A 57420-nucleotide genomic window follows, 5' to 3' on the forward strand; every position below is an offset into this window, starting at 1 on the left:
CCTGGCGCTGGACGCGCACATCGAGGAGCTCGGCCGCACCCTCGGCGAGGAGCTGCTGGAGCCGACGAAGATCTACTCGCTGGACTGCCTGGCCCTCATGCGGACCACCGAGGTGCACGCCTTCAGCCACATCACCGGCGGCGGGCTCGCCGCCAACCTCGCCCGGGTCATCCCGGACGGCCTCCACGCGGTCGTGGACCGCTCCACCTGGACGCCGGACCCGATCTTCGGCCTCGTCGGCCGTACGGGCAGCGTGGAGCGCCTGGAGCTCGAGAAGACCCTGAACATGGGCGTCGGCATGATCGCGATCGTGCCCCAGGAGTCCGTGGACGTGGCTCTGGCGACCCTCGGCGACCGTGGCGTGGACGCCTGGGTGGCCGGAGAGATCACGGACCGGGGCGAGCACACCACTGGTGCCGCCCTGATCGGTGACTACGCGAGCTGAGGCACGGGGGTCATGACCCTTGCGGGCAGCACAGAACCCGGTCGGTGACCGAAGTCACCGACCGGGAACATGCTCAGTGCAGGGTCAAGCGCCGCGACGATGCTGCGAGGACTGGTCGTCCTCGTCGTCGTCGTCCTCATAGAGGTCGGCGTACCGTGCGTACAGGTCGTCGTCCTCATCGTCTTCGAACGGCTCGCCGTTAGGCGGCTGCGGATTCGAAGGCGATGCACCCAGCTCCTCAGCCAGGCGTGAGAGGTCAGTCCCACCGCTGTTGTACTTCAGCTGGCGGGCGACCTTCGTCTGCTTGGCCTTGGCCCGGCCGCGCCCCATGGCTCGACCCCCTCAACGACGGGGCTCGACGGCCCCAGAGTCTTGACACGCGTTCATGGTCCGGCACGGCCTCTCCGCGGAGAGACCGGTCCGTAGGGCTTCCACGGTACCTGAGCCCGCGCCCATACGGTACGTCGCCCGCATGACGTGCCCGCGCCCAGGACCTTCGAGGCGCCCCGTCCTCGCTGGTCAACCGCGATTTTAACCACTTATCGGCGGTCGACCCGCCGGGAGAAGTGAGAGTTCTCTCTAACTGCCCACCGGCGGGTACCGGCCAAACGTGCGAGGCGCCCGGGATCAGGCCGGGATCACCGCGCCCGGCGCGCCACGACCGCGTCGTGCATCCGCTGCTCGGCGATCCGGTCGGCCGCGGCGGCCGGCGGAATGCCGTCCTCCTTCGCACGTGCGAATATGGCCAGCGTGGTGTCGAAGATCTTCGACGCCTTCGCCTTGCACCGGTCGAAGTCGAAGCCGTGCAGCTCGTCGGCGACCTGGATGACACCGCCGGCGTTCACCACGTAGTCCGGCGCGTAGAGGATCCCGCGGTCGGCGAGGTCCTTCTCCACACCCGGGTGGGCGAGCTGGTTGTTGGCGGCGCCGCAGACCACCTCGGCGGTGAGCACCGGAACCGTCTCGTCGTTCAGCGCCCCGCCCAGCGCGCAGGGGGCGTAGATGCCCAGACCGTCGACGCGGATCAGCTCGTCGGTGTCCCGGACGGCGATCACGTCCCGGTGCCGCTCGGTGATCCGCCGTACGGCGTCCTCGCGCACGTCCGTGACGAAGACCTCGGCGCCCTCCTTCACGAGGTGCTCCACCAGGTGGTGGCCGACCTTGCCGACCCCGGCGATGCCGATCCGCTTCGCGCGCAGCGAGGGGTCGCCCCACAGGTGCTGGGCGGAGGCGCGCATGCCCTGGTAGACGCCGAAGGCGGTGAGGACGGAGGAGTCCCCGGCGCCGCCGTTCTCCGGGGAGCGGCCGGTCGTCCAGCGGCACTCGCGGGCGACCACGTCCATGTCGGCGACGTAGGTGCCGACGTCGCAGGCGGTCACGTACCGGCCGCCGAGGGAGGCGACGAACCGGCCGTAGGCGAGGAGCAGCTCCTCGCTCTTGACCGTGTCCGGGTCGCCGATGATCACGGCCTTGCCGCCGCCGTGGTCGAGACCGGCCATGGCGTTCTTGTACGACATCCCGCGGGCGAGGTTCAGCGCGTCGGCGACGGCCTCGGCCTCGGTCGCGTACGGGTAGAAGCGCGTACCGCCGAGCGCGGGGCCCAGGGCGGTGGAGTGCAGGGCGATGACGGCCTTGAGGCCGCTCGCGCGGTCCTGGCAGAGCACGACTTGCTCATGTCCGCCCTGGTCCGAGTGGAACAGGGTGTGCAGTACATCAGCAGGTGCGCCGGTTACGTCGGTCACTGTGGTGACTCCTGAGTAAGTTGCGGCGGGTGGAGACCAGCTCCCGTGGTGATCCCCCCGCGCTTTTGGCTGTGGGGGAGGGTGGCGGGGACTGTTGAGCACGAGATTAGGGCCTGGTGGGCCCGCCGGCCGCTCTGTGCACAGGATCACCTCCGACCGGAGTACACCGTGCGACGATTTGCATGGATTTCCCGCGCGACCGTGAGTGGGCTCCGCAGGTTTTCACGGCGGTGCGCGGGGGAGGGAGCAGGCGTGCCCAAGGTGACCTCGGTGATCGTCCCCTACGCGTCCTACCTGCGCGTGTACGAACCGCTGGCCGCCTTCCCCGAGCCGGAGCGCAGCCAGTGGGCCCGCTACGCCCGCCGCACGGACCGCCCCTCGTACCAGGACGAACTCCGCCGGGCCCTGGCCGACTTGGCCCCCACCCCGCCCGTCCCGGTGCCGGTGCACGAGAGCGAGGAAGCCTTCGTGCTGGATGTCGACGGCGTGGTCTGCGTCTGCCCCTGGCGCACCCGGCTGCGCGGCTGGCTCGCCCTGGACGAGCTCGCCGAGGAACTGCCGCCGCCGGTCATGGACGCGGTCCTGCCCCCGGTGCTGCGGCGCCAGGCCGCCCAGGACTACGAGCGCTGGCTGGCGATCAACCCGGACGCCCGGCCGTGGATCCGCACCGCCACCTGGCAGGTGCCGATCAACTGGTTCGTGCTGGTCTCCGACGACGAGCGCGAGTACGACAAGGGCGCCTCGGCCGGCAGCCCGCCCGTGCTGCGCTACCGCACCCCCATGGTGCAGGCCAGGCGGCGGGTGGCCCGGGGCCTGCGCGCCCTGCGGGAGGCCATGGACGAGGGGCCGCTCATCGACGGCCTGGTGGACGTCGGGCGCTGGCTGGAGGAGTTCCACCCGCGTTCGCTCGTGGAACTGGACTACGGCGGCCTGGTGCACGCGGTGCCGGCCGGGGCGCTGGAGGACGACCACTCCGCGGCGGACGTGGCCGAGGGCATCGCCGCGCTGCGCCGGGGCGACGGGACCGCCGCGGGGCAGGCGTACGCGCGGCTCGTGCAGCGGTGGCGTTCCGTGCGGGATCTGCGGTCGGCCAACTGATCCCTGAGCTGGATGTCCGTGCAGACCGCTCGCCGTAGGTCACGAACTGACGTTTGACGAACCGCCCGATTTGGGGTTTCGTCCTCGCACCGAGTTCCTGAAGCGGGCTGAGCGTCTTCTGAGGCTCCGTCAACACAGGACGGTAGGGACCGATCCGGGCAGACCTCTCAAGTAGGCCAAGCGTGACGGACTACACGTACGAGGCTCTTGCGCCCCTTGCCCCTCCTCATGCCAAAATAGGACAAGGAGTCCGGGGAGGGCTCCTTCCGTCCCATGGTGTTGCACTATGGGGGGAATCTCAGCATTGCACGCTTTGGGGGGTCTGGTGACTTCCTGACACCGCTGTGACTGATCGTCACAGCGGTGTGACTGTCCGCTATGGCATGGTCCATCGGCTTCCGTCGCTGATGAACACCTGGAGGGGCAATTCCATCGGTTTGGCCGACGCGGCTGGACAGATGGTGTAGTTGTAGTGCCGAGGACAAGCCGTTCGTCCTATAACCGACTCGACTCGCGTCCGCCATTTCGGGCAACGCGGGTCAAGGTGCAGAATTTAGAGGAAAGAACCGAGAAGGTTCGGTTCTCCCGAGGAGGCCGCTCATGACCGCTCGCACCCCTGATGCCGAGCCGCTGCTGACCCCGGCTGAGGTCGCCACGATGTTCCGCGTCGACCCCAAGACGGTCACGCGGTGGGCGAAGGCCGGCAAGCTCACGTCGATCCGCACGCTCGGCGGGCATCGGCGCTACCGCGAGGCCGAGGTCCGCGCTCTGCTCGCGGGCATCCCGCAGCAGCGCAGCGAGGCCTGAACAACTGAATAATCGGGCAAACCGGCTGATCCCCCATCGGCCGAGGCGTCCATGACCACAGCTCCAAGCGACGCGGGAACCTGCCCCAACAGGCCCCACGCCCAAGCCAGTCAGAGCTTTGCAGGCATACAACAGGGTGCGTCGTCGATCGCGCTGGACTCCGCCGGGTCCAGCGCGATCTTTTTTGTGCGCCCGCGGTGGGTCCGGGGAACCTGCTGTGAGCGGCCTTGTAGGAGCCTGGGGAGGGGTGTCGGATCCCCTGTGCGCGACCCCTCGGTCAGGGTGCAATTGCACATATTAAATTGACTCTTTGTAGGCGGGGCGTAAGTACCGCACTTCGTAAAACTCATGCGGTGACACCCGTCACATACCAAGCGGCTTGTTAGCTCCGCCGCGTGTGCGGTAGAGGAGGCCGCCGACGCCAGCAGCCCCTGCTCCGGCGGGTGTTGGGGCCGCTCGCCGCTCACGCCCGGGGAGCCGCGTTCTCGCCCTCCCCGGCCGGGGCCCGAGCGGCACGCGGCGCGGATTCCATCGCCAGCCGGAGCAGGTGATGGCAGATCGGGCAATGCCGCGTCAGATGCCGGTAAGACGACGCGGCCGACAGATGCGCGCGGAGCAGGGCCCGCGTCTCGTGCCTGGCCGCTGTCGCCATACGCCACCTCCAGAAGGCCGCACAGGCGCGGCCCTGGTTCTGGGGTACCGAGGGAATGAAGAGGCGTCAAGACGGCGTGTGGGGCGCGGAGAGGCTTGCGGAGGCTCACGGAGAGGTCAGGGTGCGCGAAAGGGCCCGGATCTTCGGATCCGAGCCCTGGTGGCGGCGGACAAGCCCTGCGGACGACGAAGAGCCCGGATCAGAAGATCCGGGCTCTTTCTCTGCGGTCCTGACGGGATTTGAACCCGCGGCCTCCACCTTGACAGGGTGGCGAGCACTCCAAACTGCTCCACAGGACCAGGTTTCGCAGTGCGATTCGTGCGTTGCGCTGCGAGAAGAGACTGTACAGGAGGGGGAGTCCCTGGTCGAACTCACCCTGCGTGCCGGTGCCGTTACGGCGCCAGCGCGTCGATCGCCTTCACGATCCGCTTGTCGGACACCGGGTACGCCGTGCCCAGCGCGTGGGCGAAGTAGCTGACCCGGAGCTCCTCGATCATCCAGCGGATGTCCAGGACCGCCGACGGCACCGGGCGGCCCTGCGGCATCTGCTCCAGGAGCCACGCGTACTCGTCCCGCATCTCGTGGACCTTCTCCATGCGCGTGGTGTCCCGCTGGACGTTGGCCGGCATCTGCTGCAGACGCCGGTCGGCCGCAACCAGGTAGCGCATCAGGTCCGGCATCCGCCGCAGCCCCGCCTCCGTCACGAAGCCGGGCTTCACGAGGGCGTCCAGCTGTGCCCGCACGTCCTGGAGGTTCGGCAGCAGCGCGGGGCTGCGTACGGCCTTCAGACGGCGTTCACAGGCCTGCCAGGCGGCCAGGACCTGCTGCACCTGGCCCACCGTACGGACCGTCGTGTCGACGATCTCGGCGCGCACCTTGTCGTACAGCTTCCGGTACGACTCCTCGTCCCACACCGGCCCGCCGAAGTCCCCGATCAGCTTGTCCGCGGCCGCCATCGCGCAGTCGTCGAACAGGCCCTGGATGCTGCCGTGCGGATTCGCGGACAGCGCCAGCTTCTGCGCGTTCGTCAGGCGCTCGCTCGCGAACTTCGCCGGGTTCACCGGGATGTTGCGCAGGATCAGCCGGCGCGTGCCCTTCCACATCGCCTGGGCCTGCTCCGCCTCGGTGTCGAACAGGCGCACGGAGACCGTGTCGCCGTCGTCCACCAGCGCCGGATAGGCCTTCACCGGCTGGCCGGCCCGCCGGGTCTCGAACACGCGGGTCAGGGTGCCGATCGTCCAGTCCGTCAGGCCCGAGCGCTCCAGCGACTCGCCGCCCGAGCGCTGCGCCGTCGCCGCGGCGGCCTGGGAGAGGGCCTTGCGGGCCTTCGGGCGCAGCCTGAGCTTCAGCGCCTCCAGGTCCTTGTCCTCGGCCAGCTTGCGCCGCCGTTCGTCCACGATCCGGAACGTGATCTTCAAGTGGTCGGGGACCTTGGACAGGTCGAAGTCGTCCGCCTCGAAGGGCACGCCGACCATGAGCCTCAGCTCGCGGGTCATGGTCGTGGTGAGCGGCTCCTGGAGCGGCACGGCCCGGTCCAGGAACGCCTTCGCGAAGTTCGGCGCGGGGACGTAGTTCCGGCGGATCGGCTTGGGCAGGGAACGGATCAGCTCCGTCACCAGCTCCTCGCGCAGGCCCGGGATCTGCCAGTCGAAACCCTCGTCCGTGACCTGGTTGAGGACCTGGAGGGGGATGTGGACGGTCACGCCGTCGGCGTCGGCGCCCGGCTCGAACTGGTACGTCACCCGGAACTTCAGATTCCCCTGACGCCAGGAATCCGGATAGTCGGCCTTGGTGACCTCGCCCGCCTTCTCGTTGATGAGCATCTCGCGCTCGAAGTCGAGGAAGTCGGGCTGGTCGTGCCGCTTGTGCTTCCACCAGGAGTCGAAGTGCGCCCCGGAGACGACGTGTTCGGGAATCCGCCGGTCGTAGAAGTCGTACAGCGTCTCGTCGTCGACCAGGATGTCCCGGCGCCGCGCCCGGTGCTCCAGCTCCTCGACCTCGGTGAGGAGCCGGCGGTTGTCCGAGAAGAACTTGTGGTGCGTGCGCCAGTCGCCCTCGACCAGCGCGTTCCGGATGAACAGCTCACGGCTGACCTCCGGGTCGATCCGCCCGTAGTTGACCTTCCGCTGCGCCACGATCGGCACGCCGTAGAGCGTGACCTTCTCGTACGCCATCACCGCGGCCTGGTCCTTCTCCCAGTGCGGCTCGCTGTAGGTGCGTTTGATCAGGTGGGCGGCGAGCGGTTCGACCCACTCCGGCTCGATCTTCGCGTTGACGCGGGCCCAGAGCCGGGACGTCTCCACCAGCTCGGCGGACATCACGAAACGCGGCGGCTTCTTGAAGAGCGCCGAGCCGGGGAAGACGGCGAACTTGGCGTTGCGGGCGCCCAGATACTCGTTCTTCGCGCCCTCCTTCACGTCCTTCATGCCGATGTGCGACAGCAGGCCGGCCAGGAGGGAGACGTGGATGCGGTCGGCCGGGGCGTCGTCCTCGTTGAGGTGGATGCCCATCTGCTTGGCGACCGTACGCAATTGGGTGTAGATGTCCTGCCATTCGCGGATGCGAAGGAAGTTGAGGTACTCCTGCTTGCACATCCGGCGGAAGGACGACGAACCCCGCTCCTTCTGCTGCTCGCGGAGATAGCGCCAGAGGTTCAGATAGGCCAGGAAGTCGCTGGTCTCGTCCTTGAACCGGGCGTGCTGCTGATCGGCCTGGGCCTGCTTGTCGGCGGGGCGCTCCCGCGGATCCTGGATGGACAGCGCGGCGGCTATGACCATGACCTCCCGCGCACAGCCGTTCTTGTCGGCCTCCAGCACCATCCGGGCCAGCCGGGGATCGACGGGCAGCTGGGCGAGCTTCCGGCCGGTGTCCGTGAGCCGCTTGCGGGGGTCCTTCTGCGCCGGGTCCAGGGCGTTCAGCTCCTGGAGCAACTGCACACCGTCGCGGATGTTGCGGTGGTCCGGCGGGTCGATGAACGGGAACTTCTCGATGTCGCCGAGGCCTGCCGCGGTCATCTGGAGGATGACGGAGGCGAGGTTCGTCCGGAGGATCTCCGCGTCCGTGAACTCCGGACGGGCGTTGAAGTCGTCCTCGCTGTACAACCGGATGCAGATACCGTCCGAGGTACGGCCGCAGCGGCCCTTGCGCTGGTTGGCGCTGGCCTGCGACACCGGCTCGATCGGCAGTCGCTGCACCTTGGTGCGGTGGCTGTAGCGCGAGATCCGGGCGAAGCCGGGGTCGATGACGTACTTGATGCCCGGCACAGTCAGCGAGGTCTCGGCCACGTTCGTCGCCAGAACGATCCTGCGGCCCGTGTGCGGCTGGAAGACGCGGTGCTGCTCCGCGTGCGAGAGCCGGGCGTACAGCGGCAGGATCTCCGTGAACCGGTAGTTCTTCTTGGCGAGGGCGTCGGCCGTGTCCCTGATCTCCCGCTCACCCGAGAGGAAGACGAGGATGTCGCCCTTGCCCTCCTTCTGGAGCTCCTCCACGGCGTCGGTGATCGCGGTGATCTGGTCCCGGTCGGCGTCGTCGCCGTCCTCCTCCAGCAGCGGCCGGTAGCGGACCTCCACCGGGTACGTGCGGCCGCTGACCTCGATGATCGGGGCGTCGCCGAAGTGCCGCGAGAAGCGCTCGGGGTCGATCGTGGCCGAGGTGATGACGACCTTGAGGTCAGGGCGCTTGGGCAGCAGCTGCGCGAGATAACCCAGCAGGAAGTCGATGTTGAGGGACCGCTCGTGGGCCTCGTCGATGATGATCGTGTCGTAGGCGCGCAGCTCGCGGTCCGTCTGGATCTCGGCGAGCAGGATGCCGTCCGTCATCAGCTTGACGAAGGTCGCCTCCGGATCGACCTGGTCGGTGAAACGCACCTTCCAGCCGACGGCCCCGCCCAGCGGCGTGTCCAGCTCCTCCGCGACGCGTTCGGCGACTGTGCGCGCGGCGATCCTGCGGGGCTGCGTGTGCCCGATCATGCCGCGTACGCCGCGCCCGAGCTCCAGGCAGATCTTGGGGATCTGGGTCGTCTTGCCGGAGCCGGTCTCGCCGGCGACGATCACCACCTGGTGATCGCGGATGGCGTCGGCGATCACGTCCTTCTTCTGGCTGACCGGCAACTGCTGCGGGTACGTCACCTCGGGCACGAGGGCGCGCCGCCCGGCCATCCGCTCCTCGGCCTTGCCCACCTCCGCCTCGATCTCGGCGAGCACGGCGGCCCGGGCCTCCGGCTTACGGATCTTGCGCGCACCTTCGAGCCTGCGCCCGAGCCGGTGCGCGTCGCGCAGGGAGAGCTCGGTCAGGCGGGGGGCGAGGGCGCCGAGGGCGGGGGCGGATTGCGTAGACATACGGGATCCAGGATCTCATCCCCGGGAAATTCGGGGCTAACGCTTTTGTCCCGGGGGCTCCGGCCGACGGGGGAGGGGCTCGGCGACGCGACGGACCCGCCCCCGCTCGGCTGCTGCGTCCTGACGCACGAAAGAGCCCCTCTCCGGTGAGGGAGAGGGGCTCAGGCCCTGGTGAGGGCGGTTGTGGCTGGGGCCGGGGTCGAACCGGCGACCTATCGCTTTTCAGGCGATCGCTCGTACCAACTGAGCTACCCAGCCACGAGGTTTCACGTGAAACCTCAGCGGTCCTGACGGGATTTGAACCCGCGGCCTCCACCTTGACAGGGTGGCGAGCACTCCAAACTGCTCCACAGGACCAAGCTTCGTACGACAGTGTCGCACAGGGTGGTGCGTGCCCCCAACGGGATTCGAACCCGTGCTACCGCCTTGAAAGGGCGGCGTCCTAGGCCGCTAGACGATGAGGGCTATCGGCCCGCCTGGGCGCTTCTCAGCGCGTCGGGGACGTGAGAAGCATATGGGATGGCGGGAGCTATCGCCAAAACGGTTTAGGGCGAGCTCGTGGGAGTGCCCTCCGCGGGGGTGCCGGGGGACGGGTTCGCACCGGGCTGGTTCTCCTCGGGCAGGTGACGGCTGACCTCGGCCGTCGTGAGACCGAGCCCGCCCAGTTCGATCTCGTCCCAGGCCTGGAGGTGGCGGGTGTCCCGGTCGAAGTAGAGGATCGACGCCTCGATGGGGTCGGGGTGCTTGCCCTCGATGGCGCGCAGTCCGCTGCCGCCCGTGGAGCCCTCGATGCGCAGCCGGGTGCCGTACGGCAGGACCTCCATCTCGTCGTGGTGCAGGTGGCCCGCCAGGGCCAGGGGGACCTCGCCGTCGACGCCGCGGGCCGCTGAGGGCTCGTGGGCGATGGCGATGTCCACCGGTGTGCCGGCGTCGCTCTGGTCGTGCAGGGCCGTGGCCAGGCGCGCACCGGCGAGTTCCTGGGACTGCTCTGCGCCGGCCTGCCCGGAGCGGTCGGGGGTGAACTGGGGGTCGCCGATGCCGGCGAAGCGCAGGCCCCTGATCGTCTCGGCCCGGCCGTCGTCCAGGACGTGCACGTTCTTCAGGCGTTCCATGTAGCGCTGGGTGATCATCGAGTCGTGGTTGCCGCGGACCCAGACGTAAGGGGCGCCGAGGTCTTCGATGGGGTCCAGGAAGCCGTTCTCGGCGGCTGTGCCGTGGTCCATGGTGTCGCCCGAGTCGACGATGACATCGACCTTGTACTGCTGCACGAGCGAGGCGATGATCTTCCAGCTCGCCGGGTTGAGGTGGATGTCGGAGACGTGCAGCACCCGGATGGTGGAGGGGTCGGGCGCGTAGGCAGGGAGTGTCGAGGTGGCGTCGTAGAGCTTGGTCACGTTGGTGACCAGACGGGCCAACTCCTTCTGGTAGACGTCGAACTCGGTGACGATGCTGCGGGCGTTGCCGACCAGGGAGGGGGCCGAGGTGAGCAGGCCCGAGAACTTGGGTTCGAGGACGGAGTCGGGGCGCCAGGTGGCGTAGGCGGTGCCGCCGGAGGCGGCGAGGAGGGTGAGGGCGAGGCCGCCGGCGGCCAGGGCCCGGCGGGGGCGGCGGTAGACGGCGAGCCCCAGGGCGGTGGCGCCGGTGACCACGGCGACGCCGGAGCGGAGGGCGACGTCGAGGGTGCCGCGGGTGACGTCCTGGGCGACCTCGTCCTGGAGGCCGGAGAGGCGTTCGGGGTGGTCGACGAGCGCTTGGGAGCGGTCGGGGTCGAGCTGGTCGACGTTGACGTCCAGGCGCACCGGAGCGATGTGGCTGTCCAGTTGGAGGGCGCCCAGGGGCGAGATGTTGATCTTGGTGCCGCCGGTGAAGGAGGGGCGCAGCGTCATGGTGGTGTTCATCGGGCCGACCGGGACCCGGACATTGCCCACGACCAGCAGTCCCAGCCAGGCGCCGAGGAGGACGACGGCCACGAGTCCCAGCGCGCGCGTCCAGGGGTGCGGCGGCGCCACGAGTGCGGTCGTCGGGGGTGCCTGACGGGAGCGGTAGCGGCGGGCCAGGGTGCGGGCGGCCCTGCGGATCGGGTTCAGGACACTCCGGGCTGCGGCGGGGACGCGGGGCATTGGTGCCCTATGCCCAGGTGTGCGGCCGGATATGCGACGCCGGGAGGCTCTCGTACGGCGGGCTCGTGGCCGACAATGGGCCTGTGCTGGAGATGACGCGTGAGGAGTTCGAGGAGCTGGTCGCCGAGGCGCTGGACCGGATCCCGCCGGAGTTGACCCGGTTGATGGACAACGTCGCGGTGTTCGTGGAGGACGAGCCGCCGGCGGACGACCCGGAGTTGCTCGGGCTGTACGAGGGGACGCCGTTGACCGACCGGGGCGAGTGGTACGCGGGTGTGCTGCCGGACCGGATCACCGTCTACCGGAATCCGACCCTGCGGATGTGCGACTCGAGGGAGGACGTCATCGCGGAGACGGAGATCACCGTGGTGCACGAGATCGCGCACCACTTCGGCATCGACGACGAGCGGCTTCACGCGCTGGGTTACGGCTGACGGGGTTGTGAATACGGGGCGCGTGTCCTCTTGCGCGCGGCGGGAGTTGAGGGTGTCGACTCCTCACCCGTTCCGGAGGTGGCCCCGTGCGCCCCTTGTACGTACCCGTCCGACTGGCCGCCACGGTCGTGGCCGTCGCCGCTGCCGCCGGCTGTATGAGTGTCGGTGACGACGGTGCGGGCGGGAGCGTCAAGCCGTCGCATTCCGCCGGGCAGCGTGGCGGCGAGGCGCCGGACGGCGGGCCGGCGGTGTCGGGCGGTGGCGGGTTCGGCGCCGCCGGGGCCGACGGTGAGCGGGAGCGCGGCAAGAGCCGGAAGGCCAAGAAGGGCAAGGGCGCGGGGGCGCGCGAGCCGGCGCCCCCCGAGGCGTCGCCGAGCGCCGACGCGAGCCCGTCGGCGCCGGGACGCGACAAGCCGGGAAAGCCGCCCCGGCCGACGCCGAAGCCGCCGGTGCCGCCGACGCCCACCCGGACGGCCGAGCCGGAGCCCACCCCCACGCCGCCGGAGCCGACGACCTCGCCGGAGCCGACCCCGGAGCCGTCGTCCTCGGCCCACGAGCCGCCGGGGACGCAGCTGGCGCAGCGGGAGCCGGCGCCGGAGGCGGGGTCACCGGCGTGAGACCCGGGACGCGCTGAGGGGCATGAATCCCGTGGGCCGGGGCGGGAACATTTCCGGGTGGGGGGTGGTTGCAGCCCTGGGGGAGCCGTCCGGCCACCGGATTGCTGCCCTCTGTCTCCTGCACAGTCCGGTTTGCCTTGAGGGGCCCGGAGTGCGTATGGTGGCAGATCGTTTGATCCCATCTTGCCCGGCGCCACTGCAGAGCGCGCCGTGTGGCGCGTACTCTCCCTTGCCGTGGTGGACCGCATTGAGGCGGTCGTATTGCGAATCGCGAATCACGGAGTTGACGGGCGCGTGCCGACTTGAGACTCCGGAAGGTTTCGCATTCGCATGTCCATCGCCAGTACTGATCACGTCGTCGTGCCCGAGAGCCCCGAGAACGAGGCCGTCGAGGACACCACCCCCGAGATCACCTTCACCGACCTCGGCCTGCCCGAGGGCATCGTGCGCAAGCTCGCGCAGAACGGTGTGACCAGCCCCTTCCCGATCCAGGCCGCGACCATCCCGGACGCCCTGGCCGGCAAGGACATCCTCGGCCGCGGCCGCACCGGCTCCGGCAAGACCCTGTCGTTCGGTCTGCCGACCCTGGCCACGCTGGCCGGCGGCCGGACCGAGAAGCACAAGCCGCGCGCCGTCATCCTGACGCCGACGCGTGAGCTCGCCATGCAGGTCGCCGACGCCCTCCAGCCCTACGGCGACGTCCTCGGCCTGAAGATGAAGGTCGTCTGCGGCGGTACGTCGATGGGCAACCAGATCTACGCCCTGGAGCGCGGCGTCGACATCCTCGTCGCCACCCCGGGCCGGCTGCGCGACATCATCAACCGCGGCGCCTGCTCGCTGGAGAACGTGCAGATCGCCGTTCTCGACGAGGCCGACCAGATGTCCGACCTGGGCTTCCTGCCCGAGGTCACCGAGCTGCTGGACCAGGTCCCGGCGGGCGGTCAGCGCATGCTGTTCTCGGCAACGATGGAGAACGAGATCTCCACGCTGGTCAAGCGTTACCTGACCGACCCGGTCACGCACGAGGTCGACAGCGCCCAGGGCAACGTCACGACCATGTCGCACCACATCCTCATCGTGAAGCCCAAGGACAAGGCGCCGGTCACCGCCGCCATCGCCTCCCGCAAGGGCCGCACGATCATCTTCGTCCGCACCCAGCTGGGCGCCGACCGTATCGCCGAGCAGCTCTGCGACTCCGGTGTGAAGGCGGACGCGCTGCACGGCGGTATGACGCAGGGCGCGCGTACCCGTGTGCTGGAGGACTTCAAGAAGGGCTACGTCAACGCGCTCGTCGCGACCGACGTCGCCGCCCGCGGTATCCACGTCGACGGCATCGACCTGGTGCTGAACGTGGACCCTGCCGGCGATCACAAGGACTACCTGCACCGCGCCGGCCGTACGGCCCGCGCCGGCCGCACCGGCACGGTCGTCTCGCTGTCGCTGCCGCACCAGCGGCGCCAGATCTTCCGGCTGATGGAGGACGCGGGCGTCGACGCCACGCGCCACATCATCCAGGGCGCCGGCGCCTTCGACCCGGAGGTCGCCGAGATCACCGGCGCCCGGTCGATGACCGAGGTCCAGGCCGAGTCCGTGGGCAACGCCGCGCAGCAGGCCGAGCGTGAGGTCGCGGCGCTCACCAAGGAGCTGGAGCGGGCGCAGCGGCGCGCGAACGAGCTGCGCGAGGAGGCCGACCGGCTGCTCGCCCGGGTCGCGCGCGAGCGGGGCGAGGAGCCCGCGGCCGTGGTGGCCGCCGGCGAGGCCGGCGAGGTGCCGGCCGGCGTCGAGGTGTCGGTGCCCGAGCAGCCGACCGCCAAGGACGTCGAGCGCGAGGAGCGCCCCGAGTCCTCAGCCCCGTACGAGCGCCGGGAGCGGCGTGAGGACCGCGGCGGCTTCCGCCGGGACGACCGTGGTGAGCGCGGCGGTGACCGTGGCGGCCGTTCCTTCGAGCGTCGTGACGACCGCGGGGGCCGTTCGTTCGAGCGTCGTGACGACCGCGGGGCCGGGGGCCGTTCGTTCGAGCGTCGTGACGACCGGGGTGGCTTCAACCGCGACCGTGACCGGGACCGTGGCGGCCGTTCCTTCGACCGTGACCGTGGTGAGCGCGGTGGCTTCCGCCGTGACGACCGGAGCGGTGAGCGCGGCGAGCGCGGTGGCTTCCGCCGGGACGACCGTGGTGAGCGCGGCGGTGACCGTGGCGGCCGTTCCTTCGAGCGTCGTGACGACCGCGGGGCCGGGGGCCGTCCGTTCGAGCGTCGTGACGACCGGGGCGGCTTCAACCGCGACCATGACCGCGGCGGTTTCCGCCGGGACGAGCGCACCGGTCACCGGGGCAGCGACCGTCCCTTCAACCGGGATCGCCGTGACGACCGTCCGGGGTTCCGCTCCGGCGGGCACGACCGCCCCAACGGCCGTCGTGACGACCACCGCGGTGGCGGCTCCTTCCAGCGCCGCGAGGACAAGCCGCGCTGGAAGCGCAACGGCTGACATGAGCGCATGAGGAGCGCCGTGGCCCCGTCCCGACGGGCGGGCCACGGCGCTTCGTCGTTCCCCCGGGCCGCGCGTGGCGCGCGCGGCCGCCCCAACCGGGCGGTCCGCAGCCCCGATCGGCCCTGTTCGTCCCTCCGGCGGGGCCGATGGGACCGATACCCGATCAAAGACGCGGCGTCGTCCGGCTATGCTCGTGGGGGCGACAACGCCTGGGCCCTTAGCTCAATTGGCAGAGCAGTGGACTTTTAATCCATTGGTTGTGGGTTCGAGTCCCACAGGGCCTACCGGTGGTGGTCGGGGGATATGACCTCTGACCTGCGGTGCAGCGTCCGGGTCGGCTTCGGTCGGCTCGGGCGCTGACTGGTTTTCAGCCCGTGCGTGAGCGGATGCGCCCCTGGCCCGCGGCTCGGCTACGGCCTATGAGGTTCGGAACCGGACACGGACCGCACGCGGCCCTCCTCGTGCACGGCGGTGGTGCGGCCGGCCAGGGTGAGCACGTTTTCGAGGCGCCCGGCACGGGGCGCGGGCGTTCTTCGCTGATGATCAGGCGTACGCCTGTGGACCAGCCGTCCCGCACCTCAGCGGCGAGTTCGGAGCCCCGGCCGCACATTGCGGATCTCACCGTTCAGGTCGACGGCTGGTGTCCAGGCCGAGGCGCGGACCTGAGGACAGCAACGTGGATGGCGTCGGTGATGGCCTTGCCGACGGAATGCGATACCACCGTCCGCGCTGGGCGAGTCAGGCCACGAACTCGTGCGGTGCAGTTTTCTGCAGTTCTACCTGCATCAAGTTGCAGCGAGAATCCTTGCGCCCCCGATGATCTCTCTGGGAATATTCACTACGTTAGAAGTCGCGGTCCGGGGGGAAATGTGGAGTATTCAATACTGGTGCCATTCCTGCCGCGCCGATCAGAGCAGGTTCTTCCCTTTGCGGCGTTGGTCGAATGGACGGGGGCGAGCAGGCTCTGGCAGGGGCAAAGCCTGCTGATGGAACCCTTCCAGACGTTTTCCGCCGTTGCGGGTGCGGGCTTCCGGGTGCCGACTGGGCTTGGAGTGACTCTGATGCCGCTGCGGCATCCGTTCGAGGCAGCTCACAAGGTCAAGACCCTGGCGATGGCGACCGGCAAGGACGTCGTGGCCGGCTTCGGACCGGGCGCGAAAACGTTCCAGCAGAGTCTGCTCGGCTCTCCCTACCGAAGCCAGCTCACGGCGGTCCGTGAATACATGACGGTGGTTCGAGGGCTGCTCAGCGGCGATCCGGTCGACTTCGACGGTGAGTACTACTCCTGCCATGCGGGGATGGGCCCGGTCATGTCACCGCCCGTGCGCCTCGGACTCGGAGTGCTGCGTCCCGGCATGGCCCGCCTCGCGGGCGAGGTCGCCGATGTGGCGGTCACCTGGCTCACGCCGGCGGCCTACCTCGACGGTGTCGTCCGCCCCGCGTTGCGGGAGGGGGCGGCCACCGCAGGCCGGTCCGTGCCCCGGATCACCGCGATGGTGCCCGTGGCTCTGGAACGCTCCGACCGGGATGTCTCCGATTTCGTACTGGCAAGCAATTCCGCACACATGCAGGCGCCTCACTACCTTGACATGCTCGGAAAGGCAGGCATTGATTTTTCCGAGCTCGATTCGCGAGCGGCTGCACGGCTCATGGCGGACTCCGGTGCATTCCTTTATGGAAATATCGATCAGGTCGTCAAGCATCTCGATGAGTATCGTGATGCCGGGGTCGATGAAATCGTGCTGAACCTCACAGGTGTCTGCCGGCTCTACGGCGTGAATGCCGCAATGGACGACTTGAAGCAGATTCTCGCCGCGGTAGGCGCGTATCGGAGGGACTCAGGTGAATGAGGAACTGATCGCCCGGGTGGGGCGCCATCTGCGCTCCTGGGTCACCGGCCGCCCGTCGGCCGGTGGCACTCCGGGGCCGGAGTCCGCCACCGTTGTGCTCGAGGATCCGGCCTGTCTCGATGCGCTGCTCGGCTCCGATGCCGTGGGGCCGCAGACGCTGGTCCTCGCCCCCGGGGTACGGGACGGTGAGGACGGCAGGTCCGGTGCCACCGTCGTGGGGTACGAGGGATCGCTGAGCGGGTCTGAGGGCGACGCGTCGGTCGGTGACGTTCTGTTCCTCCAGATCCAGGACTACGGCGTCAGCCCTTACATGTCGCTGCTCGGCACGACGCTCGTGCGGATGGCCGGCGACATCGACTTCGAGATGTTCCTCGCGGACGCCGACGCCGCCAAGGCGGAGGGCAGGTTTGCGCCCTTCGCAGTCAGCCCGGCCGTACAGATCGCAGACCTTTCCGCGCTCGGGGGCCATGTTCCGGGCGACGGACCGGGCACCAGGCTCTACGTGGACCGAGACGGAGGTGTCTCCGTCTCGCCGCAGGGACTGCGGCTGGGGACCGCCGGAGATTCAGCCGCGGCCCTGCACTCGGCATGGCAGCGCCTGAACGCGGCAAGCGACGTGGGTGGCGCGGTGCCGCTCGGCGCGGCCGTGGCGGAGGAGGTGCGCGGCCCCGCCGTGCGCCGAAGGCCTTGGCTTGCCCGCTATCTGGCCACGCTGGACCTGCTGCGCGACCTCCAGACGCGTGGGATCACCGAGCCCAGGGTCTCGGGCTTCGGCTGCCGGCTTGTATCCGGGCTCGATGCGGTCGAAGGGGCCTCGGACACCGACGATCCGGGGGCGCCGTTCCTCTGCTGGACGTCGGACAAGGCGTACGTCAGGGTCCCGGGTGTCGACCGGACCTTCCAGCTCGGTCGACGCGCGGCGGAGACCACGGAGATGCTGCTGGTTCTCGGAAGCGCCGAAGCCGTGGAGGAGCACGCGGAACGGAACGCCGCGAAGACGGGAAGCGGATCGGCGGACCGGGCTGCGGTCGAGCGGGTACTCGCCTTCTTCGCCGACAAGGGAGTCTCGCTGGTTCCGGGTGCTCCCGTCCTGGAGGCGTCCGCATGACGACGACGGAAGCCGCGGCGCTCCCCGGGCTGGCCGGCCAGATCCTGGCCGGGTACGGAGACCGAGTCAGCCTGCACGACCTGTACGACGAGGCGGGTGCTTCGGTCTATCACGACCTGGCGGCCACCGACACCACCGAGATCAGAGAACTGCTGCGGTCGGTCCGTGCCTGTCATGGCCCGGTGCTGGAACTCGCCGCCGGTTCCGGCCGGCTGACGCTGCCGCTGCTCGCGCTGGGCCGGGAGGTCACGGCCCTGGAGCTCAAGGAAAGCATGGTGGCCCTGCTCCACGAGCGGCTCGCCGAGGCCCCGGCAGGTGTCAGGGGACGGTGCACCGTCGTGCAGGGTGACATGTCCGCATTCGAACTCGGCAGCACCTACGCCGTTGTGGTGCTCGGCACCACGTCCATCTCACTGCTCGACGCAGAAGGCCGGGCCGGACTCTACGCGGCTGTGCGGGCCCATCTCCGGCCCGGCGGGAGGTTCCTGCTGTCCACTGTCGACGTGGCCGTCACCCACGGGGATGACCTGGACCTCGAGGCCGCGGGTGCCAGCGGCCGACGCTACCGGATGATCGAACACTGGCGGGCCGGGCAAGAAGCCCGCAAGGTCACCATCCTGCCGGCCCAGCGGGAAACGCCGGAGGACGGACCGGTGCTGGTGCTCACCACGTCCATCCGGGTCCTGCCCCCCGACGACCTTGCGCGGGAACTGGCTTCCGCGGGGCTGCGTGTCGTGGCGCGTCATCCACTGCCCGCCGCCTCCCCCCGCCACACCGGTGTGCTGCTCGAGGCGGAGGCCGTCTGATGTCCACCGAACTTTGGCCCTCGCTGCTCGAACCCCGCCTGCACGGAGCCGATGAGCTGTGCGCCGTGTCGGCCGAGGGCGTCAGGATCCGCTTCGAGGACGGCCGTGAACTGCTCTGCGGTGCCAGCGGGCTGTGGAACGTGAACCTCGGCTACGGTAACGAGGCGATCGCCCAAGCCTGTGCGGACGCCTTGCGTGACGCCTCCTATCTGTCGGTGTTCCGCTACGAGAACATCTACGCCAGGCGTGCTGCGCGGGCGCTGGTCGAGGCGGCAGGGGCGGAGCACTACGGCCGGTGCGTCTTCTCGACCTCCGGCGGTGCCGCCAACGACTTGGTGATGAAGCTGGCCAGGCACTACCACGCGCTGCGCGGCGAAGGCATGCGCAAGCTCGTGGTGGGTCTCCGCGACAGCTATCACGGGCTGACCTTCGGGGGGTTCGCACTCACCGGCGAGAATCTCGGCCAGGCCGTGTACGGCGTCGACCAACGGTTCGTCAGGCATGTGACACCCAACGCGGGCGAAGAAATCGCCCGATTGGTGGCCCAGCAGGGAAGCCGGATCGCGGCAGTGGTGGTGGAACCCGTTCTTGGCAGCGGTGCGGTGCCCCTCACCCCGGAGTACGTGGAGACGCTGCTCGAACTCAGAGACCGCCACGGTTTCCTTCTCGTTGCCGACGAGGTCGCCACCGGCTTCGGCCGTACCGGTGACTTCTTCGCCTCACAGCGGTGGCCGGCGCCTCCGGATCTGCTGATCACGTCCAAGGGGCTGACCAACGGCACGCATGCGGCGGCGGCCGTACTGATGCCTCAAGCCCTCGCTGAACCCTTCGACGCGGCGGGTGACGTGTTCGTCCATGGGGAGACCCAAGCCGGGACACCCGTCACCTGCGCGGCGATCCTCGCCACGGTGGAGGAGATGCGGCGGCTCGACGCGGTCGCCTCGGCGCGACGACTCTCAGCCCTTCTGGACAAGGCACTGGAGGACCTGGTCGCCACCGAACCGCTGGTCTCGGCCACCACAGGCATCGGCTGCTTCCGGTCCATTCGGCTGAGCACGCCTGAGGGAGACCCACTGCCGCAGCAGGAGGTGCCGGAGGTCGTCGCCGCGATCCGCAGAGCCGGCGCGCTGGTCCACCCCAGCGTCAACGGGGTGCAGATCCTTCCCGCACTGATCTACACCGACGACGAACTCACCGAGCTCCTGCACTGCGTGCGCCTCGGAGTGAGGGCACACGCCCGGGACCGTGCCGGGCTCGGCAGTGAGGCCGAGGCGGTCTGAATGGATGCGGTGTGGAATCTGAGCAGCAGACGCCTCACTCAGGTGGCCTACGGGATCAGCGGACTGGCCAAGTGGCTGCCCCTCCACGAGGGACGGACCGTGACCCTGCTCGCGGACCCGGCTGTCGCCGACTCGGAGGCCGTGGATCAAGTGGCCACATGCGCGGCGTGGGCGGGACGGTCGGTGGAGCGGCTGGTACTGGACGGCCCCGGCACGCTGGAGAGCGTGACGGCGCTGGCCGAACGGCTCTGTGACAGCGAACTCGTCCTGGCGGTCGGCGGGGGAACACTGCTCGACCAGGCCAAGTTGGCCGTGCTGATGAGCGCGGCCCCCGTAGTGCGCGACAGGCTGGCAGTGCGGCAGCGCAGCGGTCTGGTGCTGCTACCGGCTGAGGCGGAACCGAAGATCCCCTTGATCACGGTGCCGACCACGGTGGGCACCGGCAGTGAGCTGAGCGGTGGCGCCTGCCTCGCGGGCTCACAGGGCAAACGCTTGGTGCTCGGTAACGGGTTGCAGCCGGATGTCGCGGTGCTCGACCCTGTCGCCACCCGGACACTGCCCGTGGAACTCCTCGCGGAAGGCGTCCTCGAAGTGTTCTTTCGGGTGGCCGGCATGTACGTGGGGGATCCGCAGGACCTCCCCTCGGAGGACGCCTTCGCGTTGACGCTCATCGAGCGACTGGTCGTTCTGGGGGCTGAGCTGGCGTCCGTCCGCCAGGCAGGCGAAGTCCCTGGCGATCTGCTGCGCCTGGAGATCGCCAAGCTCAGCGGTCTGAGCCACAGCCAGTGGTTCAATCTCGGCCGTGATCCGTGCGCCTGCAAGGGCTGGTACCTGGCCAACGAGCTCTCCACCGGTCTGGGTCTCCGCAAGATGACGGCCGCGGCCGCGGTGCTGCCGTCCCTGTGGCAGCGGATCGCGGAAGGCGACGTCCGCTGGGGTTCTGCCCGTCGGCTACGGCGGCTCTGGGAGGCCGTAGCCATGGCCCACCGGCCGGCACTGCCCGCGGACCCGGTCGAGGGCGTCGCGGCTCTGCTGGACGCCTGGCGGATCGAGCGCGGTATCGAGGCGACCGTGGAGCGGACGGACCGGATCGCCCGGGCCACGATGCGCGCGTGGGGTGATGGCCTGCCCACCTTGGGTGCCCTCACTCTCGCCGATGTCCGGCGGGTGATGGCCGAGGCCGTCAGGCAGCCACAGCCCGCCGCGTGACGGCGTACCGAGAGGGCGTCATCACACACCACAGACTTCCGTCGGCGTCCGCTGACGGACGGCCCGCGACACCACGGGAGGGGGGAAACAACAATGCAGACTGCGAACAAGAACAGCGTCGTGTCCGCACCTCTGGAGCTGGCTCTGCAGGAGCTGGAGGCCCAGCAGCTCGACATGCAGGAGCTGGAGGCGCTCGACGCCCCGGACTTCAGCTGGAGCGCTGCGGCTAGCGCCATCGGCGGCCTGAGCGCAGGAGGCGTCATCTCTTACGTCTCCATCGTCACGCTGGCGACCTGATCCGGAGGGCCGCCGCCGCTGAGCGGAGTGGCCCTGCGGAAGCACATGTCGAAGACCCCTTGAAGGAGGTGAAAGAAATGAAGGAGAACATCAACCCCGCTCTGGAGCTGGCCATGCAGGAACTGGCCATGGAGGAGCTGGAGGGCATGGAGGCGCCTGACTGGTGGGACAGCTTCCTCGCAAGCACCGCCATCTCGGCCGGTGTCAGCGCTGCCTACAGCACTGTCGCCGTCACCTCTGTCATCGCGACCTGACCGGTCGGACGCCTGACGGACGAAGCCCTGTTCCGGATGCTGGCCATTAGCATCCGGAACAGGGCCGCACCAATGAATATACGTGCGGCTCCGAGCCGCAGAGGAGAGATACCCGATGCCTCAAGCACCTTCTCGCGGCAATGTCCGGTTCCTCGTGACCTTCGGGCTCGTCGCTGCTGTGGCCGCCCCCGGGGTGGTTTACGCCCTCACTGAGGGTCCGGCCCGCACCAGAGGGCTGCTCATCTGCGTCGGGATCGAGTTGGCGCTCATCGTCTGTGTCGGCCTGTACCTCCGTGCGAGGGGGCGGGCCGGGGCGTGACCGACATCGTCGACATCACGGGACTCACGAAGCGCTACGGCGAAATGACCGCGGTCGAGGACGTGTCCTTCACCGTCCGGCCGGGTCGAGTGGTGGGACTCCTCGGGCGCAACGGGGCCGGGAAGACGACGACCTTGCGGATGCTGCTGGGTCTCGCGCGTCCGACCTCGGGCGGCGCTACGATCTTCGGTCACCCCTATGCTCAACTGCCCCGCGCGGCGCACCGGGTGGGAGTCAGTATCGACGGGATCGGCCCTTCCGGCGCGGGTTCCGGGCGAAGTGACTTGCGGATCTGGGCCAAGGCTCTCGGCCTCTCTCGTACGAGGGTGGACGACGTCCTCGAACAGGTAGGGCTCGCCGCGGACGCCCACCGCAATCTCCGCGACTATTCCCAGGGCATGCGGCAGCGGCACGCCCTGGCGACCGCCTTGCTCGCTGACCCCGAACTGCTCATCCTGGACGAACCTTCCAACGGGCTCGACCCCGACGGCATCCGCTGGCTCCGGGAGCTTCTGCGGTCACTCGCAGAGGAAGGGCGCACCGTGCTGGTCTCCAGCCACATCCTGGCGGAGGTTGAGCAAGTGGCCGACGACATCGTCATCCTTCAGAAGACGCTGCGCTACAGCGGCACGGCCGCCGACCTGACGCAGAACGGCGAGGTCAGCCTGGAGAGCCGCTTCTTCGACCTGGTGGGACCCGCGGTGAAGGAGAACGCGCATGCTTGACCTGGTCGGAGCCGAGTGGCGCAAAATCTGGACCGGGCGGGCCTGGTGGGCCGTGGCCGCCGCCGCCGTGCTGATGTGTGTGATGGCCGATGCCGGCTTCCTGCAGCAGGAGATCGCCAAGGCTCCGGAGGGCGGCAGCACCCGCGAGATCACATCCACCCTGGTGCAGGGCTGGTTCATGGTCGAACTCGCCGCCGCGGTGGTCGCCATGCTCGCGGTCACCCGAGAGTTCGGAAACGGCGCCATCAGCAGGTCGGTTCTGCTGAGCGGAGGGAGAGGCCGGCTGCTCGCGGCCAAGCTGATCGCCGCTGTCGGCTGCGGCACGGTGTTCGCCATGGGGGCCGGTGTGCTGGCCGCTGCCAGCCCGTGGGTGTTCCTGGCCGGGCGCGCGCAGGAGCCCGAGTGGACGGCGACCACCACCTGGACGCTGCTCGGGGTGATGCTGGTCATCGTGGTGGGCGCCGTGTGGGGCGCATTGCTCGGGTTGCTCGTCCGGCAGCAGGTCGCCGCCCTTCTCGTCCTGCTGATCAGCACCTGGCTCGTCGGGGAGGGCCTGCTGCGGATCCTCCCGGAGATCGGCAGGTTCACCATTGACGAGGCCATGGCGTCCGTGTACCGGGGCGGCAATGAGGATCTGCTGCCGATCCCATGGGCACTGGTGGTTCTCGCGGCGTGGATCGTCGTGGGCACGATCGCTGCCCGGACGCTGTTCCTGCGCAGGGACCTACCGTGAGACCGACCCTGAACCGGCCGCAGGTGGACACGACTTCGGCGTCCTTGCCCGAGTGTCCGCGCCTGGCGCCGGACGTGCGGGTTCACGAGCCGATCGAGAGCGGCGCTCCCTGGCTCGTCCAGTCGGGGACGCAGCGCTACCTACGGGTGACCGCCGGCATGGCGAAGCTCCTGAGCCTTGCCGACGGTACTCGCAACGCTGAGGCCATGGCGAGGGAGCTCGGCGATCCCTGGACCGTCGAGCTGGTGGGCGAGGGGCTGGTGCGCGCGCAGCGCACCCAGCTTCTTGAGGACGCGGAGCGCAAACCTCGCCGGGACCGGAGAATCACCTTCGTCCCACCGCTCACCGTCCAGTTCACTCTGGTGCGTCCGGAACGCATGCTGAGCAGGTTTCGCCCGCTCACCGCACCTCTGGCACACCGTGGTTGGGCGGTCGTCGCAGCAGTCCTTGCCGTGGCGGGACTGCTGTGTCTCATCGCCCAGGCCGAGGCGACCTTGGATGCCTTGGCCGAGCCGATCTCCACGTCGACGCTGATCGCGCTGATTGTCGTCACGTACTGCGGCACCATGCTGCACGAGCTCTCGCACGGCCTGGTGCTGAGCCACTACGGTGGCAGGCCCAGCCGCATGGGCTTCATGCTCTTCTACCTGACGCCTGCGTTCTTCTGTGACGTGACCGACGGGTGGCGGCTGCCGAAGAACCGCCAGCGCGTACGTGTCGCACTGGCCGGCATCGCCACTCAGGCGGTCATAGCCGGCCTCGCCGGCGTCGGCTCCGTCGTCGTGGCGGCGGCAGGCGGCAGCCCCGCGCTGCGGGATGTTCTGCTGCTCCTCACGGTGACCAACTACGTCTCCGGGTTCTTCAACGCCATACCGTTCGTCAAACTGGACGGTTACCTGGCGCTCATGAGCCACCTGGACATCTCCCATCTGCGGGACCGCTCCATGACGGACGCGCGTCGGTTCGTCGCCAGGCTGCTGTTCGGCGGACGCTATGAGCGTGCGCTGCCCGGGATCGACTGGGCACCGCTGTTCGGTGTGGCGTGCATGCTGTTTCCGTTGTACGTCGTGAGCATGGCCTTCACGCTCTGGGGCTCGCTCCTTGAGAGCACGGGCATGGTGGGCGCCGTCGTCGTCTCCGTCGCTGTCGGCTACCTGATGCTGCGCGTCTACGTCGGCGCCCTCAAACTGGATGCGGAGGCCCGGACCGCCGGAGCGCCGCTTTGGCGGCGCTTGACTGCCTCTGTGGCGGGGGTCGCAGCCGTGGCGGCAGTCATGTTGGGTGTGTCCGTGCCGTACACCGTCACCGGTGGCTTCGTGGTGGAGCAGGGCCGGACGCTCTTCGTGTCGACCGGCACGACCGACCGGGGTGCTGTCCAGCCCGGCGCCGAGGTGCGTCTGCTGAGCGGGGGTGCCGTACTGCAGAAGCAGTTGGGCACAGCTTCGGTGACTTCCACCGATTTCGTCGACCTGTCGGTGCCGATCTCTGCCTTCGTCCCGGTGAAGGGCCTCGACTCGGTACGGGTGCCGGCCACAGGGATTGCCCTCGACGGCGGACGGCTGCCCTCGGGGACCACGGGCCAAGCCGTGGTGAGCGCAGGCGAGCGGCGCTTGGGTGACTGGCTTTACCTGAAGTATCTGGCGCCCTTCTGGCGCTGATCCCCGCCTGCCACTTTTGATCTCCGTACTTCCGAAGGCGGTTGAACCTGTCATGGATGCTTATCGGCGTGTGATGTTCCTGGCGCCAGGCACGCCCTTCTTCGACCGGGACGAGGCCGACACCGGCGCTGCGGACGACGACTTCCGTAGCGTGACGTCGGCGACGCCTGACGATTGGTCGTGCCATACGGGGCCCGACTGGACCATGCTGACCCCGCACGGGTTCCGGATGCCACCGCAGGGATGGAAGATCCATGTGTCGGCCACGACGGAGAATGCGCAGCGAGTTCTCGCCCGGTCTTGGGAGTGGCTGGTGGCCCGCCGCATGGCGTTCAAGTTCATCCGCAGCAGGAAGGTGCTGCTGCGACGCAACGGCAAGTACGGCGACCGTGGAGCCAGCGGCAAGTTCATCACCATCTATCCCGAAGACGAGACGCGCCTGGCCTGCGTGCTGAACGAGCTGGGAACCATCCTCGACGGGGAGCAGGGTCCCTACATACTCAGTGACCTCAGGTGGCGTTCCGGTCCCCTTTATGTGCGCTACGGCGGATTCGTCGCGCGCACCATGACGTCGGAGAGGGGGGTGACGGTCCCCTGCATCGAGGATCCCGAGGGCAAGCTGGTACCGGACCTGCGCGGTCCGTCGTTCCGGCCCCCGGAGTGGGTGACCATTCCCGACTGCCTGACCGAAGCGGTGGAGGCACGCAACGCCGGCACCCTGCACGACTTCCCCTACCGCGCCGAACAGGCCCTGCACTTCTCCAATGGTGGGGGTGTCTACCGCGGCACCGACCTGCGCACGGGCGAGCCCGTCCTGCTCCGGGAGGCGAGACCGCTCGCCGGGGTCGACGCCAACGGTGAGGACGCGGTCGTCCGACTCACCCGGGAGCGTGACTGCCTGCGCAAGCTCGCCGGTCTCAAGTGGGTGCCTGAGCTCATCGAAGCCCGTGTGGGGCACGAACACCACTTCCTCGTGCGGGAGTACGTGGAGGGCGAGACGCTCGCGGTGCGGACCACCAGGGACAACCCGTCTTCTCCGAGCGCTGATCCGGACAGGACCGCCACCTACACCCGATGGGCGCTCGACGTGCTCGACCAGATCGAGCAGGGAGTGCGGGCCATGCACGAGCGGGGCGTCGTCTTCGGCGACCTGCACCCCGGCAACGTCATGGTTCGCCCGGACGGCTCCGTCGCATTCATCGACCTGGAGACGGCGTCGACCGATCTCACCGCGCACCAGATCCACGCGGCGCCGGGCTTCGCCGCACCCCCCGCCTACCGCGGCAAGGACATCGACAGGTACGCCCTGGGCTGCCTGCGCCTCGCTCTGTTCGCCCCGCTCACCAGCCTCCTGCCGTGGGGGGCCGACAAGCTGGACCAGCTGATCGAGCTCGTGGAGGCCCGGTACCCGGTTCCGGAGGACTACGGAGCGAAGGTGCGCGCCGACCTCGCGCCGCTCACGAGCGGTGACGGTGCGGCCGCACAGGACGGCGACGTGACTGCGGTGCCCGGCGATCAGTCCGGCGCCGTGGCCCAGCAGGTCACAGCGGGCCGACCGGGTCCGGCTGCCGTGGGCCAAGGCATTCTCGCGATGGCCACGCCCCAGCGCGAGGACCGCCTCTTCCCTGGTGACACGGCCCAGTTCCTCCTGCCGGAGGGCGGGACCTGCCTCGCATACGGAGCCGCAGGGGTGCTGTGGGCCCTCAGCGAGGCGGGGACGGAGATTCCCGCTGCCCACATCGACTGGCTCGAGACGTCCGCGCGTCGGCTCACCGACCCGTCCCCGGGGCTCTACACCGGCACGTCCGGTGTCGCGTGCGTGCTTCAGCACCTCGGCCGGTCCGATGCCGCCGCGGCGCTGCTCAAAGAGGCGTCCGGGGTGGAACCCGCGAACGACAGCCTTCTGGACGGCCGGGCCGGGCTCGGGCTCGCCCATCTGTACCTGGCGCGAGCTACAGGGGACGACGCGGCCCTGAAGCAGGCCACGGTCCTGGCGGAGCAGTTGATCGAGAACGCGGCGACCCGGCCACCCCGCCGCGGTGAAGCCGGTCTGATGCGCGGCAGGTCCGGTAGCGCGTTGCTCCTGCTGCGTCTGCACGCCCATACGCCTGACACCGGCCTGCTCGACGGGGCCCGTGAGCTGCTCGACGCCGATCTGCGCGCCCTCGGGTGGACGGTGGAGCCGGGTGCGAAAAGGGGCGTCGTCCGTGCCGGGGCGGAGGAAGGCTGGGCGGAAGGTGCCGTCGGTGCACGTCCCACTTTCGCCGCCGGCAGTGGCGGCACCTCCATGGTCCTCAAGGAGTACCTCGCCCAGCGCGACGAGCCGCGTTTCGCCCTGGCTTGCGAAACCGTCCTGCTGACGGCCCTGGACTGCATTCCCCACACCGCGGGGCTTTTCCACGGCTCCGCAGGCGTGATGCTGGCGGCCACCCGCTTGGCCGGCGAGACGGATGCTGCCGCAGTCGAGCGACTTGCCGCCGCGGTCGGCCTGTACGAAGTCGCCCACGAGGGCAGGCCGGCGTTCCTGGGCCTGGAGAACGTGCGCCTCACCACGGACCTGGCGACCGGAGCCGCAGGCGTGCTGCTCGCCCTGAGCGCCGAGAACACCGCTCCGGGGACTCTGGCGTTCCTGTGAAACGGTCCGAGGACGGAGGTTATGAGGGGCCATGAACAGCAATGACACAGTGACGATGTCCGTGATTTGTCCGACGTACAACAGGTCACGGAAGATCACGGAGACCATCGACTCCGTCCGCGCGCAGACCCTTCAGGAGTGGGAACTGCTCGTGGTCTCGGACGGGTGCGACGATGACACCGAGGACTGGGTGCGCCGGTCCGCGCGGGAGGATGCTCGCGTCAGACTCCACCGCGTCGAGCGCAGTGGCCACCCCAGCGGACCGCGCAACGCGGGGCTGGCTCTTGCCCGTGGTGAGTTCATCGCCTATCTGGACCATGACGACGTCTGGCGGCCCGATCACCTTCGTGTCCTGCTCGGCATGCTGCGTGCGGACGCGGACCTTGCGGTGACGGGTTGTACGTACCACGACGCCGACGGCGAGGAGGCCGCCGAGTTCTCACCGCTGTCGGCCTTCTGGCATCCCCAACTCCAATTGCTCGGGCCTATGTTCGAGCCATCAAGGGTGGGACATCGCCGCGGTGTCGTGGAGCGGGTCGGAGGCTGGCGCAGCGGTGCCGGTCTGGAGGACTGGGATCTGTGGCTGAGGGTGGCCGACGCGGGCCATACATTCCGCACCGTCGTGGAACCGACCGCGGCCCTTCTGATGGACAGCGGCACCCGTAGGAACCGGATGCCGCGTCCCCACCGGCTGCCCATGGTCGTCCTCGACGATGCGAGAACCGCCCATGCGCTGCTGTGTGAACTTCAGTCCGGCCGGCACGACGAGTTGTTCCGCGCCGCCGTCCTGGCGGACATGAGGGACTGGTACCGGCAGATGGACGACTCCGGCGCGCTGGTACGGCCCCTCGACTGGAGCGAGGACCTCGACGAGGAGATCGAACGCGTGGTCTCGGGTGAGGTGAAGCTCTTCGAGGAGCTGGTGTTGGTGCCCGAACAGGGACGGTACGCCATCGCGCGGAACCTGCTCTGTTCCCGTATCGAGCACGCCCGCCGCGCCGCCCGACTGGTGCCCTCCGTTCAGCCGCGCGTGCTCCAGCTCGTGAAAGACCTGGCCGAGGGCGGGCCTGTCGGGCGGGTACACCGGTCAGATGAGCCCCTTCTCCTTGGCTCGTAGTGCCGCCTGGAAGCGGTTGGCGGCATGGAGGTGTTTCAGCAGCTCCGCGACCCGCCCTCGGTAGGTGCGTACGGATATGCCCAGTTCGCGTGCTCCGACCTCGTCCTTGTCGGCGCGCGCCATGGTCTGGAGCACCTTCAGCTGCATCGCGTCCAGTGGGGCAGGGCCCTGCCCCGGCATGAGCAGCGTCGAGGCGTCGAGCGCTTGGGACCAGCAGCGGTCGAAGAACGACAGGAGCGCGCCGACCAGCACTCCCTGCTCCACCTGCATGGTGCTCTGTGAGTTGCCCCGCTCGGCCCGTACCAGGGCGGTCTCCCGGTCGGCGATCAGCACACGCTCGAAGACTCCGTCCAAGAGGCGGACCTGCGCACCGTTCCGGATCAGGTCGGTCAGGAGCGTGGACGTGGCCTCGTCCTCCAGAGCCCGTTTGTGCATCAGGGCTTTCACGGTCACCCCGCGACGCAGGCAGACCACGCCGACGCGACGTATGGCCAGGATCGTCTGCGGTGTCAGGGTCCAGTCCGGCTGCATCGTCAGCACTTCGCGCCGGGCCTGGACCGTGAGTTCCTCGGCCAGGTCGCACACACCCTTGTCGTCTCCCTGAAGCTGTCTGGGAGAACGCCAGGCGAGAGACTGACGGATCAGCGAGTAACCGAACGACAAAACTTCCTGCTGCTCCGCGTGAAGCTTTTTGAGCCGCTGTTCCATGATTCGCCCGACACTTTCGTCGGGATTGATGGCAGTCGGTTCGCCGCGTTTGTCCAAACGGACCATGCCTTGTTCGGCAAGTCTTTGCAGCGAGGCGCGGATGTCCTCGTCATTACGGTCGAGGACCACGCACAGGCCGGCCACCCCCAACTCTGTTTCTTGCAACAGGGTTTTGTACACGGATTGGTCGAAACTCGAAATGCCCAATGTGGTCAAGGTCATTTCCCCCATGACCTCATTCGAACATTTGTTCAAGTGGGTGTCAATCTCGAAAGCGAAGGAGTGAACAGGCCGCCCTGTCCGGCGGGCGGACCCCGTCTATGGGTCCGCCCGCGCTTCGGACGGCCTCTTCCCTACAGCGCTGATGAGGCGATGACCGCGGTGAGAGCGGCGACCGTGGTGCGGATCGCGTCTCCGAGTGCCGCAGCCTGGCCCTGCCCCTCGGCGATCGCGGTCAGACGGTCCTCGCGTGCGTCCGCCCCGGGGCTCTGCGGCATGACGGTCTGGAGGCCCGCGTGGTGCAGCACGGTGATCAGCGCCGCTGTGCGCTCATCGGGGTCCTGGCCCTGCGCGAGGACGGCTGCCAGCCGCTCTCGCAGCGCCGCGAGCTCCGACAGGCCCGTGACCGGGTACTTCACCGATCCGAAGGCGTTGAGAACGCGTCGTCCCTGCTCCCGTACCAGGCCTTTCTCCAATAGCCCCTGATGCGCCGTGTCGAAAGCCTGCTCGCGTACGGCCAGCAGCCACTCCCGGGGCGTCTCCTCGGGATGGCTCTGCATGTGCTCGGCCATGGCCGTGGCCGCCGGGTCCGCCGGCGTCGAACCACCAGCGACAACGAGTGCGCCATCACGCTCCGTCAGGTACCCGGAGAGGCTCAGCTCCAGCAAGGCGGCCGCCGAAACCGCCAGGGACACCCGCAGCGGAGCTTCGCGCAGGATGCCGGTCTCTTCGTCCAGGGCGAGCAGCACGATCTGCTCGCCGATGGTCAGATCCTTGGTCATGGGATCCCCCTCTCGAGAGAGAGACGAGCGAACGGAAGCTTGGGTTCCCCGCACGCTTCTGCAAAGTCGGACGATCGGACCGGTCCTGGTGGACGATGCCTGTGACCAGCGAGAACGAGGGCCGCTGAGGTACTTGTCGGCTTCCCTGTCGAAGACGCTTTCCGGGCGAAGCGGCCTACCAGGTCCAACCGCGCTCCCCGCCGCGCGCGGAAGCAGGGCTGCGGATCGGGCTCCGTCACCGGAACCAGATCGTCTGACGCAACGAGCGAACCGGATACGTGTCGACGTTCGCGAGCCGCTTGTTCGTCAAATGCTTCCCAAGTCATCGACAAACGTTGTTTGTAGACACCAAAGAGGCCAATCCACCAGTTCTCTGGTCAGGGCCGCTGTGTGAGTCTTCATGGACGATTCGCCCTTCGAACGCGGCCATGTGACGGTCGAACTGCCCGAGGTCGCGGTCGTCTCCGCCGAGGGCGATCCGGCGGAGCTGGCCGGCCGGCTGCTGTCCCGGGGCTGGTTCGACGTCCTGGAGCTGGCGGAGACCGCCCGGCCCTGTACCGGGAGCGCGGTGAACGGAGGTGCGGTTCGAAGGACATCGAGTCGATGATCGTGGAGATCCTCTGCTCGATCCTGGACGCGGAGCCGGAGGACTTCACCACCGACACCCGCGTGGTGGCCCACGAGAAGCGGGACAGCCTCAACTCCCTGGAGACCAAGGTCGCGATCGAGAGCGCCTTCCGCGTCCGGCTCGACCTGCGCGACTACCATGCCACCCGCACCGTCGGCGACCTGGTGGAACTGGCCGCCGGCGGCAGCGGACACGCGTGACCCGGGGAGGGGTATTCATGGTCCGGCACTCGTCCGACAGGCCCGGTCCGGCGGCCACGGCGCCGCTGGAGGAGCTCGATCCGACCGGGGGGCTTCCCGGGACGCTGACCCTGCCCGCCGAACGCACCGGCCCGGTGCCCGCGGTCGTCCTGCTCCACCCGTTCGGGGCGTGGGACCGCGACGGCGGTCTGCCGCCGGAGGTGACCGGCAACGGGCCGGTGCGTCTCTTCGCGGACCTGGAGGAGGCGTTCACCGCCGCGGGGGTGGCCGTCGCGCGCTTCGACTGCCGGTTCGTCACCGGGCGGCGGGAGGACGGCTGGGATCCGCGGCGGGTCACGTTCCAGGGGCTGGTGGACGACGCCAAGGCGGCCTTCGCCGCCGTCCGGGCCCATGGCGCAGTCGACGCGCGGCGGGTCGCCCTTCTCGGTGTCTCACTGGGCACCGAGGTCGCGGTCGCGGCCGCCGAGCAGCTCGGCGGCGAGCACGTCCTGCTGCTGGTGGCCCCGGTCGCCGAGCACTACCCGGTGCGCTGGCGCTGGCTGAACGTGGAGCGGCGCACCGAGTGGCTGGCGCTGAGGGGCCTGGTCGACGGCGACGGGAAGACGGACCTCGCCGCGGCGGCCGCCGACCGCGTGGGCCGGTCCGGCTGGTGGGACGACTTCGACCTGCACGAGCGGCTCGGGCCCAGCGCCGGCATCGAGGAGGTGCAGGCCCTGTTGATCGGCCGTCACCAGGCGCTCGTCGGGCAGGCGTTCGAGCAGGGGAACGAGGACGCGCCGGCCGCCTTCTGGCGGGACTGGTGCGCCCAGCCGGACGCCTTCGTGCGGATCGGATCGGTCCGCGGTGTGGTCCGGGTGCACGTCGGTGACGACGACTGGACCACTCCGCCGCGGCAGGGCCTGCTGTTCCGGCAGGCCGCGAAGGAGGGCCTCGACGTCCGGCTCCGCCTCCACCCGGGTCTCGGGCACCTGATGTCGCCGCGCGCCGCGGACGGCACTCGTACCTACGGTCCCTTCACCCGGGAGGTGCTCGACGCGCTCGTCGATGAGATGACGACCGCGCGCTGAGCCCGGGAGGGGAGACGGCTGTGGTGGGGGCCCGGGGAATCCGGGCCCCCACCTACAGCCGCGTCCCGGCCGGTGTCACGGCCGCGCCGCGGCGGCGGTGGCGCGATCGAGTCAGCGCCAGCCGCAGATGTCGTTCTCCTCGAACAGCAGGGCAGCCTCCTGCCCTGCAACCGGGCGAGCAGCCCGCCGAGCCCGGGCGCCCCGCCGAGGGGATCGGCGGGTGGTTCCTGATCCCCGCACGGCCGAGCGGCCCTGCCTGATCACCGCCGTCACCCCGCTGGCCGGGCTGGTCCCCGGGTTGTACGCCGAGTCCCTCCTCGCCCCCGGCGAGGTGCTGCCCGCGGCCGACGCCTCCTGCTTCTCCGGCGCCACGAGCCCGCAGGTGGAGCGGGCCATCCACAGCGCGGCCACCGCCTTCCGCGCCGCCCTGCGCCCCGGGGGGAGATCCATGACGAGGAGAAGCACTCCCCCCGCGCACACGGACGAGAGCCCCGGTCCGGGACGATCCGGACCGGGGCTCTCGTCGTGGGCGGGTCAGCCGGTCGCCAGCATTCCCGACCGCAGCTTCGCCACCGTGCGGGAGATCAGCCGGGACACGTGCATCTGCGAGATGCCGAGCCGGGCGCCGATCTCCGCCTGGGTCAGTTCCTCCACGAAGCGCAGGTGGAGGATGAGCCGCTGGCGCTCGTCGAGCTCGGCGACCAGGGGGGCCAGGGCGTGGAAGTCCTCGACGAGTTCGAGGGCCGGGTCCTCCTCGCCGATGAACTGCGAGAGCGTCGTGTCGCTCTCGTCCGGGTCGCCGGTGACCGTCGCGTCGAGGGAGGAGGACAGGTAGCCGTTGGCCGCGATCTGGGCCTCGACGACCTCCTCCTCGGACAGGTTCATCAGGGCCGCCAGCTCGGCCACCTTCGGCGCGCGGCCGAGGCGGGAGGCCAGCTCCTCGGTGGCCTTGGCGAGCTCCGTACGGGCCTCCTGCAAGCGGCGCGGCACGTGCACGGCCCAGGAGGTGTCGCGGAAGAACCGCTTGATCTCTCCGATGATGTACGGCACCGCGAAACTGGTGAACTGCACCTCGCGGGAGACCTCGAACCGGTCGATGGCCTTGATCAGCCCGATGACGCCGACCTGGACGATGTCCTCCATCGACTGGCCGCTGGTGCGGAACCGGCGGGCCGCGAAGCGCACCAGGGACATGTTCATCTCGATGAGCGTGTTGCGGGCGTACTGGTATTCGGGCGTGCCCTCTTCGAGCACGGCGAGCCGGTCGAGGAACTGGCCGGTCAGTCCGCGTGCGTCCTGCGGGGCGATCTTCTGGGGCTCGGCGATCTGCGGCAGTTCCTCACCGGTGCAGGTGGCGGAATCCGTCGTCGTGCCGATGCGCGTGGTCGCCGTCACGGGCCCTCCCTCTCGTTCCGGCCCGCTCCGATCCCCCGACAGGCCACCTCCAGCGCCGCTACCCCCCCTCGCCCGGCTCATGCCCCGCAGCTGCCCCGGCGAGACGTTAGCCACAGTCGGCGCAGGTCGAGGAGGTGTCGGGGTACCCGGACCGGTATTGCGACGGTACGGGTGGGAGGGATGGGCGGTGGGGAGAGCAGGAAAGAGACCGGGGGTTCGCGGAGCGGGCAGTTGTCGTTTGACAACTATAGGTGGAGGGCAACAGCCTAGGCGTGCCGAGCGCGTTCGGGGAAGGGACCGGAAGGACCGACTCCGTGCGAGGGCGGGTACGTCAGGCAGTCCGGGTACCGGACGATCGGGAGTCTTCGGAGTCGTCGTGTATCTGGGCCGCCGCCGCGTGGCAGAACGCCTCGAGACCCTGGAGCAGCGCCCCCCGCTTCGCCGCCGGCATCTGGTCGAGCACCGCGCGCAGCGCCTGCTCCCGGCGGACGCGCAGGTCGGCGAGGAAGGTGCGGCCCCGGCCGCTGAGGTACAGGCGCACCTCGCGCCGGTCGGCCCGGCTCGCCTCGCGCTCGACGAATCCGGCCGCCTGGAGCCGGTCGCACAGCCGGCTGGTCGAGGGCGGTGTGGAGGCGAGGGAGTCGGCGAGCGTGCGCAGGTTGATGCCCTCGTGGTGTTCGAGCATGAGCAGCACCCGCAGCTGGGACGCGGAGGCCGGCGCGGTCGAGGCGCGGCCCCAGAGTACTTCCAGCAACTCCGCGGCCGTGGAGGTCACACGGGCGACCTCTGCTGGCTCAGGGCGGGGTCGGAGGGAAGTCACAGTCACACTCTCGCAGGCACCGGGATGGCCGTCAGCGTACTAGGCGTGGTGTGAGCCGCCCGGTCAGCCGCTTCCCCGCCCCGCTCGCCGCCCTGTGACAAGGAACGTTTCCGAGGACGCGTCGACGTCCCACCGAGGATGGTGAAGGACCACCGTGACCACGATCACGAACAGATTCGTGGCCGCCGAGCGCGCCCTGCGCACGGCGGCACCCCACCGACTGCTGGACGCGGTCCGTCGTGTACTGGCCGATCAGTACGCGGCGGACTCCGTCGAGCTCTTCCTGGCCGACTACGGACTGACCGTGCTCCAGCCGGTGTCCGTGCTGCCGCACACCCTCGAGCCGGTGCCGGTGCACAACAGCCCGGCGGGCCGGGCGTTCGGCGCGCAGGAGCCGCACGTGGAGGCCTGTTCCGGCGGCCTCGTCCGGGCGCATCTGCCGGTCACCGTGCGCGGCGACCGCCTCGGCGTGCTGACCGTGACCCTGCCGGGCGGCGAGCACGCCGACGGCGCGCTGGGCGAGCTGGCCGACATCGCCGAGGTGCTCGGGCACGAGGTCGTCGTGGCCGAGCGGGACACCGACCTGTATCTCCAGGCGCGGCGCCGGGACCGGCTCACGCTGGCCGCCGAGATGCAGTGGCAGCTGCTGCCGGGCCGCTCCTGCGCCGGCCCCGAGTACGAGCTGGGCGCGCAGCTGGAACCGGCGTACGCGATCTTCGGTGACAACTTCGACTGGTGCGCCTCGGCCGACCGGCTCAGCCTCTACGTCACCAACGGCATGGGGGAGGGCATCGAGGCCTCCCTGCTGACGAACCTGGCCCTCAACGCGCTGCGCAACGCGCGCCGGGCCGGGCTGTCCATCGACGACCAGGCGGCCCTGGCCGACCAGGCGGTGTACGCCCATTACCGGGGCCGCTGCTACCTCTCCGTGCTGATGCTCGATTTCGAGCTGGCCACCGGGCGGGTCCGGGCGGTGGACGCCGGGTCGCCGCAGATGCTGCGGCTGCGCGGGGGCGTGGTGGAGCGGGTGCCCTTCGAGGCCCAGCTGCCGCTCGGCATGTTCGAGGAGACCGACTACGTGATCCAGGAGTTCCGGGCCGAGCCCGGCGACCGCCTGGTCTTCGTCAGCGACGGGGTGTACGACGTCGCCTCCCCGGGCGGCGAGACCTACGGGGCGGACGCCCTGGCCCGGGCGATCCAGTCCACCCGGCTGCTGCCGGCCGCCGAGGTGCCCCGGGCCATCCTGCGCGAACTGACCGGTCACCGGGGGCCGTCCACCCCGGACGACGACGCCCTGGTGGTGTGCCTGGACTGGCGTGGCCGGTAAGTGATGGGGGAAGGCGCTGGTCGGGGGCAGCGCACGCCGGTTGTTTGGTGGTGCCGGACGCCGGCACTAATGTTTGTCATACGGCAAGTAACGGCTGAGGCGCCGTGCAGCGACCTCGGTCCGGCCCGTGCGAGGGAGCGATACAAGTGTCGGTGTCGGAAGAGAACACGGAACAGCAGCCGGCCGCCTTCCAGGTGAGCGCCTTCCTGGAACGGCGCCGGGAGCAGATCGCTCAACGGTGGGCGGACGCCGCGCTGTTCCGCACCGTCTTCACCGTGTCCCGGGACGAGGCGGTCGAGGCGGGCAGGGCCGTGGCCGCGGCGCTGGCGGCGGTGGCCGCCTCCGGGCGGCTCGACGACATCCGGGCGTCCGGCTTCGAGGCCGTGCGCGACCAGCTGGGGCGGATGGCGGCCTCCCGCGCCCGCACCGGGACGGACCCGGACGGGGTCGCCCGTGAGGTGGCGGCCCTGCGCGAGCCGGTGACCGAGCTGCTGCGCGCCGAGTTCGCGGAGCCGTACGCCCCCGAGGCCCAGGAGGCCGTGGTGGCGCTGACCGTGCTCATGGGCACCCTGCGCCTGGTCGTGCTGGAGACGACGGTCAGCGCGGGCGAGGAGCTGATCGCCCGGCAGCGCGAGCAGCTGCACGAGGTGGCCACGCCGGTGATCAAGCTGTGGGAGAGCACGGTCGCCGTGCCGTTGATCGGCACCCTGGACAGCGCGCGCAGCCAGGTGGTGATGGAGAGCCTGCTGGACGCGATCGTCGCCGAGCGCGCCCGGTACGCCATCCTCGACATCACAGGCGTGCCCACGGTCGACTCGCTGGTCGCCCAGCACCTGATGAAGACCGTGGCGGCGGCGCGGCTGATGGGCGCCGAGTGCATCGTCTCCGGCATCCGGCCCGCGATCGCCCAGACCATCGTCCACCTGGGCATCGACCTCGGCACGGTGCTCACCCGCTCCAGCCTGGAGGACGCGCTCGCCTACGCGCTCAGCCAGCAGGGGGTCGAGATCGCGCCGCTGCGGGTGGCCGGCCCGACGGCGGACGCGGGCACGCGGTGACCGGCCCGGCGGCACACGGACCCGGGGGCGGGCACGGCTTCACCGTGCCCGTCCTCCAGCTGGGCGACGTCCTGCTCGTGACCCTCCAGGGAGAGCTGCACGACGGGATGGCCGAGCAGCTCCAGCACGACATCACGGCCCGCATCTCGGACAGGCGGGTGACCGGGGTCGTGATCGACATCTCCGGGGTGGAGATCGTCGACTCGTTCCTGGGCCGGGTCCTCGCCGAGATCGCCGCCGGAGCCCAACTGCTCGCGGCGCGTACGGTGCTGGCCGGGATGCGCCCGGCGGTGGCGATCACCCTGGTCGAGCTGGGGCTCACCCTGCCCGGTCTGCGGACGGCCCTGGACGTCGAACGCGCGATGGAACAGCTGGGCGTGACCACGCTCCGCGGCGAGGGGAGCCCGTGATGCAGGCTTCCCGCCATGCCGGCCCCACCAGCCTGCCGATCGGCTCGGACGCCGATCTGGCCTGGGTGCGGCAGCAGGTCCGGCAGACCGCCGCCGAGCTCGGTTTCGGTCTGGTGCAGCAGACCAAGCTCGTCACCGCGGCGAGCGAACTGGCCCGCAACACCCTCGTCCACGGCGGCGGCGGCCATGTGGAGCTCACCGAGCTGCGCACCGGGCAGTCCCACGGGCTGCGCCTCGCCTTCGTCGACACCGGGCCCGGCATCCGCGACCTCGACCAGGCGCTGACCGACGGCTACACCAGCGGCGGCGGGCTGGGCCTCGGGCTGAGCGGGGCCAAGCGGCTGGTGCAGGAGTTCGAGGTGGACAGCCGGCCCGGTGAGGGGACCACCGTCACCGTCACCGCCTGGGCCACCGTCGTCCCGCCCTCCCGGACGGTGCCGTGATGAGCAGGGTCTGGGACGTGCCGGTGGACGACTCGACCCGGGTGCGCGACGTCCGGGTGGCGGCCGAGGAGGCCAGCGCCCGCGCGGGCCTGCCCTCGAACCGCACCGCCACGGCCGCGCTGGTGGCGACGGAGCTGGCGACCAACCTGCTGCGGCACGCCGACGGCGGGCGGGTGCTGATCGACCTCGTCGAGCGGGCGCACGACGACGGCCACCGGCCGGCCGTGCAGCTCGTCTCGGTCGACCACGGCCCCGGCATCCCCGACGTCGCCGCGGCGATGCGCGACGGCTACACCACGACCGTCGCCGCCTCGCTCGGCGCCGGGCTCGGCACCTGCCGGCGCATAGCGAACGACTTCGATCTGCACAGCGCCCCCGGCCGGGGCACCGTCGTGATGGCCCGGATCGGCCACGAGCCCGCCGTCCGCAACCAGGGCCCGCCCCCGCCCGGTCCGCGCGCCGGGGGTGTCAACGTTCCCCTCGGCCGGGCCGAGCAGTCCGGGGACGCCTGGGGCCGGGCGCGCGAGGGTGACCGTCTGACCCTGCTGCTCGCCGACGGGCTCGGGCACGGGCCGAAGGCCGCCGAGGCCTCCACCGCCGCGGTGGAGGAGCTGCGCTCCCTGGCCGGACTGCCGCCCGCCGAGATCCTGCGGAGGCTGGGCCGGGCCCTGCGCCCCACCCGGGGCGCGGCCGTCGCCGTGGCCCAGCTCGACGAGCGGACCGGGCAGCTGAGCTTCGCCGGGATCGGCAACGTCGGCGCCCGGCTGCGCACCGAGGGCACCTGGAAGGCGCTGCTGTCCCACCCCGGCATCGTGGGCGCGCAGACCCCGGCGTCCGTGCCGGTGCAGCGGGTGCCCTGGCAGGCCGGCAGCCTGCTGGTCCTGCACAGCGACGGCCTGCCCAGCCGCTGGACGCCGCCCGACGACGGGGTGCTCCCCGGCTGCGACCCGGCGGTGGCGGCGGCGGTGGTGCTCCGCGACTCGGGCAGCGCGGCCCGGCCGGTGCGGGACGACACGTGTGTGGCGGTGCTGACCGCGGGCGGAGTGAGCCGCCACGGCTCGGGCATCTGACGGGCATGAGGGAGCCGATGAGCGGCACGGCACGGGCTCGCGCCGGCCGGCGTCGGTAAGGGGTTGTTCTCCGCGGGCCCTGGGTTTTCCCCGGGGGGCGCGGGGGACGGGTGTGTGCGGGTTGCGATCGCGGTGCCTGTGAGCTGCCGCGGCTCGGGCATCTGACGGGCATCCGTCCGGCATCTGACGGGCGTTCAGGGCGCCGGGCGCGCGGCAGGGCCGCAGCGTCTCGCCCGGCGTCGGTGAGGAGGCGCCCTCTGGGTGCCCCGGACCTCAGTCCGTGCCGTCGGCGCGCGGTACCACCGCGTCGCGGGCCGCCAGGAATCCGCGCAAGCCCTCGCGCAGGGCCGCCCGTTCCGCCGGTGCCATCGCCGCGAGCGCGGTGGCCAGGGCCCGGGCGCGGTGGCCGGCGACCTCCCCGAGGACGTGCCGGCCGTGCGGGGTGAGCCACAGCTGCACCTCGCGGCGGGTGTCGGGGTGCGGGGCCCGCTCCAGCAGCCCGGCCGCCGCCAGCCGGTCGCAGAGACGGCTGGCCGTGGGCAGACCGATGTCCAGGCCCTCCGCCAGCGCCGTCAGGTTCAGGCCGGGCGCCGCCTGCACGGTGCGCAGGGCCCGCAGCTGGTGCGGGGACAGCCGTAGGGACGCCTCCTGGGCGGCGACCGACCACAGTGCCGTCAGACGCTCCACGGCATCGGCGATCTGCGCTGCGACGGCCTCCGGGCCATCGCCCGGTCCCCTCGCCCGGTGGTCGCCGAGGCCGCCGAGATCGGTCACGAAACGGTCACTTCCATAAAGCTCCGGGTACGGGAGAGGTCGCCCTCTCTCAAAGGCTGTACCCGAGGAACCGAGGGACAAGCAGCCCGGTTCGGTGCCCGGCCGGACCGGCCGGGCGGCTCAGCCGGCGCTGAGCCCCGTCAGCGCGGCGAGCGGCAGCGTGTGCTGGGTCTGCAGGACCTTCGCGCGCAGGTAGCGGACGTTGTGGGCGGTCGTGAAGACGCCCGTGGGAACGCGGTCGCGGACGTCGACGCCCAGCGACCGCAACTGCTCCGCCTTGTCGGGGTTGTTGGAGAGCAGGTCCAGCCGGCCGATGCCCAGGGCGCGCAGCATCTGGGCCGCCGCCGTGTAGTCGCGGGCGTCCTCGGGGAGCCCCAGGGCCGCGTTCGCCTCGTAGGTGTCGAGCCCCTCGTCCTGGAGGGCGTACGCGTCCAGCTTGTTGTACAGGCCGATGCCCCGGCCCTCCTGGCGGAGGTAGAGGAGCACGCCGCCGCGCTCGGCTATGCGCTCGACCGCCTCGCGCAGCTGCGGACCGCAGTCGCAGCGGGCGGAGCCGAACACGTCCCCGGTCAGGCACTCGGAGTGCAGCCGCACCAGCGGGACCGGCCCGGGCTCGCCCAGGACGACGGCCACGTGCTCCCGGCCGTCGACCAGCCCGTGGAAGGTGACGAGCTCGGCGTCGGCCTCGTAGCCGTCGTGGAATCGGAGCGGGACCCGGACGCGGGAGCGGGGGGTGGCGACGACGGCGGGGGTGTCGGGCATGCGGGGCCTCCGGGTTCCGTTTCCTGTTCGGCTGCACAGCCGTAGTGCTTCAGTTTTGAAGCAGATGCACGCTCGGAACCCTACTCGTGCTTGAAATTTGAAGCAATGAGGTCCGGTCTCGTGTGGCGGGGGTCACTTCCGCGTCGCCCGTGCCCCGCCCGGCGCGCCCGCCCTGTCACCCGCCGCGTCACGAACAGGCCGGTGACGACCTCCGCCGCCACGGCACCTCGTCGGCCGCCGCCCGTGTGCCGTCCTCCTGGAGGCCCCGCGCGATCGCCGCGGAGATCTCCTCCAGCTGCCCCACCTGCTCCTCGCTGAGCCGGTCGAACAGGGAGGTCCGCACGGTCTCGACGTGCCCGGGCGCCGCGCGCTCCAGCACCGCGAACCCCTCGTCGGTCAGCGCGGCGACGCTGCCCCGCTTGTCGTACCGGCAGGCCTCGCGCCGCAGCATGCCGTCCTTCTCCAGTCGCGTCACCGCGTACGTCAGCCGGCTGCGCGTGATCTTCAGCCGCTCGGCGAGATCGGTCATGCGCAGCCGGCGCCCCGGGGACTCCGACAGGACCGACAGGATGGAGTAGTACAGGTGCGGCATGCCGGCGTCCTGCTGGAGCTGCCGGTCGATCGCGTCCTCCAGGAGCAGCGAAGCGGCGATGTAGGCGCGCCAGGCGCGCTGCTCCTTCGGCGTGAGCCAGCGAGTCGTCATGCCGCCAGTGTAGGTTTGTTTCAAACTTGAACCAAGACCCAGTCCAGTCCCGCTGACCCGACCAGCCGCGGAGCGTCGATGCCTCACCCGTACGTCCTGCTGTCCGCCGCCGTCTCCCTCGACGGCTACCTGGACGACACCGGCCCCGACCGCCTGCTGCTGTCGAGCGCGGCCGATTTCGACCGGGTCGACGAGGTCCGGGCCTTTGTCGACGCGATCCTGATCGGTGCCGGCACCATCCGCGCCGACAACCCGCGGCTCCTGGTGAACTCCGCGGAACGCCGGGCCGCCCGCACGGCCGCCGGGCAGCCGGAGTACCCCCTGAAGGTCACCGTCAGCGGCTCGGGCGACCTCGACCCGGACGCCCGCTTCTGGCACACCGGCGGAGAGAAGGTCCTCTACACCACCGACCGGGGCGCCGAGCGCGCCCGTGCCCTCGGTCTCGCCACCGACGTGGTCCCGCTCGGCGCCGACCTCGACTGGCGGCGGCTCCTGACCCACCTGCACGACGTCCGGGGCGTGCGGCGGCTCATGGTCGAGGGCGGCGGCCTGATCCACACCCAGCTCCTCACCCAGGGCCTGGCCGACGAACTCCAGCTGGTCCTCGCCCCGCTCTTCGTGGGCGACCCCCGGGCGCCCCGCCTCTTCGGCCCGGGCGGCTACCAGGGCGGCCGGCTCCGGCTGCTGGAGACGCGGCGGATCGAGGACGTCGTCCTGATGCGCTACGAACCGACCGCCCCGGGCACCGGCGCCCTGCCCACCGCCGCCGATCACCACTGGCTGGCCCTCGCCTGCGATCTGGCCGGGCACTGCCCGCCGTCGGACACCGCGTTCAGCGTGGGCGCGGTCGTGGTCGCCGCCGACGGCACGGAACTGGCCCGCGGCCACTCCCGCGAGGCCGGCGACCCGGTCGTGCACGCCGAGGAGGCGGCCCTCGCCAAGCTCGACGCGGACGACCCGCGCCTGCCCGGCGCGACGGTGTACAGCAGCCTGGAACCCTGCGCCCGCCGCGCCTCCCGCCCGGCGCCCTGCGCCCGGCTGATCCTCGACGCGGGCGTGCGGCGGGTCGTCACCGCCTGGCGCGAGCCGGACACCTTCGTGACGGACGCCGACGGCAGCGGTCTCCTCGCGGCCGCGGGGGCGGAGGTCGTCGTCCTCCCGGAGCACGAGGAGCGGGCCAAGGCCCCGAACCGCCACCTGTTGGGCTGAGGGCGAGCCGATCGGCCCAACAGATCCTGCGTCCGCACCGCCGTCCGGGCCACGCTGCCTCCAGGGACCCGGACGACGAGCGCGGAGGCGGCGGCCATGGGGTCAGCGCGCAGACGAAGGACGGCGGCACTGCTCCTGCTGCCGCTGCTCACCGCGCTCGCCCTGCTCGTCCCCTCCTGCCGGCCCGACGGCCCGGGCACCCGCGCCATGGGCCCGGTCCTGCCCTCCGGCGCCGCGTTCACCCACCCCGGCGTCCTCGTCGACCGGGCCCAGCTGGACGCCCTGCGCGAGCACGTCACCGCCGGGCGGCAGCCCTGGCGAGCGGCGTACCTCGCCCTGCGCGACAGCCCGTACGGCTCGTACCGGCACCGGGCCCGGCCGCACGAGACGGTCGTCTGCCCGGCCGGCGACCTTCAGGGCCGCGGCTGCGCCGCGGAGCGCGAGGACGCCCTGGCCGCCTACGCGCAGGCCCTGCTCTTCGCCGCCACCGGCGAGCGGCGGCACGCGGAGAAGGCCAGGCAGCTCATGGACGCCTGGGCGGCCACGCTGCGCCGGCACACCGGGGAGAAGGCCGCGCTGCAGGCCGGCTGGACCGGGTCGGTGTGGGCGCGGGCCGCCGAGATCGTGCGGCACACACCCGGCGGGGGCTGGCCGGCCGCGCGGGTGCGCGGCTTCGAGGACATGCTGCGCACCGCCCACCTCCCCCAAGTCGTCGCCTCCGACCCGGACTTCACCGGATCCTGGGACCTGGTGGCGATCGACGCCGTGATCTCCGTGGCGGTCTTCCTCGGCGACCACCGGGTCTTCGGCCACGCCCTGGAGCGTTTCCGGGAGCGCGTGCCCGCCTACCTCTACCTGGAGAAGGACGGCCCCGTGCCGCTCACCGTGCCCGGCTCCGGCGTGGACGGCCCGCAGCGGATGGCCTCGTACTGGTTCGGCCAGACCACGTACCGGGACGGCGTCTCCCAGGAGACCTGCCACAGCTTCCGGCACGTGGGCGCCTCGCTCGCCGCCACCGCCCACATCGCCGAGACGGCCTGGCACCAGGGCGTCGACCTCTACGGCGAGATCGAGGACCGGCTGGCGACCGCGCTCGCCCTGCACGCCCGCCACGAACAGGGCGGGCGCGCACCCGAGTGGCTGTGCGGCGGCCGGGTCGAGCGGGGCCTCGGACCCCATCTGGAGGTCGCCCTGCACCATCTGGAGGAACGGCGCGGCCGGTCCGTCCCCGCCGCGCACGAACTGGCCGTCCGGGCCCGGCCCGCCGGCACCGACGACCTGTTCACCGCCTGGGAGACCCTCACCCACGCGGGCGCCCCGGACGGCTGAGCGACGGGTGTGCACGAGCTGTCCCGCGGATGGCGTACACTGGAATCACAACGACGCGGGGTGGAGCAGCTCGGTAGCTCGCTGGGCTCATAACCCAGAGGTCGCAGGTTCAAATCCTGTCCCCGCTACTGAAGGCCGAGGGCCGGAATCCGAAAGGGTTCCGGCCCTCGGTGTTTTTCCTCGAGATCTCGCGACGACCCTCACGCTCGGTGAGCGAACCACCCCGTTCCGCATCACAACTGACACACCGTCAAAACCCGTAAGTTACTTGTGAGGTGGTCAACTCGCCCGATTTAAGCCGGTCATGGCAGGTAAGTCCGCGCGAAAAAGGTTAATGATCAAGTGGAATCGCTGGAATACCCCTCGTGCGTCTATTAACGTTCGATAACGCAGCGCGGTCGTCCCAGCCGTCACAGAAGGCGGCTCCGTGCGCACGCGCCGAATCCCGAAAGGGAACCGGGGAACCACCACTTGGGGTGAATCGGGCGGATACCACCGTGGAAGCACGGTGGGTATACGCGCGTAGGAGACCTTCCTGCTCCGAACCCGTCAGCTAACCCGGTAGGCGAGAAGGAAGGAAAGGAGCACGCCCACGTGGCGTCCAACCGGCCTGCCCCCGCAGCCCCGTTCGCGCAGAAGCGCGACACCGACACCTTCGGCTACGGCGGTCAGCGCACCGACGAGGGCCCGTTCCAGGAGTGGAACCCCACCGAGGAGTCCATCCGTCCCGTCCGTGGCCGGCACCGCGTCACCAAGCAGCGCGGCGGAGGTCTCGCCCGCAGCTCCACCGTCCTGGGCGTCGGTGTCATAGCCGCCGTGGGTGCCGGCGGCATGGCCAGTGCCCAGACCGGCAAGCCCCCGGTGTCCATCTCCGTGCCGGACCTGCCCTCGGTGGGTTCCCTCATCTCGGACGACGACACCCCTGAGGGTTCCGCCACCCCGCTCAGCAGCCTCGGCACCGCCACGGCGGACCCCGAGGAGAACACCTCCGGCGCAGGCGAGGCGCTGCGCGCCCGGATCATGGCGCAGGTCGAGCACCAGCAGGAGCAGATCGAGACCAAGGCCGCGCAGGACGCCGCGGCCGCCGCCGAGAAGGCAGCGGCGCAAGCCGTCGCCAAGGCGGAGAAGGAAGCCAAGGCCAAGGCCGCCGAAGCCAAGAAGAAGGCGGAGGAAGAGGCCAGGAAGAAGGCCGAGGCCGAGCGGCTCGCCGCCCTCGCCAAGCAGTACACGCTGCCGACCTCCTCCTACACCATCACCTCCAGCTTCGGCCAGGCAGGCGCCTACTGGTCCTCCGGCTACCACACGGGCCTGGACTTCGCCGCGCCCACGGGCACGCCGATCAAGGCCGTGCACAGCGGCACCATCACGGAGGCCGGCTGGAACGGCTCCTACGGCTACAAGACCGTCCTCACCCTCGATGACGGCACCGAGATCTGGTACGCGCACCAGTCCTCCATCGGCGTCAGCGTCGGCCAGAAGGTCAGCACCGGCGACGTCATCGGCCGCGTGGGCGCCACCGGCAACGTCACCGGCGCGCACCTCCACCTGGAGGTCCACTCCGCCGGATCCGCGAGCGGCATCGACCCCATGGCGTGGCTGCGGGGCAAGGGACTCACCCCCTGAGCGGTCCACACCCGTGGAAGCACCGGCGGCCCTGACGACGACCCCCCGACGTCAGGGCCGCCGGTTTTCCGCCGGGTGTTTACGGGAACTTTGCGTCCGTTGTGGAATCAGGCATTCCTGTACGGGCGTTGACACGGAGCATGACTTCTCTGCGCAAGCTCGGCTCTTCCGACCTCGAGGTCTTCCCCCTCGCCCTCGGCGGCAACGTCTTCGGCTGGACCGCCGACCAGGACCGGTCGTTCGCCGTCCTCGACGCCTACACCGCCGCCGGCGGCAACTTCGTCGACACCGCCGACGTCTACTCGGCGTGGGCCGAGGGCAACCGGGGCGGGGAATCCGAGACCATCCTCGGCCGGTGGCTCGCGGCACGCGGGAACCGCTCCGACGTGATCGTCGCCACGAAGGTCAGCCAGCACCCCGACTTCCAGGGCCTGTCCGCCGCCAACATCAAGGCCGCGGCCGACGCCTCCCTGCGCCGCCTCGGCACCGACTACATCGACCTCTACTACACGCACTTCGACCGGCCCGACGTGCCCGTCGAGGAGATCATCGGCGCGCTCGACGAACTCGTGAAGGCCGGGAAGGTGCGGCACATCGCCGCCTCCAACATCTCCGCCGAGCGGCTGCGGGCGTCCCTGGAGTTCTCCGACCGCCAAGGACTCGCCCGGTACGTGGCCCTCCAGCCCCAGTACAACCTGGTCTCCCGCGACACCTACGAGGGTGCGCTCCAGGACCTGGCCGAGGGGTCCGGCCTCGCGGCCGTTCCGTACTACGCGCTCGCGTCCGGCTTCCTCACCGGCAAGTACCGGCCCGGTACGACGGTCGAGAGCGCCCGGGCGGGCGGTGCCGCCAAGCATCTGGAGACCGAGCGGGGGCGGCGGGTGCTCGACGCCCTCGACGAGGTCGCCGGGGCGCACGACGTGCCCGTGGCGACGGTGGCCCTGGCCTGGCTCGCCGCGCAGCCGACCGTGGCGGCGCCGATCGCCTCCGCGCGGACGGTGGAGCAGCTGCCCGCCCTGGTGGGCGTCGGCGAGCTGACGCTCACGGACGCCGAGGTCGCCCGCCTCACGGAGGCCTCGGCCTAGGAACGGTAGGGGTTGTACGCCGGGTACGGCGCCGGCCGGTAGCCGTACCCGTACCCGTACACGCCCTGCACGGGCCAGGGCGGCGCCGCCACCGGGACCGGAGGGGCCGTGACCCGTGCCGCGTGGTCCAGCGCGGGACGGGCCGCCTCCCGGCGCCGCCACAGCTCGCCGAGCAGCTCCTGCTCCCGTACGGCGAAGCCGGCCCCGGCGCGGCCCCGCCGGGCCCGGTGCCGCAGGAACGCCAGCGACGTGGCGTACGCCTCGTACCGCGCCACCTCCCGGGCCGCCGCCTTGCCCGCGTGGCGGCGGGCGTACTGGCGGGCGATCCGCCGGGCCCGCATCGAGCCGAGCGCGTACGGCTCGGCCGGCGTCAGCCACCCGGCCACCGCGTAGGCGGGCAGCTCCGCCCGGACGGTCTTCAGCTCCCGCTGCCGCGTCCAGATCACCAGCCATGTCAGCAGCCCGAAGATGGGCACCATGAACGCCGCGTACACGGCGAAGAACCCGTACTCGCCGAACGCCGACGAGCCGTTCCACATCGCGTGCATGCCCATCGCGAGCAGCAGGCCGCACACCGGGAAGATCACGCGGCGTCGCGGCCGGCGGTCCGCCGAGAGCGCGCAGATGCCGAAGCCGATGCCGGTGAGGACCGTGAAGAGCGGGTGCGCGAACGGCGACATGATGATGCGCACGAAGAAGGTCGCCGCCGTGACGGAGGCGATGCCGGTACCACCGGTGAGCTGGTCGGTGCCGAAGGCCGTGCCCAGGTAGAGGATGTTCTCCGTGAACGCGAAGCCGGTGGCGGTCACACCGGCGATGACGACCCCGTCGACGATGCCGGTGAAGTCGCGGCGCCGGAAGAGGAAGACCAGCAGGACGGCGGCCGCCTTGGCCGACTCCTCCACCACCGGCGCTATCACCGTCGCGCCGAGGGTGTCCGCGCTGGACGGGTCCGCCGTCGCCGTCGCTATCCATCTCGTCGCGAAGCTGTTGGCGACGATCGCTATCAGCGCCGCCGCGCAGGCGCCCCAGGCGAAGCAGAACACCAGGTTCCGCCAGGGGCCGGGTTCGACGCGGTCCAGCCAGCGGAACGCGGCGAGCAGCAGGGGCACCGGCAGGACGGCCAGCCCCAGCCCGACCAGGAACCCCTCCGTGCCGGTCTCCTCGCGGACCAGGGCGAGGATGACCAGGCCGGATATCGCCAGGAGCGTGCTCAGCGCGCCGTAGCGCACCCAGGCGCGCTGCCACCAGTGGGCGTGCCGCAAGGGGCCGCCCGGGCCCGGGCCGGCGAAGGGAGCGCCGTCGGTGGGACCGCTGGGGTACGACGGAGGGGGAGGGCTGGTGGCCACGGCATTGACCCTAACGACGGATGGGAGCTGTCCGCAGGCGGGAGAAGGCGCCAGAAGGGGTCAGGCGCCGGCGGGAGGCTGGTCCACGTGCTGTACGCGACGGAAGAGGAGGTCGTTCACGACATGTCCCTTGTCCAGTCCCTGGCCCTCGAAACGGGTCAGCGGACGGAAGTCGGGACGCGGCGCGAAACCACCGTCGGCCTGCGTGTTCTCGAAGTCGGGGTGCGCCGTCAGGACATCGAGCATCTGTTCGGCGTACGGCTCCCAGTCGGTGGCGCAGTGGAGGATCGCGCCGGGCCGGAGGCGGGTGGCGGCCAGGGTGAGGAAATCGGGCTGGATGATCCTGCGCTTGTGGTGGCGCTTCTTGGGCCAGGGGTCGGGGAAGTAGACGCGCAGACCGCCGAGGGAGTCGGGGGCGAGCATCTCGCGCAGCAGGATGATCGCGTCGCCGTTGGCGACCCGGATGTTGGACAGGCCGTCGCGGTCGGCGAGATTGAGCAGGTTGCCCTGGCCGGGGGTGTGGACGTCGACGGCGAGGATGTTCGTGGCGGGGTCGGCGGCGGCCATCCGGGCGGTGGCCTCGCCCATGCCGAAGCCGATCTCCAGGACGACGGGGTTGTCGTTGCCGAACAGCTCGTCCAGGTCGAGGACGCGGCTGCCGTCGATGTCGAGGCCCCACTTGGGCCACAGCCGCTGGAGTGCGTCCGCCTGACCTGCGGTGACCCGGCTGCGCCGGGGCTGGAAACTCCGGATCCGCCGCTCGAAGTGCGACCCGGCGGGGTCGGCCTTCGGCCCGTCGGGGAAGCGGGGCTCGCCCTTGGCCCGGGCGTCCCGGACGGGGTCACCGGGGGCGTGCGGGTGCGGGTTCGGGGCTTCGGGGGTGTTCGCGGAGTCAGACACAGTGCCTTCGATTTTACGGCCGTGGGCGCTCGCGCCTGCGCGCCGGTGAGGGGCGTGGGGCGCGCCGGGGGTGTCCGTCCGCCCTGGCCGCGGGTCATCGCGCCGCTCAGGGCGCCGGGGGCGTCCCGGTGCTCGGAGAACCGCTCCGCCGGCCGCGGACCCACCCGGCGCGGGCGGGAACGCCGGGCACCGCACTCTCACAGCGCGGCCAACGCTCTGCGTGCCACCTCCCGGCCGATCGGCAAAGAGGCCGTGGCCGCGGGAGACGGTGCGTTGAGGACGTGGACGGTCCTGGCGCCCTCGCGGATCAGGAAGTCGTCGACCAGGGTCCCGTCGCGCAGCACCGCCTGCGCGCGCACGCCCGCCGCCGTCGGCACCAGGTCGTCCTCGGACACCCCGGGCAGCAGCCTGCCCACCGCGTCCGTGAACGCCTTCTTGGACAGGGACCGCCGCAGCTCACCCGCCCCGTAGCGCCAGTGCCGGCGGGCGATCTGCCAGGAACCGGGCCAGGCCAGGGTCGAGCCGAGCTCGCGCAGGCGGACCGTGCCCCATCCGTACCCTTCGCGGGCCAGCGCCGGGACCGCGTTGGGCCCGACATGGACACCCCCGTCGATACCCCGGGTGAGGTGCACCCCGAGGAAGGGGAAGGCCGGGTCGGGCACGGGGTAGACCAGGCCTCGGACCAGCTCCGGCCGGGCCAGCTCGTAGTACTCGCCCCGGAACGGCACGATCCGCATGCCCGGGTCGTCCCCGGTGAGCCGGGCGATCTCGTCGCACCGCAGCCCCGCGCAGTTCACCAGGACCCGCCCGCGTACGACGTCTCCCGTGGCCGTGAGCACGGCGACCCCGCGCTCGGGTCTCCGGTCGACCCGCACGACCCGGGTGCCGTAGCGGATCTCCGCGCCGGAGCCGTGGGCCAGCTGGCGGGCGACCGCGACGAAGTCGCAGATGCCCGTCGTGCCGACGTGTATCGCGGCCAGGCCGCGGACCTCCGGTTCGTACTCGGCGATCTGGGACCCGCCCAGTTCGCGGACGGGGATTCCGTTCTCCCGGCCGCGCTGCACCAGGGCGTGCAGGCGGGGCAGCTCCGCACGGTCGGTGGCGACGATCAGCTTGCCGGTGATCGCGTGGGGGATGCCGTACTCGGCGCAGAACTTGACCATCTCCGCCGCGCCCCGCACCGCGTAGCGCGCCTTGAGGGAGCCGGGGCGGTAGTAGATGCCGCTGTGGATGACGCCGCTGTTGCGGCCGGTCTGATGGCGGGCCGGGCCCGGTTCCTTCTCCAGGACGGTGACACGTGTGCCCGGCGCGGCGCGGGTGATCGCGTAGGCCGTCGACAGGCCGACGATCCCGCCGCCGATCACCAGCACGTCACAGTCGTATGCGGTCCGCACGCATCTCACCTCCCGCCTCGATACTGCACTGCGCCACTGACAACGCCTTCAAACGCGGGACGGGCGGGAGACCCGCACGGACTACGCCGGGGTCATCAGCAGCGGCCGCGCACGCTCGCGGAGCTCCACCACCCGCGGCTCGTCGCCGTACGGCTCCAGACGGTGCAGGAGATCCTTCACGTACTCGGTGGTACGGGCCGAGGAGATCCGCCCGGCGACCTCCACCGCCCGCACCCCCTGTTCGCACGCCGCGTCCAGGTTCCCCGACTCCAGCTCGGCGACGGCGGAGACGACCAGGCGCAGGCCGTGCGAGCGGACGAACTCCTCGGTCGGCTTCGACAGGGCCTGCTCCGTGAAGCGGCGGACCTGGCGGGGCGCCTTGAGGTCGCGGTAGCACTCGGCCGCGTCGGCGGCGAAACGGTCGTAGCCGTAGAAGCCGAGCCAGCTCGGGTCGTTGTCGCCGGGGCGGGCGCGCTCCAGCCAGCTCTCGGCCGCCTTCAGGGCGCCGCCGGCCGCGTGGGCGTCGCCCGCACGCGCGTGTGCCCGGGCCTCGACCAGGCGGAAGAAGCTCATGGTGCGGGCGGTGGCGAGGCCCCGGTTGCGTTCGAGGGCGGCCTGGGCGAGGTCCACACCCTCGTCGCCGAAGCCGCGGTAGGTGGCCTGGAGGGACATGGAGGCCAGCACATAGCCCCCGAGGGGGACGTCCGCCGCCGCCCGGGCCAGGCGCAGGGCCTGGATGTAGTACCGCTGGGCCGCTTCCTGCTGGCCCGTGTCGAAGGCCATCCAGCCCGCGAGCCGGGTGAGCTCGGCGGAGGCGCCGAACAGGGCCCGGCCGACCTCGTCGGAGTACGAGCCGAGCAGCAGAGGGGCGGCCTCCACCCGTAAGCACTCGGGCACCATGGACGAACGCCAGTCGCCGCCGCCGTACTTGGAGTCCCAGCGCCGCGCGTCCTCGGCGGCCTCCCGCAGCTTCTGCACATCGCTGTGGCCGACTTTGAGCGGTGCGCCGGAGCCCTCGCCGGGGCCCACGTCACGCGCGACCGAACTGTCGGCCGGGGTTATCAGCCACCGCGAGGCGGGCGTTGCGTATGCGCTCACCGCGAACGATCCGGCGAGCGACTGCCAGATGCCTCCGGAGCCGGCCCGGCGGCCCGCGAGGTCGAGGCGGTAGAGGTCGGTGGCCGAGCGCACCGCCTGGCCGACGTCCCGGGGGAAGGCGAGGCCGACTTCGGGCGCGGGGTCCGCGTCCGCCAGGCCGATCTCGTGCAGCGGCACCGGACGGCCGAGCTTCTGCCCGATGGCGGCGGCGATGAGGTGCGGCGCGGCGCCCTGGGGCACCATGCCCTTCGACACCCAGCGCGCCACCGACGTCTTGTCGTAGCGGAGCGTCAGGCCCCGCTGGGCTCCGAGGTCGTTGACACGCCGCGCTAGGCCCGCGTTGGATATTCCCGCGAGGGCGAGAACGGCGCCGAGTTTTTCGTTCGGCCCGCGTTGCTCCCTGGACATGCGCCACCCCTCGACACAGACGGCTGCCGCACTGGCATAACCACGCGGCATTCGTAAACCCAGCGTAGTTCGCCGCATCCCAAGCGTTAAGGGGCATTGTTCCGGTTGGCGGGATTGTGGTCCGTACTGAAGTGCGGTTCAGATACGGGCTGTTGCGACGTGCTCCCACTGTGTGGCCGTGCGCCTGTCCGTGCGCTCTTCTCCGGCCATCGCGGGAGCGCTTCCATGGTCGTCGCGTGGGTCGGCCCGCTGTACTGGATCCAGTGGGCTGGGGGACACCGCCGCCTACATCCCCGCGGGCGGCGGACCGGTCCGGGAGGCGTGCTCCGTCTCCCGGACTGCGCGGCCGGGCGACAGGCCGGCAAGCCTGTACGGAGCGTGTTCGAAGCTGTCCGCGCGATGGCGATTTGGCCGAAAATCGATCCCGTCGGTCAGGGCGTGTCAGGGCTGCGACCATGGCAGTTGAGGGCGCGCCGGGTGTGATGAGGGCGCGTTTCGGGGGCGCATTCGCGTCGCAGTCCTCCCACAGACATGTCGCCGACATGCCTTGATTCTTGGCCGTCCCTTCCTTTCCGCCGCCTCTCGCGGCCGCCCGGATCCCCTTGTGGTGCGCGGGTGTTCGGGGTGCCCGGGCGGTGCGGGCGGCTCCGCCGGGGCGCATTCACCGGAGCGCAAGCGGCGTCGGCACCCTCTGGAACGCCTCCTTCATGGCAGCATGGTGAACCGGTTCGTACGGTGCACTGGTTGTCCACAGCCTGTGGAGGCGGCGATGCGGTGGTTGGTGGGATGGAGCAGCACCGCCGCGGCAGCCGTCGCTGCCGGTACGGCGGGGGCCACCGGCGGCGAGGGTGAGACGCTGCACCCGGTGGGGTCCCAACTCCTGTGGGGCGACCCCGATCCGCTGTGGGCGGTCGGCGACTGGCGCCCCGACGAGGTGCGGGTCGTGAAGGCCGACGAGCGGACCCGGATCGCCGTGCTCGGCATCTGCGGCGCCACCGACGAGCAGTTGCGCGTGGCGCTGTTCGCCGCGCGCGGCGGGGCACTTCGGCATCTGACCGCCTGGCCGGGGAGTTACACGGCGATCGTCCAGGTCGGCAGGCGGATCACCGTCTGCGGTGATCTCGCGGGCGCGCGGCCGGTGTTCCACACGCCCTGGGCCGGCGGCACGGCGTACGCGACCGCCGCGCTGCCGCTGGCCGACCTCGTCGAGGCCAACCTCGACTTCGGGCACCTCGCCGCTCTGCTGGCCGCGCCGGACGTCCCCGCCGCGCTGCACGACTCCACGCCGTACGACGGCGTGAAGCGCGTTCCGCCCGGGCACGCCCTCATCCTGCGCGCCGGGGCGCGCGAGATCGCCGGGTACGAACCGGTCGCCTCGCTGGCCGTGGCGGCGCCCCCGGCCGATCCCGACAGCGCGGTCGACGCGGTGCGCGACGCGCTCGTCGAAGCCGTGCGGACGCGGCTGTCCGCGCCGCGGCACGTCCCCGGGGCGGACATCGACCCCGGACCCGTACCCGGCATGGGGCCCGCCGAGCGGCGTGCCGCCCGGGGGATGCCCGTGCCGGGGATCGGCGCCGACCTGTCCGGCGGGCCGGCGTCCGGGGCCCTCGCGCTGCTGGCCGCGGGGCTGCCCGGGATGCCGGGCACGGTGCTCGGGCACGGCACCGGCGCGGGGGAGCGGCTGCTGGCCGTCACGTTCAACGACCTCGCCGTCGGGGGCCGCGAGGCCGAACTGGAGCGGGCGGGCGCGCTGGCGGCGAACCCGCGGCTGCACCACGTCGTCGTCGCGGGCGACGAGGGCACCCTTCCGTACGCCGACCTCGACGGGCCGCTGACGGACGAGCCCGGGCCCTGCCTGGTGTCGGCGGCGCGCCACCGGGCCCGGCTGGCGGCGGGCAGCGCGGACCACTTCACCGGCCACGGGGCGCGCCAGGTGCTGGACGCGCATCCCGCGCGCCTGGCCGACCTGCTGATGGACCGCAGGCGGCGTCATCTCGTGCGGCCGGTCGCCGCGCTGGCCAAGGCCGACGGATCGGTGCTGGTGCCCGCGCGCGTGTACGCGGCGGCGCGGCGGTTGTCCCGTACGCCGTACCGGTCGGGTCTGCAGTCCCTCGCCGAGCGTCTCCTCGACCCGCGCTCCGACGACGGTCTCGACGCGCCCGGCGGCGCGCTGGACGCCTCGCTCGCTGCGCTGACCTGGGGGAGACCCGGGCCGGCGGCGCGCTGGCTGACCGGTGAGGCGCTCGCTGAAGTATCGGTTCGCCTTCAGGCGTCGACGCACCGGTCGGAGCCGGTGGGGCCCGGGCAGCGGCCCGGTGACTTCCGGGCGCGGGCGGCGCTGGCGCGGCACGCGGCGGACCTGCGGGTGCTGGAGCAGGCCGCGGAGGTCCGCTTCCAGCGGCTGCACGCGCCGTTCCTCGACAACCAGGTCGTCCGCGCGGCCCGGGCGCTGCCGGAAGCGCTGCGGGTGCGGCCCGGGGCGCGGGCGGCGATCCTGCGCACGGTGCTGGAAGGCGCCGGAGTACGGGAGTTGCCGCCCGGCTGGGGCGCCCCCAGCCAGGCGACGGCGGCGGCCGCGGAGCGGACGGGACTGCGGGTGGCGGCGGACTCCCTGGTCGCCCTGTTCGACACCCCGTTGCTGGCGGAGGCGGGGCTCGTCGAGGCCCGGGTGGTCCGCAAGGCACTGCGAGGCGCGGCGGCCGGTGAACCCCTTCCCCTGGACGGCCTCGCCGACCTGGTCTCCCTGGAACTGTGGCTGCGCCGCCTGCTGTCCCGGCGCGGCACGTGCTGGACGGGGACACCGGCGAGGCAACGCGCGGTTCCGGCGGGCATCGCGCCGCAGCGGGGGGCGTTGGGCGCCGGGGCCGGCGGAGGACGGCGGGTGTAGCGACCGCCCGGCGGTTGCGGGTGCTCGCACTTGCCTTCGCGCGGCGTGGTGGGCCGGGGCCGCAGCGCCCGGTTGCGGGCATGGATGCCGCTGTGGGCGCCGCGACGAGCGGGCGACGGGTCCCCGCTCGCGCGAAGCCGACAGCTCGGGAGAGGTACCCCGCTGCCGGGCCGCGCACGGACCCGGGCCCTGGGGATGGGGTGTGGACAACAGCCCCTGCTGGGATCGCGCGCTGTCGGGGGCCGTTCCGGCCCGGCCGCTCCTTCCGCCGCGCCGGCCTCGGCCACGGCGCCCCCGAGGACCGGCCGAGGGATCTGGGCCATCGGTGACGAGGCCGTGGGCCTGCGCGCCGAAAACCCCCTGCCCCTCAGCGTCACCCGCGCGACAATGACCCCGTGCGGTACAGAATCCTGGGCGTCACCACGGCAGAGGACGAGCGTGGCACTGTCGTACCCGTCGGCGGCCCCCGGCTCCGCGCACTGCTCACCGCCCTCGCCCTGCGGCCCACCCGCGTCGTCACGCCTCAGACGCTCATCGACGAGGTCTGGACGGACGACCCGCCGCAGGACGCCCCCGCCGCCCTCCAGGCTCTCGTCGGCCGGCTCCGCAGAGCCCTCGGCAAGGACGCCGTCACCTCGGAGACGGGCGGCTACCGGCTCGCCGCCGGCGCGGACGACATCGACCTCTTCGTCTTCGAACGCCTCGTCCGGCAGGGCATGGACGCCCTCGCCGGCGGTGACCCCGCCGCGGCGGAACGGCACCTCGACGCGGCCCTCGCCCTCTGGCACGGCCCCGCCCTCTCCGACCTGCCCGACCGTTCCGCCGCCGCCCGCCCGGAGGCGAGGCGCCTGGAGGCGACCCGGGCCAGGGCGGAGGCCCGGCTACGGCTCGGCCGCGGCCCGGAGGTCGTACCGGAACTGCGCGAACTGACCGCCGTACACCCGTACGACGAGCCGCTGCACGCCCTGCTCATCGAGGCCCTGCGCGACAGCGGCCGCGCGGCCGACGCCCTCGCCGCGTACGAGACCGCCCGCCGCCGCCTGGCCGAAGGCCTCGGTACCGACCCCGGACCCCGCCTGCGCGCCCTGCACGCCGAACTCCTCGCTTCCACGCCGGAGGACGGCAAGGGCCCGACGCCCCCGCCGCCGGAGCCCGTACGCACCCGCGCGGGTGCCATCCGCCCCCGGCTGACCTCATTCGTCGGCCGCGAACCCGAGATCGACGCCATCCGTTCCGAGCTGCGCGGGGCCCGGCTCGTCACACTCACCGGACCGGGCGGCTCCGGCAAGACCCGGCTGGCCGAGGAGGCCGCCGCCGGGCTCCCGCAGGCACGGCTGGCCGAGCTCGCCCCGCTCGACCGGCCCGAGGCGGTGCCGGGAGCGGTGGTCAGCGCGCTCGGTCTGCGCGAGACCGTGCTGGTGACCAGCGAGCTCACCGCCGTGCAGGACGATCCCCTCGCCCTGCTCGTCGAGTACTGCGCGCAGCGCAGCCTCCTGCTGATCCTCGACAACTGCGAGCACGTCATCGGCGCCGCCGCCCACCTCGCCGAGACCCTCCTGACCCGCTGCCCGGGGCTCACCGTCCTGGCCACCAGCCGTGAACCCCTGGGCGTGCCGGGCGAGTCGGTGCGTCCGGTCGGGCCGCTGCGGCCGGATCACGCCCGCCGGCTGTTCGCGGAGCGCGCCGCCGCCGTCCGTCCCGACGCGGACACCGTGCTCCGCGACGAGCGGGCGGTGACGGAGATCTGCCGGCGGCTGGACGGACTGCCGCTGGCCATCGAGCTGGCCGCGGCCCGGCTGCGGATGCTCACCCCCCGGCAGATCGCCGACCGGCTCGACGACCGCTTCCGCCTCCTCACCTCCGGGAGCCGTACGGTCCTGCCCCGCCAGCAGACCCTGCGGGCCGTCGTCGACTGGTCGTGGGACCTGCTCGACGACGCCGAGCGGACGATGCTGCGCGAGGTGTCGGTGTTCGCGGGCGGCTGGGACCTCGCGGCGGCCGAGGCGGTGTGCTCGGGGCCGGCCGCCGAACTGATCGGGGCGCTCGTCGACAAGTCCCTCGTCGTGGCGGCCCCGGGCCCGGACGACGGCACCGGCGGCATGCGGTACCGCATGCTGGAGACCATCCACGAGTACGCGGTCGAGCGCGCCGCCGACGTCCCCCGGGTGCGCGCCGCCGCCGAGGTCCGGCATCGCGCGTGGGTGCGTGCGCTCGTCGAGCGGGCCGATCCGATGCTGCGTTCCGCCGGGCAACTGCCCTGGATGTCCCGCCTGGAGACCGAGCTGGACAACATCCGCGCGGCCCTCGACCGGGCCCTCACCGCCGGTGACGAGGAGGAGGCCGCTGCCCTCGCCCTGGCCATGGGCTGGTTCTGGTGGCTGCGCAACTACCGCCTGGAAGGCCTGGAGTGGCTGGAGCGGACGCTGCGGCTGGGCGTGACCCTGGACCTCGCGGGCCGTGTGCCGCCCGGCGGCGAGCCGGAACAGCCCGGCCACATCGAGCATTTCCTCTCCGCGCCGGACGGGGAGGCAGGGCATCCGCGGCACCACCTGCGGATGGATGTGCGCATGCTGCATCTGTTCTTCATGACCGAAGCCGAGCCCATGGAGACGTTCGTCGCGGAGCAGCGGCCCTACATGGAGCGGGTGTGGGACCACTTCGATGGCGGCCCGCACGCGGCCCGGATCCCGGGGCTCGTCTGCCCGATCCTCACCTCCTTCCTGGGCGACCAGCACGAGATCCGGGCCGTCCTGGACGCCGCCGTCGCCAACTGCCGCGAGTACGGCGGCGACTGGGAGGTCTCCGTAGCCCTGATGTTCCGCGCGCACACCGTCGTGGACGGACCCGGCGGCCTGGAGGGCGTCGACGACGACCTCGCCGAGCTGCGGATCCTCAGCCGCCGCACGGGCGACCGCTGGCTGCGCGCCCAGGTGTGCAGCGCGGCCGGTGAGGCCGCCATGGCCCGCAGCCGCTTCGAGGACGCGAAGGGGGAGTACGAGGAGGCGCTGCGGCTGGCCTACGAGGTGGGCGCCTACGCCGAGT

49 protein-coding genes, 6 tRNA genes and 1 riboswitch (2 of these 56 cut by a window edge) are annotated in these 57420 nt (G+C 71.2%); of the genes, 34 read left to right on the forward strand and 21 right to left on the reverse strand.

Features of this window, described 5'->3' with window-relative positions:
* On the forward strand, positions 1–445 hold the end of the coding sequence (purM, locus tag AC0665_RS16705; protein ID WP_478508522.1) for a phosphoribosylformylglycinamidine cyclo-ligase. Its footprint begins 635 nt before the window's first position; 445 of the gene's 1080 nt are visible here — the last part of the coding sequence; its start codon lies beyond the left edge, outside the window; its stop codon occupies positions 443–445.
* An 84-nt stretch (positions 446–529) separates the two neighbouring features.
* On the opposite strand, the gene AC0665_RS16710 is transcribed toward purM, so the two are convergent.
* Together AC0665_RS16710 and AC0665_RS16715 are read right to left on the reverse strand one after the other, a co-directional pair.
* Positions 530–775 (reverse strand): DUF3073 domain-containing protein, encoded by a 246-nt coding sequence (locus tag AC0665_RS16710; protein WP_030251636.1) that lies wholly within the window; start codon positions 773–775, stop codon positions 530–532.
* 308 nt (positions 776–1083) lie between these two features.
* A complete protein-coding gene (locus tag AC0665_RS16715; RefSeq protein WP_478602868.1) occupies positions 1084–2187 on the reverse strand; it encodes a Leu/Phe/Val dehydrogenase in 1104 nt (367 codons plus the stop codon).
* A gap of 252 nt (positions 2188–2439) precedes the next feature.
* Between AC0665_RS16715 and AC0665_RS16720 the strand changes: the two genes are divergently transcribed.
* Together AC0665_RS16720 and bldC are read left to right on the forward strand one after the other, a co-directional pair.
* Positions 2440–3285 carry a DUF8083 family protein gene (locus AC0665_RS16720; protein ID WP_468634329.1) on the forward strand — a complete coding sequence of 282 codons (846 nt, stop codon included), beginning with the start codon at positions 2440–2442 and terminating at the stop codon, positions 3283–3285.
* A gap of 600 nt (positions 3286–3885) precedes the next feature.
* Positions 3886–4092, forward strand: coding sequence for a developmental transcriptional regulator BldC (bldC, locus tag AC0665_RS16725; protein ID WP_003949541.1), 207 nt, complete (start codon positions 3886–3888; stop codon positions 4090–4092).
* Positions 4093–4555: 463 nt separating this feature from the next.
* Here bldC and AC0665_RS16730 read toward each other — a convergent pair whose 3' ends face one another.
* The 7 genes from AC0665_RS16730 to AC0665_RS16760 all read right to left on the reverse strand — a co-directional run bounded on the left by AC0665_RS16730 (position 4556) and on the right by AC0665_RS16760 (position 11201).
* Positions 4556–4744: a DUF6274 family protein gene (locus AC0665_RS16730; protein ID WP_468407770.1), complete on the reverse strand. Its 189-nt coding sequence runs from the start codon at positions 4742–4744 to the stop codon at positions 4556–4558.
* Between the two features lie 224 nt (positions 4745–4968).
* Positions 4969–5043, reverse strand: a tRNA-Asp gene (locus AC0665_RS16735).
* A gap of 93 nt (positions 5044–5136) precedes the next feature.
* The gene (gene hrpA / locus AC0665_RS16740) at positions 5137–9081 is read right to left on the reverse strand and encodes an ATP-dependent RNA helicase HrpA (protein ID WP_478602866.1); all 3945 of its coding nucleotides are present in this window, start codon (positions 9079–9081) and stop codon (positions 5137–5139) included.
* A gap of 184 nt (positions 9082–9265) precedes the next feature.
* Positions 9266–9339: transfer RNA gene (locus AC0665_RS16745), tRNA-Phe, on the reverse strand.
* Between the two features lie 24 nt (positions 9340–9363).
* A tRNA-Asp gene (locus tag AC0665_RS16750) sits at positions 9364–9438 on the reverse strand.
* 35 nt (positions 9439–9473) lie between these two features.
* Positions 9474–9546 (reverse strand) — tRNA-Glu (locus AC0665_RS16755).
* An 80-nt stretch (positions 9547–9626) separates the two neighbouring features.
* Positions 9627–11201, reverse strand: coding sequence for a metallophosphoesterase family protein (locus AC0665_RS16760; protein ID WP_478602864.1), 1575 nt, complete (start codon positions 11199–11201; stop codon positions 9627–9629).
* A gap of 83 nt (positions 11202–11284) precedes the next feature.
* On the opposite strand from AC0665_RS16760, the gene AC0665_RS16765 reads away from it, so the two are divergent.
* The 16 genes from AC0665_RS16765 (at position 11285) to AC0665_RS16840 (ending at position 28730) form a co-directional block, all read left to right on the forward strand.
* Positions 11285–11635, forward strand: a complete 351-nt coding sequence (locus tag AC0665_RS16765; protein WP_478705234.1) for a metallopeptidase family protein — start codon at positions 11285–11287, stop codon at positions 11633–11635.
* An 86-nt stretch (positions 11636–11721) separates the two neighbouring features.
* Positions 11722–12252, forward strand: coding sequence for a hypothetical protein (locus AC0665_RS16770; protein WP_468407765.1), 531 nt, complete (start codon positions 11722–11724; stop codon positions 12250–12252).
* Positions 12253–12582: 330 nt separating this feature from the next.
* Positions 12583–14736 (forward strand): DEAD/DEAH box helicase, encoded by a 2154-nt coding sequence (locus AC0665_RS16775; RefSeq protein WP_478508526.1) that lies wholly within the window; start codon positions 12583–12585, stop codon positions 14734–14736.
* Between the two features lie 214 nt (positions 14737–14950).
* Positions 14951–15023 (forward strand) — tRNA-Lys (locus AC0665_RS16780).
* 597 nt (positions 15024–15620) lie between these two features.
* Entirely contained in the window at positions 15621–16589 is a 969-nt protein-coding gene (locus tag AC0665_RS16785) for an LLM class flavin-dependent oxidoreductase (RefSeq protein WP_478508570.1), read from the forward strand.
* A complete protein-coding gene (gene mpaB, locus AC0665_RS16790; RefSeq protein ID WP_478602860.1) occupies positions 16582–17697 on the forward strand; it encodes a daptide biosynthesis RiPP recognition protein in 1116 nt (371 codons plus the stop codon). The genes AC0665_RS16785 and mpaB overlap by 8 nt, the downstream gene beginning before the upstream one ends.
* On the forward strand, positions 17694–18503 hold the full coding sequence (mpaM, locus tag AC0665_RS16795; RefSeq protein ID WP_478508528.1) for a daptide-type RiPP biosynthesis methyltransferase: 810 nt from the start codon (positions 17694–17696) through the stop codon (positions 18501–18503). The genes mpaB and mpaM overlap by 4 nt, the downstream gene beginning before the upstream one ends.
* Positions 18503–19783: a daptide-type RiPP biosynthesis aminotransferase gene (mpaD, locus tag AC0665_RS16800; RefSeq protein WP_468407755.1), complete on the forward strand. Its 1281-nt coding sequence runs from the start codon at positions 18503–18505 to the stop codon at positions 19781–19783. Before mpaM ends, mpaD begins: the two co-directional genes overlap by 1 nt.
* The gene (gene mpaC, locus AC0665_RS16805; RefSeq protein ID WP_478705235.1) at positions 19784–20992 is read left to right on the forward strand and encodes a daptide-type RiPP biosynthesis dehydogenase; all 1209 of its coding nucleotides are present in this window, start codon (positions 19784–19786) and stop codon (positions 20990–20992) included.
* A gap of 120 nt (positions 20993–21112) precedes the next feature.
* Positions 21113–21289 carry a daptide-type RiPP gene (locus AC0665_RS16810; protein WP_478508531.1) on the forward strand — a complete coding sequence of 59 codons (177 nt, stop codon included), beginning with the start codon at positions 21113–21115 and terminating at the stop codon, positions 21287–21289.
* Positions 21290–21366: 77 nt separating this feature from the next.
* Complete coding sequence (locus AC0665_RS16815; RefSeq protein ID WP_468407750.1) at positions 21367–21543, forward strand: daptide-type RiPP; 177 nt, start codon at positions 21367–21369, stop codon at positions 21541–21543.
* A 315-nt stretch (positions 21544–21858) separates the two neighbouring features.
* The gene (locus AC0665_RS16820; RefSeq protein ID WP_478705236.1) at positions 21859–22587 is read left to right on the forward strand and encodes an ABC transporter ATP-binding protein; all 729 of its coding nucleotides are present in this window, start codon (positions 21859–21861) and stop codon (positions 22585–22587) included.
* The gene (locus AC0665_RS16825) at positions 22580–23320 is read left to right on the forward strand and encodes an ABC transporter permease (protein WP_478508532.1); all 741 of its coding nucleotides are present in this window, start codon (positions 22580–22582) and stop codon (positions 23318–23320) included. Before AC0665_RS16820 ends, AC0665_RS16825 begins: the two co-directional genes overlap by 8 nt.
* Positions 23317–24978, forward strand: coding sequence for a daptide biosynthesis intramembrane metalloprotease (gene mpaP / locus AC0665_RS16830; protein ID WP_478508533.1), 1662 nt, complete (start codon positions 23317–23319; stop codon positions 24976–24978). Before AC0665_RS16825 ends, mpaP begins: the two co-directional genes overlap by 4 nt.
* A 73-nt stretch (positions 24979–25051) precedes the next feature.
* Positions 25052–27613: a class III lanthionine synthetase LanKC gene (lanKC, locus tag AC0665_RS16835; RefSeq protein WP_478508534.1), complete on the forward strand. Its 2562-nt coding sequence runs from the start codon at positions 25052–25054 to the stop codon at positions 27611–27613.
* Between the two features lie 31 nt (positions 27614–27644).
* Positions 27645–28730 (forward strand): glycosyltransferase family 2 protein, encoded by a 1086-nt coding sequence (locus AC0665_RS16840; RefSeq protein ID WP_468407742.1) that lies wholly within the window; start codon positions 27645–27647, stop codon positions 28728–28730.
* Here AC0665_RS16840 and AC0665_RS16845 read toward each other — a convergent pair.
* Positions 28701–29669 carry a hypothetical protein gene (locus tag AC0665_RS16845; RefSeq protein ID WP_478508535.1) on the reverse strand — a complete coding sequence of 323 codons (969 nt, stop codon included), beginning with the start codon at positions 29667–29669 and terminating at the stop codon, positions 28701–28703. The genes AC0665_RS16840 and AC0665_RS16845 overlap by 30 nt on opposite strands.
* A 122-nt stretch (positions 29670–29791) precedes the next feature.
* Positions 29792–30439, reverse strand: a complete 648-nt coding sequence (locus tag AC0665_RS16850) for a GOLPH3/VPS74 family protein (RefSeq protein ID WP_478508537.1) — start codon at positions 30437–30439, stop codon at positions 29792–29794.
* A gap of 400 nt (positions 30440–30839) precedes the next feature.
* Between AC0665_RS16850 and AC0665_RS16855 the strand changes: the two genes are divergently transcribed.
* The 3 genes from AC0665_RS16855 to AC0665_RS16865 are packed head-to-tail and all read left to right on the forward strand — an operon-like array spanning position 30840 to position 32334.
* On the forward strand, positions 30840–31046 hold the full coding sequence (locus tag AC0665_RS16855) for a hypothetical protein (RefSeq protein WP_478508539.1): 207 nt from the start codon (positions 30840–30842) through the stop codon (positions 31044–31046).
* On the forward strand, positions 31043–31267 hold the full coding sequence (locus tag AC0665_RS16860; protein ID WP_478602853.1) for an acyl carrier protein: 225 nt from the start codon (positions 31043–31045) through the stop codon (positions 31265–31267). The genes AC0665_RS16855 and AC0665_RS16860 overlap by 4 nt, the downstream gene beginning before the upstream one ends.
* A gap of 17 nt (positions 31268–31284) precedes the next feature.
* The gene (locus tag AC0665_RS16865; protein WP_478705237.1) at positions 31285–32334 is read left to right on the forward strand and encodes an alpha/beta hydrolase family protein; all 1050 of its coding nucleotides are present in this window, start codon (positions 31285–31287) and stop codon (positions 32332–32334) included.
* 111 nt (positions 32335–32445) lie between these two features.
* Here the strand turns inward: AC0665_RS16865 and AC0665_RS16870 are convergent, their stop codons facing one another.
* The 3 genes from AC0665_RS16870 to AC0665_RS16880 all read right to left on the reverse strand — a co-directional run bounded on the left by AC0665_RS16870 (position 32446) and on the right by AC0665_RS16880 (position 34555).
* Positions 32446–32784, reverse strand: a complete 339-nt coding sequence (locus tag AC0665_RS16870) for a hypothetical protein (protein WP_478705238.1) — start codon at positions 32782–32784, stop codon at positions 32446–32448.
* A gap of 84 nt (positions 32785–32868) precedes the next feature.
* Positions 32869–33729 carry an RNA polymerase sigma factor SigF gene (locus AC0665_RS16875; RefSeq protein ID WP_468407730.1) on the reverse strand — a complete coding sequence of 287 codons (861 nt, stop codon included), beginning with the start codon at positions 33727–33729 and terminating at the stop codon, positions 32869–32871.
* Positions 33730–34060: 331 nt separating this feature from the next.
* Complete coding sequence (locus AC0665_RS16880; RefSeq protein WP_478508542.1) at positions 34061–34555, reverse strand: MarR family transcriptional regulator; 495 nt, start codon at positions 34553–34555, stop codon at positions 34061–34063.
* A gap of 148 nt (positions 34556–34703) precedes the next feature.
* Between AC0665_RS16880 and AC0665_RS16885 the strand changes: the two genes are divergently transcribed.
* From AC0665_RS16885 to AC0665_RS16905, 5 genes are all read left to right on the forward strand, one after another.
* Complete coding sequence (locus AC0665_RS16885) at positions 34704–35876, forward strand: PP2C family protein-serine/threonine phosphatase (RefSeq protein ID WP_478508543.1); 1173 nt, start codon at positions 34704–34706, stop codon at positions 35874–35876.
* Between the two features lie 146 nt (positions 35877–36022).
* Positions 36023–36934 carry an STAS domain-containing protein gene (locus tag AC0665_RS16890; RefSeq protein ID WP_468407726.1) on the forward strand — a complete coding sequence of 304 codons (912 nt, stop codon included), beginning with the start codon at positions 36023–36025 and terminating at the stop codon, positions 36932–36934.
* On the forward strand, positions 36931–37344 hold the full coding sequence (locus AC0665_RS16895) for an STAS domain-containing protein (protein ID WP_468407724.1): 414 nt from the start codon (positions 36931–36933) through the stop codon (positions 37342–37344). Before AC0665_RS16890 ends, AC0665_RS16895 begins: the two co-directional genes overlap by 4 nt.
* On the forward strand, positions 37344–37787 hold the full coding sequence (locus AC0665_RS16900) for an anti-sigma regulatory factor (RefSeq protein ID WP_468407722.1): 444 nt from the start codon (positions 37344–37346) through the stop codon (positions 37785–37787). Before AC0665_RS16895 ends, AC0665_RS16900 begins: the two co-directional genes overlap by 1 nt.
* Positions 37787–38857, forward strand: coding sequence for a SpoIIE family protein phosphatase (locus AC0665_RS16905; protein ID WP_478705239.1), 1071 nt, complete (start codon positions 37787–37789; stop codon positions 38855–38857). Before AC0665_RS16900 ends, AC0665_RS16905 begins: the two co-directional genes overlap by 1 nt.
* 273 nt (positions 38858–39130) lie before the next feature.
* Here AC0665_RS16905 and AC0665_RS16910 read toward each other — a convergent pair whose 3' ends face one another.
* The 3 genes from AC0665_RS16910 to AC0665_RS16920 all read right to left on the reverse strand — a co-directional run bounded on the left by AC0665_RS16910 (position 39131) and on the right by AC0665_RS16920 (position 41096).
* Positions 39131–39631 (reverse strand): MarR family winged helix-turn-helix transcriptional regulator, encoded by a 501-nt coding sequence (locus AC0665_RS16910; RefSeq protein ID WP_478602847.1) that lies wholly within the window; start codon positions 39629–39631, stop codon positions 39131–39133.
* A 120-nt stretch (positions 39632–39751) separates the two neighbouring features.
* The gene (locus tag AC0665_RS16915; RefSeq protein ID WP_468634291.1) at positions 39752–40393 is read right to left on the reverse strand and encodes a GTP cyclohydrolase II; all 642 of its coding nucleotides are present in this window, start codon (positions 40391–40393) and stop codon (positions 39752–39754) included.
* A gap of 187 nt (positions 40394–40580) precedes the next feature.
* Positions 40581–41096 (reverse strand): MarR family winged helix-turn-helix transcriptional regulator, encoded by a 516-nt coding sequence (locus AC0665_RS16920; protein WP_468634289.1) that lies wholly within the window; start codon positions 41094–41096, stop codon positions 40581–40583.
* Between the two features lie 78 nt (positions 41097–41174).
* Here AC0665_RS16920 and AC0665_RS16925 point away from each other — a divergent pair, with 78 nt between their 5' ends.
* The 5 genes from AC0665_RS16925 (at position 41175) to AC0665_RS16945 (ending at position 46342) form a co-directional block, all read left to right on the forward strand.
* Entirely contained in the window at positions 41175–42305 is a 1131-nt protein-coding gene (locus tag AC0665_RS16925) for a dihydrofolate reductase family protein (protein ID WP_478705240.1), read from the forward strand.
* A gap of 96 nt (positions 42306–42401) precedes the next feature.
* The gene (locus AC0665_RS16930) at positions 42402–43634 is read left to right on the forward strand and encodes an alginate lyase family protein (RefSeq protein ID WP_478705241.1); all 1233 of its coding nucleotides are present in this window, start codon (positions 42402–42404) and stop codon (positions 43632–43634) included.
* 54 nt (positions 43635–43688) lie between these two features.
* Positions 43689–43762 (forward strand) — tRNA-Met (locus AC0665_RS16935).
* Positions 43763–44060: 298 nt separating this feature from the next.
* Positions 44061–44217: riboswitch (cyclic di-AMP (ydaO/yuaA leader) on the forward strand.
* 11 nt (positions 44218–44228) lie between these two features.
* Positions 44229–45257 (forward strand): M23 family metallopeptidase, encoded by a 1029-nt coding sequence (locus AC0665_RS16940; protein WP_468407709.1) that lies wholly within the window; start codon positions 44229–44231, stop codon positions 45255–45257.
* A gap of 140 nt (positions 45258–45397) precedes the next feature.
* Positions 45398–46342 (forward strand): aldo/keto reductase, encoded by a 945-nt coding sequence (locus AC0665_RS16945; RefSeq protein WP_478705242.1) that lies wholly within the window; start codon positions 45398–45400, stop codon positions 46340–46342.
* Here AC0665_RS16945 and AC0665_RS16950 read toward each other — a convergent pair.
* The 4 genes from AC0665_RS16950 to AC0665_RS16965 all read right to left on the reverse strand — a co-directional run bounded on the left by AC0665_RS16950 (position 46339) and on the right by AC0665_RS16965 (position 51491).
* Positions 46339–47691, reverse strand: a complete 1353-nt coding sequence (locus tag AC0665_RS16950; protein WP_478705243.1) for a PrsW family intramembrane metalloprotease — start codon at positions 47689–47691, stop codon at positions 46339–46341. The two genes, AC0665_RS16945 and AC0665_RS16950, sit on opposite strands and share 4 nt — an antisense overlap.
* Before the next feature lie 60 nt (positions 47692–47751).
* Positions 47752–48591 carry a tRNA (guanosine(46)-N7)-methyltransferase TrmB gene (gene trmB, locus AC0665_RS16955; RefSeq protein ID WP_468634279.1) on the reverse strand — a complete coding sequence of 280 codons (840 nt, stop codon included), beginning with the start codon at positions 48589–48591 and terminating at the stop codon, positions 47752–47754.
* Positions 48592–48788: 197 nt separating this feature from the next.
* Positions 48789–49994 (reverse strand): L-2-hydroxyglutarate oxidase, encoded by a 1206-nt coding sequence (gene lhgO / locus AC0665_RS16960; protein WP_478602838.1) that lies wholly within the window; start codon positions 49992–49994, stop codon positions 48789–48791.
* A gap of 72 nt (positions 49995–50066) precedes the next feature.
* On the reverse strand, positions 50067–51491 hold the full coding sequence (locus AC0665_RS16965; protein WP_363121216.1) for an NsdA family TPR-like regulatory protein: 1425 nt from the start codon (positions 51489–51491) through the stop codon (positions 50067–50069).
* 769 nt (positions 51492–52260) lie between these two features.
* Between AC0665_RS16965 and AC0665_RS16970 the strand changes: the two genes are divergently transcribed.
* Positions 52261–54378: an asparagine synthase-related protein gene (locus tag AC0665_RS16970; protein ID WP_468634273.1), complete on the forward strand. Its 2118-nt coding sequence runs from the start codon at positions 52261–52263 to the stop codon at positions 54376–54378.
* Between the two features lie 395 nt (positions 54379–54773).
* Positions 54774–57420, forward strand: partial view of an AfsR/SARP family transcriptional regulator gene (locus AC0665_RS16975; protein WP_478705244.1) — the 5' portion only. The gene runs 647 nt beyond the window's last position; only the first 2647 of its 3294 coding nucleotides appear in the window; the start codon lies at positions 54774–54776; the stop codon falls past the right edge of the window.

The organism is Streptomyces sp. NPDC043685 (assembly GCF_056436585.1).

Excerpts from the sequence above, each read along its gene's own strand:
- AC0665_RS16945 (WP_478705242.1), top strand. The coding sequence starts at position 45,398 with ATGACTTCTCTGCGCAAGCTCGGCTCTTCCGACCTCGAGGTCTTCCCC.
- AC0665_RS16860 (WP_478602853.1), top strand. The coding sequence starts at position 31,043 with ATGATCGTGGAGATCCTCTGCTCGATCCTGGACGCGGAGCCGGAGGAC.
- mpaM (WP_478508528.1), top strand. The coding sequence starts at position 17,694 with ATGACGACGACGGAAGCCGCGGCGCTCCCCGGGCTGGCCGGCCAGATC.
- AC0665_RS16760 (WP_478602864.1), bottom strand. The coding sequence starts at position 11,201 with ATGCCCCGCGTCCCCGCCGCAGCCCGGAGTGTCCTGAACCCGATCCGC.
- AC0665_RS16965 (WP_363121216.1), bottom strand. The coding sequence starts at position 51,491 with ATGTCCAGGGAGCAACGCGGGCCGAACGAAAAACTCGGCGCCGTTCTC.
- AC0665_RS16850 (WP_478508537.1), bottom strand. The coding sequence starts at position 30,439 with ATGACCAAGGATCTGACCATCGGCGAGCAGATCGTGCTGCTCGCCCTG.
- AC0665_RS16930 (WP_478705241.1), top strand. The coding sequence starts at position 42,402 with ATGGGGTCAGCGCGCAGACGAAGGACGGCGGCACTGCTCCTGCTGCCG.
- AC0665_RS16815 (WP_468407750.1), top strand. The coding sequence starts at position 21,367 with ATGAAGGAGAACATCAACCCCGCTCTGGAGCTGGCCATGCAGGAACTG.
- bldC (WP_003949541.1), top strand. The coding sequence starts at position 3,886 with ATGACCGCTCGCACCCCTGATGCCGAGCCGCTGCTGACCCCGGCTGAG.
- AC0665_RS16775 (WP_478508526.1), top strand. The coding sequence starts at position 12,583 with ATGTCCATCGCCAGTACTGATCACGTCGTCGTGCCCGAGAGCCCCGAG.
- mpaD (WP_468407755.1), top strand. The coding sequence starts at position 18,503 with ATGTCCACCGAACTTTGGCCCTCGCTGCTCGAACCCCGCCTGCACGGA.
- AC0665_RS16915 (WP_468634291.1), bottom strand. The coding sequence starts at position 40,393 with ATGCCCGACACCCCCGCCGTCGTCGCCACCCCCCGCTCCCGCGTCCGG.
- AC0665_RS16870 (WP_478705238.1), bottom strand. The coding sequence starts at position 32,784 with ATGGATCTCCCCCCGGGGCGCAGGGCGGCGCGGAAGGCGGTGGCCGCG.
- AC0665_RS16840 (WP_468407742.1), top strand. The coding sequence starts at position 27,645 with ATGAACAGCAATGACACAGTGACGATGTCCGTGATTTGTCCGACGTAC.
- AC0665_RS16865 (WP_478705237.1), top strand. The coding sequence starts at position 31,285 with ATGGTCCGGCACTCGTCCGACAGGCCCGGTCCGGCGGCCACGGCGCCG.
- mpaC (WP_478705235.1), top strand. The coding sequence starts at position 19,784 with ATGGATGCGGTGTGGAATCTGAGCAGCAGACGCCTCACTCAGGTGGCC.
- AC0665_RS16730 (WP_468407770.1), bottom strand. The coding sequence starts at position 4,744 with ATGGCGACAGCGGCCAGGCACGAGACGCGGGCCCTGCTCCGCGCGCAT.
- AC0665_RS16710 (WP_030251636.1), bottom strand. The coding sequence starts at position 775 with ATGGGGCGCGGCCGGGCCAAGGCCAAGCAGACGAAGGTCGCCCGCCAG.
- AC0665_RS16845 (WP_478508535.1), bottom strand. The coding sequence starts at position 29,669 with ATGGGGGAAATGACCTTGACCACATTGGGCATTTCGAGTTTCGACCAA.
- hrpA (WP_478602866.1), bottom strand. The coding sequence starts at position 9,081 with ATGTCTACGCAATCCGCCCCCGCCCTCGGCGCCCTCGCCCCCCGCCTG.
- AC0665_RS16970 (WP_468634273.1), top strand. The coding sequence starts at position 52,261 with ATGCGGTGGTTGGTGGGATGGAGCAGCACCGCCGCGGCAGCCGTCGCT.
- AC0665_RS16905 (WP_478705239.1), top strand. The coding sequence starts at position 37,787 with ATGAGCAGGGTCTGGGACGTGCCGGTGGACGACTCGACCCGGGTGCGC.
- AC0665_RS16825 (WP_478508532.1), top strand. The coding sequence starts at position 22,580 with ATGCTTGACCTGGTCGGAGCCGAGTGGCGCAAAATCTGGACCGGGCGG.
- AC0665_RS16855 (WP_478508539.1), top strand. The coding sequence starts at position 30,840 with ATGGACGATTCGCCCTTCGAACGCGGCCATGTGACGGTCGAACTGCCC.
- lanKC (WP_478508534.1), top strand. The coding sequence starts at position 25,052 with ATGTTCCTGGCGCCAGGCACGCCCTTCTTCGACCGGGACGAGGCCGAC.
- AC0665_RS16900 (WP_468407722.1), top strand. The coding sequence starts at position 37,344 with ATGCAGGCTTCCCGCCATGCCGGCCCCACCAGCCTGCCGATCGGCTCG.
- AC0665_RS16925 (WP_478705240.1), top strand. The coding sequence starts at position 41,175 with ATGCCTCACCCGTACGTCCTGCTGTCCGCCGCCGTCTCCCTCGACGGC.
- AC0665_RS16920 (WP_468634289.1), bottom strand. The coding sequence starts at position 41,096 with ATGACGACTCGCTGGCTCACGCCGAAGGAGCAGCGCGCCTGGCGCGCC.